Raw genomic sequence first — 57,671 nt, 5'->3', positions numbered from 1 at the left:
ATTAAAAGGTGGAGAAGTGACTGAAGCTTTCCCAGCTAGCAGATTATTAAATCATTCAAATGTAACGATTATTTACGGCGGTACAAAATAAAAGAAACAAGCGTAGACTCCTTTTTTGAAGTCTACGCTTATTTTATTTTTTACTTGATAATAGGACACCTGCAACGACGGCAAGACCGCCGATAATTTGAAAAATATGTAGTTGCTCATCTAAAAAAAGCACGGCAAAAATAGAGGCAAAGACCGGAATAAAGTTTAAATAAATACCTGCTTTATTCGCGCCAAGTTGTACGACCCCATGATTCCAGCATAGAAATGCTACAATAGAAGCAAAAATACCTACATATAGAATAGCGGCAATCGTTGACCAGTGCCAGTGTATAGCGTTGGGCATTGTTGTGATTTCGTATAGGTAAAATGGCAAGAGCATGACAGCACCAATAAAGATTGTGACAAGAAATGTTGACTGTCCTGGTAAACGACCCGCGTAATGTTTTACAAGAAGGGAATAAATACTCCAACAGAAAACGGCGACGACAACAATTAAGTCCCCTTTATTGAACGTAAAATCGACTAAGCTTGCAAACGAACCCCCTGAAATAATAAAAAGGACACCACTCAGTGATAGTGCAGTTCCAAGAATTTGGAATGACGAGAGTTTTTCCTTCAAAAAAATAAAGGATAGTATGTAAATCATGATGGGTGTCGAAGAATTCATCAACGATGCATTGATCGAAGTTGTATAGTGGAGAGCAATATAGACGAGCGTATTAAAAGCTGCCACACCAGTAAAGGCTAGTATAAGGACAATTTTCCAATGTTCTTTAAGCATGTGCCACTCTCGTTTTACGCTACGATATGCAATCGGTAAAAATACGATAAAGGCGACACACCAACGAAGAAAAGCCAATGTAAGGGGTGGGATATTGCCACTCACGGCTCGGCCAATGACAAAATTACCACCCCATAGAACGGTAGCAAGTAATAATAACGCATATGGTGGGATTTTCATGAAGCGATAACTCCTTTTAATTTAAAATACTAATGTCAATTATAGGCATTAAGGGAGTGAATAATCAATGCTACATGTACCCATATGCTAGAATGAGAGAAAGAATAGGAGGAAGTAAAGTGATAAGTACAGTAGCACATTTAAAAAAAGGGGATACAGTTGGCATTGTATGTTTGTCCAGTCTAGTTGAGCCAGAGAAATTAGGAAATGCTTTAGCCTTTTTAGATGAGCTGGGTCTCCGCTATAAAATAGGGGATACGATAACGGCAAAACATGATTATTTAGCAGGTAGTGATGACGTAAGACTTGCAGACTTTCATGCTATGGTTCAAGATCCTGACGTAAAGGCCATCTTTTGCGTAAAGGGTGGCTATGGCTCTGCTCGTATTGCTGGAAAGATTGATTATGAGTTGCTAGCGGAAAATCCAAAAATTTTCTGGGGCTTTTCTGATCTTACCTATTTGCATTGTGCTATTAATGAGTATGCAAATATCGTGACGTTTCATGGACCGATGCTAATGGCTGCCAATAACATGGATGAGTTATCGAAAAAAATGTTTTTACAGCTGTTTTCTCCGATTGAAATACAGTATACAGAGGCTATTTCTCCATTAACTGTAGTTGCCCCTGGTTTTGCACGTGGACCAATTATTGGTGGTAATTTACGCCGTATAGTTAGCACTTTAGGCACAAAATTTGAGGTTCGGACTGAAGGCAGAATATTATTAATAGAAGATATTGCAGAGACAATTCCACGTATTGATTCGATGTTGCAACAGTTAAAACAAGCTAGAAAGCTGGAACAATTAGCGGGGGTAGTAATTGGTTCCTTTACAGAAACAGGAGCAAGTGATGAGGCTCTTCTAATGTTAATGCAAGAATATTTTGGTGATTTAGAAATACCTGTTGTAGCTGGTTTTAAAATAGGGCATGAAACGAAGAATATTGCCATCCCATTAGGGGTCGATGCCATTTTAGATGCACAAGAAAAAGTGCTTCGAATTTTACCAGGCGTTCATTAAATGTTTGAATTGATAGAATTGTGTGGGTGACTGGCACTCGAGCAATATGAAAGCCGCAACTCTCGCTACACGCGATTTGTTGTGGCTAATGTTTTGTGCGTAAAATTGTGTGGGTGACTGGCACTTCTTAGTAAGGTTCGGCATCGTGGCCTTTATCGACTGCGTCTTTTGGTGCATTATCACCGTTAATGTTACCAAGAGGCTTTGCAGACGAAGCGTTTTGCTGCGCCTTTTGTAAACCTTCTTTTAGTAAGCGTCCATATTCCTCATCTGCTTCAGCAGCCAATGCAATCATCGCCTCTTGGATAGCTGTATTACATGCGGATAAATCCCGAATTAAATTTGCTAGTAATTCGTCACGTTCCCATTGTTCAAAATTACGATAAGTTTCACCAGCTTGCTTCGTATTACTTTGGCGATCAATGGATTCGCGCACTAAATTACCTTCAATATATGGTGTGTATTCTTTCGCCGTTTGGGTAGCTTCTTTTAAACCATTTAACATTGATGGCTCATAATTAATATGTGGATTTTGTCCTGGTGCTAAATCTCGTTTATACATCATTTGCCCACCGTTTTGGTTGGTCGCCACTCGTTTTTTCGGCGCATTGATTGGTAATTGTAAATAGTTGGCGCCCACTCGATGACGTTGCGTATCAGAATAAGAGAAAGTACGCCCTTGGAGCATTTTATCGTCTGAGAAATCCAATCCATCAACCAGGACACCTGTGCCGAAAGTTGCTTGTTCTACCTCGGCAAAATAGTCTTCAGGGTTTTTATTTAACACCATTTTTCCGACTGGATACCAAGGAAACTTGTCATTCGGCCATAGCTTCGTATCATCCAGTGGGTCAAAATCAAGCTCAGGATGAGGGCCATCCTCCATTATTTGTACATTTAACTCCCATTCAGGATAATCCCCACGTTTAATAGCATCATATAAGTCTTGTGTAGCATGGTTGAAATTCTTTTGTTGAATTTCTTCTGCTTCTTTTTGTGTTAAGTTTTTAATGCCTTGTAATGGCTCCCAATGGTACTTCACAAGGACTGCTTTGCCCTCACTATTTACCCATTTATACGTATTGACACCAGAACCTTGCATCATGCGATAGTTGGCAGGGATACCCCAAGGTGAATAAATAAAAGTGACCATATGGAAGGATTCTGGAGAACTTGCACAGAAATCAAAGAAGCGCTCGACGTCTTGAATATTTGTAATAGGATCTGGCTTAAAAGCATGAATCATATCTGGAAATTTCATGGCATCACGGATAAAGAAGATTTTTAGGTTATTTCCAACTAAATCCCAGTTTCCGTCTTCTGTATAAAACTTGACAGCAAAGCCGCGTGGATCACGTAATGTTTCCGGTGAATGTCCACCATGAATAACCGTAGAGAAGCGGACGAAAACAGGTGTTTGTTTGCCTTTATCCTGAAATACTTTTGCTCTTGTATAGTTAGAAATAGGCTCATCTCCAACAACTCCATATGTTTCGAAGTAGCCATGTGCTCCAGCCCCACGAGCATGTACAACACGTTCAGGAACTCTTTCTCGGTCAAAGTGGCTTATTTTTTCAAGGAAATCATAATTTTCAAGAGTTGCTGGCCCTCGATTACCGACTGTTCGTAAATTTTGATTGTTGGTAACCGGATGACCTTGGCGATTGGTTAATGTATCATCTTTTTCATGAGAATGGTTCATTACTATTGCTCCTTCCAATTGTACTAAACAAAGTTTGTCCAATTGATTAGCAAAATAGACATAAAAAAACTCTCTTACACACAAGGTGTAAGAGAGTTTCGGATGGCGTTTTCCAATTCATCTGATTGAGTTTTTTCATGCCATTGCCAATAGTTGGTGATAGGTCATCGGTCATAAAGTAACTGGTCACATGTCATTGGTTGATCTAAGTTGTAAGTCTACATTAAAGTAGTTTTGAAAACAGCACATCCGACTCGGTTTGGAGTCTCACCGCCCCGAGTTTAGAAATAGCGAGAATCGTCAAATTGTATTTCAACGCTATAGTTTTTGGCATTAATCAAATTAGAGAGCTTATGTGCATCCTTTTCTAGTTGAAGTGAACGTTCACGGTATGCATCTGGCTCGAACATAGCAATTTCATATAACATTGTACCTTCACCATAGCCCATACGTACAGTTTCTTTTTCATGTGTGCCCAAGTGTTTACAAAGTTCAGCTTCAGCGCGAAGTTGTGAAGCCAGTTCAATTGCCTCTACAAGTGCAAGTTGCTCACCTTTAAAGTCTACTTTGTTCTGAATATTCGCCTCATAGACAAGTCGATCTAATGTGCGTATATCAAGGCGTACTTGTGCTAGCTCACTTTCAATAACAGCCATTGCACGATTACTCGTTTTAGGAGCTTGTCCTTTTTCAACAGTGACAAAAGAACTGCGATGTAATTCATTAATAAGTTCTTGAACCTTCTTTGCTAAAATGCTTTTTAGTTTAACTGCTTCTGCAAGATTAATCATGAAAACACTTCCTTTTATAGTGTAGTAGATGGTGTTGCATTCGTTAAAAGAGCAATTTGATAGTCTCCACCATGAATTTGGTTGAACATTTTTCCCGCAGAGGCAAGAAGCTTTTGCGCATCCTCAGTGGCAAGGGAAGGGCGAAGGTAGAAAATATGGAGCGCTTCAGTTGTTCCCTCAGAGACAGCTGTACGTTGTGAATCAACGAATGGTGAACCAAAAGGCCCTTCCTCGTCTCGACTAAAGAGAATATGATTGAGCGTATTGAAGCGCCCATTTAACCCTTCGTAGCCCGTTTCTTCATTGCCAAGTGCAATTTCTATGTTTCCTTTAAGGTGTGCTATATCATAAATGCCAACTGGAATTTCGTATTGTAGGGAGAAAAAATTATTTAAATCGACACCAGAATGCAACGGTGTTAAATAGTTTTGCTTACTTACTCGACGCATTAAGCTTTCAGCCGAGTGACGATAACGGTTCGGATCAGCGCCAAGTTGTTTCCAAAGTTGTCGCCATTCTGCAATACCTTCACGTTCAGTTACAGGTTGATCTTGCATTTCTAAATAGAGGTTTTCCTGATATAATTGCAGGCGACCTTTAATCATTTGGGGCGATTCTGCTACGACAATTTTGGTATAATGAATAATGCCGATTTTCAGCTCTGGAAGTTGCGTTAACAACGATGGATTAAGTGAGACTTCCATAAAAAATCACCTACTTTATTTGTTTCTATTATTATATCATGTAAGGAGTTGGAAATAAAATGAACATACATGACCTACAACGAGAATTTGTGGCGTATGCAATGTCCATTGGCGTTGATAAGATTGGCTTCACAACGGCAGCTCCCTTTACAGAATTAAAAAATAGACTGCGTCGCCAGCAGGAGCTTGGTTTCCAATCAGGTTTTGAAGAGAGCGATATTGAAAAACGTACGGAGCCACTTCAATTATTAGAAGGTGCAGAAAGTATTGTTGCTATAGCTGTCGCATACCCTTCGAAGATGAAGGACGCACCTACTGGTAAAAAGGGGGCTCGACGTGGGATATTTTGCAGAGCTTCTTGGGGCGTCGATTACCATACAGCATTACGACAGCGTTTAGCATTATTAAAAGCTTGGCTGGAAGAGCGAGTGAGCAATGTCCGTATTGAATCAATGGTTGATACAGGTGCGCTTGTAGATAGGGCGGTGGCGGAGCGTGCAGGTATTGGCTGGAGCGGGAAAAACTGCTCGATTATAACACCAGAGTTTGGTTCATATGTTTATTTGGGCGAGTTAGTGACAAATATTCCATTTGCACCGGACAAGCCAATGGAGGACGAGTGTGGCGAGTGCCGTTTATGTTTGGATGTTTGTCCAACAGGTGCGTTAATCGAAGGGGGACAACTCAATTCACAGCGTTGCATTGCCTTTTTAACGCAAACGAAAGGTTACCTCCCAGATGAATTTCGCTCACATATAGGAAACCGGCTATATGGCTGTGATACTTGTCAAACAGTCTGTCCAAAAAATAAAGGCAAAATCAATTGGATACATGAGGAATTTAAACCCGATCCAGAGCTTGCAAAACCCTTATTAACACCACTTTTAACGATTTCTAATCGGGAATTTAAAACAAAGTTTGGTCATGTTTCAGGCTCATGGCGTGGGAAAAAGCCCATTCAACGCAATGCTATATTGGCGCTAGCGCATTTTAAAGAGGAAGCGGCAGTACCTGATTTAATCGAGCTTCTCGAAAAAGATGAGCGACCCGTTATTCGAGGGACAGCAGCGTGGGCATTGGGGAAGATTGGTGGAGAGCAGGCGGAAAACGCTTTACTCGCTGCGCAGGATCAAGAACAAGATGAGGAAGTCCTCGTGGAAATAAACAAAGGTTTACAATTTTTTAGCTAAGGAAGTGTTTCGTTATGCCATTGCATATCGTCTTATATCAACCAGAAATACCAGCAAATACAGGCAATATTGCACGTACTTGTGCTGGTACGAATACCTCACTCCATTTAATACGGCCGCTTGGCTTTTCAACCGACGATAAAATGCTAAAACGTGCTGGCTTAGATTATTGGCATAGTGTCAACGTGGTGTACCACGATTCCCTTGAGGATTTTTTAGAAGCATCAAAAAATGGGGATGTCTATTTAATTGAAACGTATAGTGAAGAACCGTTTACTACGCATGATTTTAGTGACAAAGATCGGGATATTTACTTTATGTTTGGAAAAGAAACGACAGGCTTGCCAAAGGATTTTGCCTATGAGCGCAAAGAAATGTGTTTACGTATTCCTCAAAGTGAGCATGTGCGTTCACTAAATTTATCGAATACAGCCGCAATCGTTATATACGAGGCTCTACGACAACAGGGCTATCCAGGTTTACACTAATAACAAGCGAAGGACAAAAAAGCGTTCGATTCATTCGAACGCTTTTTGTTATGCCGTTGATGCCCCGTTTTGCATGGAAATTGTGTTAGTGCCTGGCACCACTTTTACTCTTTGAGTGCTTTATTGACTGCTGGCATAATATGAGTGCCAAGTAGCTCAATAGATTTCGCTACCTGCTTGAATGGTACTGCGCCAATATCAAGCTGTGCCATAAAACGTGAATGACCGAATATTTCATGCTGCATTAATATTTTTTCAATAATTTCATTTGGACTACCAACAAATAGCGCGTTCTGACCAGCTGTCATATTGTCAAAGCCTTCTTTAGATAAATAATAGCGCATACCACGTTGTGCATTAACATAGTGCCAATAATTTGAGTAATGTGGATAAAATTCATCCTTAGCCTGCGCTAAATTTTCAGCAAAGTATGCGTGCCCTGAAACAGTGATTTTTGCTTTCTTCGCATCGTGTCCTGCTGTGAGCAATGCTTCGCGGTAAACATCAACTAAATGTTTGAATCGTCTTGGATCCCCGCCTAAAATGGCTAAGTTTAGGCCTACGCCATAACGACCCGCACGACTAGCACTTTCAGGCGTTCCACCCACACCGATATGAATGGGGATTTCACGACTAGCACGTGGTGCAATGTCAGCATGTTGAAGCGGTTTGCGATGGCTGCCACTCCACGTTACACGCTCTTCACGGTTTAACTTTAACAGTAAAGCTAAATGTTCCTCAAATAGTGCATCATAATCATCTACATCATAACCAAACAACGGGAACGATTCGATAAATGCACCGCGTCCAGCAACAATTTCTGCACGACCATTTGACAGTAAATCTAGTGTTGCAAAATCTTCGTATAGTCGCACTGGATCGACCGTACTAAGTACAGTCGTCGTACTTATTAATTGAATGTTTTTTGTCCGCTGAGAAAGTGCAGATAATACGACTGGTACGGCTGAAACAGCATAATCTAAACGATGATGTTCTCCCACACCAAATACGTGAAGACCGGCTTCATCTGCAAGCTGTCCGTATTGCATTACTTCATCGAGGCGTTCTTTAGCAGTTGGCATATAGCCATTCACCGGATTTTGACCGATATCTGCCAATGTGTAAATACCAAATTCCATGAGAAAGCCTCCTTAAAATTTCAGTAAAATAACATTACCAGCAGGATCTTCTGTTTGGAAACCACCATCAATAGCAGTAACAGGCGCTCCTAATTGTTGCAAGTTTGCTTTTAATGTATTTGCCTGCTCTTCATTATCTAGACGCAGTGTAAAAGATTTTAGACCAATTTGATTTTCTCCAAGCTTTGGTGCCCCTTCAGAATACCAAGTATTTAAACCGATATGATGGTGGTAACGACCAGTAGAAATAAATAATGCTTGCTCACCATAACGAGTGACAATGTCAAAGCCCAAGCCCTTTGTATAGAACGTTTCGGCTGCAACTAAGCTTGAAACCGATAAATGAATATGTCCCATAACCGTATTAGCAGGTAAACCATGCCATTGTCCATCAGCTTCTGCCAATATAGAAGGAATATTAAGCGGCTCAGTTACCATATGCACTTGGTCTGAGCGCCAAGTCCAGTCACTTTCAGGACGATCTACATAAATTTCAATACCATTTTCATCTGGATCACGTAAATAAAGTGCTTCACTTACATCATGATCAGAGGCACCAAAGTAAACACCTGATTGACGGAAATGCGTAATGATATTAGCTAAATCACGGCGTGTAGGTAATAGTAGCGCAAAGTGATAAAGACCGCTTGTTGAGCTCGTTTTTTGTTCAATTGTTGCCAGTTGAACAATTGTAAGCAGTGCTGTTTTACCGTCAGCGGTTAAGGTAGCTCGATTCGCTTCTTGCTGTAAAACTTTAAAGCCAATAATGTCTTGATAGTATGTTAATGATCGTTGTAAATCACTTACTTTAACTTCAACATTTGTGACATATGTGTTCGGTTTTTCATGAAAATGCATGGTAGTATTCCTCCAATATTTTAGTTATGATTGATTATCAAGTTACTTATTGTAAGTAAGTATATTTTATAAAGTGGAGGAAGTCAAGTAGTTAAATTGGTCGAAAAAAAGAAGTAACCGCAATGGCTACTTCTTTAAAATAAGAAAATCACTAAGTATTAAAATATACTTAGTGATTTTCTTGGAGTATTATTTGTCCGCTTTGTAGTCGCCTTCGTACCCAGCAGTGAAAATAGCAGCTAGGAAAGCAACAGTTACACCAATAATTAATAATAACTTCATGGAAGAACCCTCCTCATGTTTATAAGCAATCTCTTTTTAGTATAGCCTATCTATTATAAAAATGAAACGACCTTGCTGAATAAAATATGTCAGAAATGGTTCAGACTTTAATATTTCGGGAAAACTATAATAGAGGTGATAAAAATGGAAAAGAAGGTTCCCAATATAGAAAATGGGACAATGGCTAGAAATTTTAAAGAGTTGCAAGATCTCGGTAAACAAATGGAGCATTTACGAGACGGTCTTGAACTTGCAGAAGATGAACGCATTGCAGATCCAATTCAAGTAGATGATGAACCCGAAGACAAACAATAGGTGTAATATGGAATTTGATGTCTGCTTGAGTAAACGGGTGAGGTGAGTTACCCGCGAAAAAGAGGTAAATACCCGCGGAATGAGAGGGAATATCCGCGAAGCAGAGGTAAATACCCGCGAAGTAGAGGTAAATATCCGCGGAATGGGAGAGAATACCCGCGAAGCAGAGGTAAATCCCGCGATTGAAGTGAGTCCCCACGATAGAGGTGAGTTACCCGCGAAAAAGAGGTAAATACCCGCGAAGTAGAGGTAAATATCCGCGGAATGGGAGAGAATACCCGCGAAGCAGGAGTAAATCCCTCGGAATGAGAACAATCCTTGCGCACAGCAGAAAGAATTCGATAACAGAAACGAATGGTATTATTTTTAATCCAATTTTTTGTATAATGAAACTAGGAAAAGAAAGGGGCTGATGTTTTTGAATATACAATCAACAAAAACGTTAACAAATGGTATTGAAATGCCTCGCTTTGGTCTAGGCGTATACAAAATGACTGAACGTGATGAAACATTACAGGCGATTGATAAGGCATTAAAAGTGGGTTATCGTGCAATTGATACTGCTTCGTTATATGGTAATGAGGTGGAAGTGGGTGAGGCGATTCGTTATTCAGGCATTAAGCGCGAGGATATTTTTGTCACAACAAAGGTTTGGAATACGGACCAAGGTTATGATGCAACGCTACGTGCCTTTGAAGTGTCACTAAAAAATTTAAATATGGATTATTTAGATCTATATTTAACGCATTGGGCAGTGCCTGAAACATTTGAAGAAACATACAGAGCTATTGAGCGTTTGTATGACGAGAAGTTAATACGAGCAACAGGTGTGTCGAATCACCATGAACATCATTTACAAAAACTATTATCAAAAGCCAATATCGCGCCAATGGTCAATCAGGTTGAATTACACCCATACTTACAACAAGAGGCATTAAAGGCATTTTGTGCAGAGCATGGAATTGCAGTCACAGCATGGTCACCACTAGGGCGTGGGGGTGTGCTTGATAATCCTACTATTCTTGAAATCGCTCAAGAATTAGGGAAGTCAGCTGCACAAGTCGTGCTTCGTTGGCATTTACAAAAGGACACGTTAATTATTCCAAAATCCGTGACACCAAGTCGTATTGAGGAAAATGCACAAATATACGATTTTGAATTAACGCAGGATCAGATGGATCAAATGACAACATTAAATCGCAATCATCGTTTTGGCCAAGATCCAGATAATTTCAAATTTAATTTTTAACTATAGAAAATCCCGCTATCAAACTAGTTGAAGCGGGATTTTATTGATGTTATTTCGATTCTTTTACATAAGGAATGTAGTTTGATAGTATTTTTGCCATATGTGCACGTGTCGCGTTGTTACTTGGCATGAATTTGCCATTTGAACCGCTAGCAATCTTTAAATCTTGCATAAGCGCGATAGCATTTTGTGTTTCTTCATTATATTTAGAAATATCGTTGAAATCAGCCGTTAAACCAGTTTTTGCATCATGTTGTAAGTTATAGGCACGTGCAAACATTAATGCAAGTTGAGAGCGTGTTACTTTTGCAGTAGGGTTGAACTTGCCATTTTGACCTTGTACAATGCCAGCTTCTGCAAGTGCTGTAATCTCTTTTTGAGTCGCTGCTTCTAAACTAGTAATATCAGAGAATGTTGTTGCACCTTTTGCTTCTAGCTTTAAGACACGCGCAATAAATGATGCAGCTTGTGCACGAGTTAAGTTTGCATTCGGCGAATATGTTGTTGCCGATGTACCTTGTGTTAAATCACGATAGTAAAGATCACGCACGTAACCTTCTGTTTCAGAACCTTTAGCAATATCCGTAAATGGAATTGTCGCGATAATGCGTCCTTCCACTTTAGCGTCTACTGTTTTAAGTGAATTTAAGTGATCGATGAACATTTCAAAGTCTACTGTACCAGGTTCACTTACACGGCCGTCTGCATAAGCTTTTGCAAGTGTTTCGTAGCCATCGCCACCTTTAGCAGTGAACGTATTTGTAGCACCTTTATAGTAAGCTGCTTTATCAAGTTCTTTACCGTTTAGTTTAATGGATTGAACACGTTTGCCAGCAGGTGCTTTTCCATCAAATTCTACTTCTAGACCAGAGAAGTGTAGGAAGCCACCTGATTCTTTCGGGAACTCTTTTACGCTATGTTCAGCAATTTCATAGAGTTCAGCACCTGTTAATTTTACGATACCAAGTGCATTACCGAAAGGCATTACCGTCATTACTTCACCAACAGTGATATCTCCTGCATCAATGCTCGCACGGATACCGCCACCATTTTGGAATGCGAATTGTACTTCTGGATCAATTTTTTTAGCGCCAGCTAGCATACCATCCGCAATAACGTTGCCTAGATTTGTTTCACCAGCACGAACGCCCCAAAGTCCACGTTTGCCATCAAGTACTGAAACAGCTGTATTGCCTGTTGATTGTTGCTTAACTGCTGCAATTTTTTCAGTATAAGGCGCTAATAGTTTTGTTGCATCAGCATCTGCCGCTACAGGATTTTCTTTATTATTTAAAGCATGTAATTGGCCGAAGTATTCAACAACAGCACCGTTATCGTCAAACGTTAAATCTAGCTCACCTAAGTTTTCACTATATTGTCCTGTTTGAACAATAATTGTCGGATTTTTAAATGAAGTATCTGCTTTCACAGCTTTATCTAATTTTGTATGTGTATGTCCACCTACAATGACATCGATACCTTCTACTGCTGATGCTAGTAGTTTATCATTATCCCAATCAGCAGAATCGTCATAGCCTATATGAGTAAGCGCAACAATTTTATTGACGCCTTGTTTTTCAAATTCAGCTACTGCTTTTTTTGCAGAGTCGATATAGTTTGCAAATTGTACGTTTGCTACGCTTGAAATAGATGGCGTTTCCTCTGTCGTTAAACCGAAAATACCAACTTTTTCACCGTCAATATCTTTAATTATGCCGTTATAGATTTTACCGTTTTGGAAGTCTTTTGTTACTGTTTGGAATTGTAAGCCATCAAATAATGGGTCTTTTGAGAAGTCGAGGTTGCCTCCAAGTAATGGGAATTCAGCACCTTTAACAAATTTTGCAAGAGCAGCATGACCTTCTGGGCTTGACCCTAAATCGAACTCATGGTTACCAAATGTCATCGCATCGTAACCCATTAGGTTCATTAACTTCATTTCTACTTCTCCAGTAAATTCGTTGAAGTAAAGCGTACCAGTTAATGCGTCACCTGCATCTAATAGAAGTGAATTTGGATTTGCTGCACGTAACTCTTTAATTTTTGTTGTACGTTGCGGAGCATATTCAGCGTGCGAATGTGTATCATTGGAATGTAAAATTGTTAAATTAAAGCCTTCCTTTGTAGCAGCTGGTGCTGTTTCTGCTGCATGTGCCGCAAAGCCTGGTGAAGCTAGTAAACTGGCAGCTAGAGTTGTTGCTGCAATACTTTTAACCCATTTCATATAATGAATTCCTCCCTCATGTATATGTCAGATGACTGACAATTTACTCTATTCTAACATGAAAGAAATCCATCGTCATTACCAATATTGGAAAAATCAATATTAAAATTATTGTAAAAAATAGGTGAAGTAATTATTAATTCATAAATTCATATTCTAATTTGAAATAAATATTAAAAATGGATATTTTTATTTATGGAACTTTTCCATAAAAAATAGCACAAACCTTGAGCAGGTTTGTACTACGATGAGGTTGCTATGATTCGTCTTTCACTAAAATGAGCTTATTTAAAAATGGGTGTTCAAATTCTAATTGGATAGCATGTAGTTCATAGTCACCACTTGCCGTTTCACGTGCACCGTACATTGTATCGCCAATAATAGGATGACCGATATGCGCCAAATGTACACGAATTTGATGTGTACGACCTGTTTCTAGTACAAGGTGGACAACACAAGAATGTTTATAGCGTGCTACAACTTCATAGTGTGTGACGGCATGTTGACCTGTCATTGAAACGACGCGTCGTGTTGGGTGATGACGATCTTTCCCAATAGATTCAGCAATCGTACCAGATGTGGAGCGAAGATTGCCTTGTACCTCGGCAGCATACGTACGAATAATCGTCTTTTCTTCAATCATCCGATCAAAAATGGATTTGGCTAAAGGATGTTTTGCAACTAATAACAAACCTTCAGTGCCCTTATCTAGACGATGTACATGCTCTGCATAGTGAAGGCCTTGCTCTTTCATATGAGCCATTACATGGTTCATACAAGTATGTGTATCGTAGTCATCATTTGGATGGGTGGACATACCCTTTGGTTTAGAGACAATTAAACAGTGATCATCTTCATAAACAACGTCAATTGCACAAACAGGTGTTGGTTTATAGTTAGAAGCTGGGATTGGGAATGTAAATTTTAACATGGTTCCTGCTGGAAGTGGCTCCTTCCAAAGTAAGGGCTCGCCATCTATTGTTGTGACAGCCTTTGCCATACGTAATTCATGTACTAGCTTTTTTCCCAGTCGCCAATGATTTCGCAAAAGCTCCTCAACTGTGATATTACTGTCTTTTATTTCATATTGAAACATCGATTTTCCTCCGTGGAATAGGGTCTATTTAGATACCCTTGTTTTTGATACAAAAAAATCCGCTCCATTTCCGCAGGTGATTCACACGAAACAAATGTTAAAGCCGCTAGATAATCTAGCTTGAATCGCAGTCCCGCAGGCATAGCGCGAATTTTCTTATGTTGTTCTGTCTTTTAAACAATATACTTACATGAAAGAGAGCTTTACTTTGCTTTAGAAGCCTTTAGTAAATAGAAGCTAGCTCCTGCAATTAAAATAAATGCAGTTAGGGCCAGAAACGGGATTGTAATGAACCCAAGCCAGTTTATGTATTGACCTGTACAAGATACGGCACCACAAGATGGGGCAGATGCAGCTAAAAAGCTTAGTTTCTGAATACCATAATGATAAAGTGATACTGTACCCCCCATTATAGCAAAGACGGCTGTTGTTACCGCAATACGTGTATTTTTTTGAATAAGGGCTATAGTAGTCATGATTACAATTGGATACATAAATATACGTTGAATCCAACACATTTTACAAGGCTCGTAATGACGAATTTCAGAAAAATATAAAGAACCGAGTGTTGCAACGACGGACACTATCCAAATAAATAATAAACTATTTTCCTCTTTTTTAGACATATCAAAACTCCCTTTATTATAACGCTGTACTTGTTAAGATTATATGTGTTTTGAATTTAGAAGTAAAATGTTTCAATTATAACCAGCCAATACGCTCATAGCATTCCAAAATCTGTTGGAAATTCAGTCTAAAGTATGAATGGCTCAGGCAGACACCTGCGACTTGGAAATGTTATCATTACTAGTAGTAATGCCAATAAAAAGAGGTGTTTTTGTGAGAGAGAACGAGCACTCCAATATTAGTATTTTAAAGGAAATTGCTGAGTTATTGAACGAAGAAACAGAAATCGTCACAACATTAAAAGGCGCACTAGTAAAGTTTTTAAATGGCACAAATTTTGAAACAGGCTGGATATTCTTTATTGACGAAAAGGGACGATCAGAGCTCGTTGTCCATGAAAATTTACCAGAGGCACTTGAATATAAAAATTGTCACTATTTAAAAAAGGGAGGTTGTTGGTGTGTCTCCCGCTATCGCAATGAGGAGTTAAAAAAGGCTTCGAACATTATTGAATGTCAACGTATCGAAAGTGCAATTGCTGCGAATGTTGGCGATCACGATGGCATCACACATCATGCAACAGTACCTCTTCAATCGGGGCAGGAACGTTTTGGTGTCTTGAATGTAGCGTCCAAAAATACAGTGCGTTTTTCAGAGGAGGAACTTGCTTTACTTGAATCAGTTGCCTTTCAAATGGGCTCGGCCATTAAACGGATATTATTGACAAAGCAAGAGCAGGAAATGGCACTTGTGAAAGAACGTAACCGATTAGCACGTGACTTACATGATTCTGTCAACCAGCTATTATTTTCCGTGACATTAACGGCGAGGGCTGGCATTGAAATGAGTAACGATAGTGAAGTAAAGGAAACGTTTAAGGAAATTCAACATTTAACACAAGATGCTTTAACTGAAATGCGTGCACTAATATGGCAGCTACGACCAAAAGGCTTGGAAAATGGGTTATTAGAAGCGATAAAAGTGTATGCAGAAATGCTTGGCTTAAAGCTTCATGTTACCGTATCGGGCGTACTACAATTTCCATCTCGTATTGAAGAAACATTATTTCGTGTGGCACAAGAGGCACTTAATAATGTTCGTCGCCACGCTGGAGTACTTGAGGCGGCACTTTATATTACTGTCACAGCTACGGATATATTATTAGTTATTCGTGATGAGGGACGAGGCTTTGTGATTGATCATGATACTAAGCTTCTATCTATGGGCTTACAATCGATAAAGGATCGGGCTAAATCGGTAGGAGGTACTGCTGACTGGGTAAGCGAAATTGGCAAGGGAACTGAACTGCTAATTCGTTTACCGTATTGAGGGGGGAACGACAATGATTCGTGTACTAATTGCAGATGACCATCATGTAGTCCGACGAGGATTATTATTTTTTTTAAAGACACAGAAAGATATTGAAGTGGTAGGGGAAGCGAAAAATGGTGTGGAAGCGGTCGCACTTGCTGAAAGTATACAGCCGGATATTATATTAATGGATTTAGTAATGCCAGAAATGGATGGTATTCAAGCAACAAAACGTATAAAAGCTAAGTTTCCACAAATTGAAATTTTAATGTTGACGAGTTTTTCTGACCGAGATCATGTTGTACCAGCTATGGAAGCTGGAGCGGCAGGATATCAGCTAAAGGACATTGAACCCGATGAATTAGTATTATCAATTCGTCGCATTATGCAAGGGGAACATACTTTGCACCCAGAAGCAACATCGACGCTTGAAATGGATCGACAACAATCAGAAAATGCACTACATGTGTTAAATCCACTAACCCCGCGTGAGCAAGATGTACTTGCTGAACTTACGAAGGGAAAAAGCAATCGAGAAATTGCATCATCTTTATTCGTTACGGAAAAAACAGTGAAAACACATATTTCAAATATTTTTACGAAACTACAAGTACAAGATCGGACGCAGGCTGCGCTATATGCAGTAAAGCATGGATTGACAGAGGGCAGTGGTCAGTAGAATAACCCGAAATGGGACAAAAGCGAAAAAGTGTTAGATTGATTAAAGGCAATCTAACACTTTTTGTTATGTGCATTTTGCAAAGATTCACCATGTCGTTCATATAAGTTTATTGATTATGACTAAATAATTTGTTCGACATTTCTTGCAATGTAGTACTCGGCGTAAGGGCCAAGTCTTCATTTAATTTTTGTTCGTAGGTTAAAAAAACAGAGTGAGCCTGTTTTTGCATTCCTGCATCAATCAACAGTTTTAAGTATTGTTCGATTTTATAATCATTATAAGGGTCGAACTCTAATAAGCGATTCAGATAATCTATGGCCACTTCTGTTTCATTCATTATGCTAATTTGAAAGCCTTTTTCCAATAACTCTATGTAGGATTTAGTTAGCTTATCTCTGTCTGCAGTAGCCCATTCATAATCATCAAAAATGAGTAGCCCATCTTTATAAATGGCAAGGCATTGATTGATTAATGACAGAGGGGGGCAATCTAACTTCTTGAAATCACTAAAATAATCTTGGAAGTCATATAAATCACACATGATATTCGGTTTTTCAAAAACATAATACTTATTTGAAAATATAATACAATTGGAATATCCCATATTATTTAACGTTTTCCTTAAATAGGATAAGGCTGTATGCAAATTCGATTTTGCGCGAACATAATCTAAATTTGGCCAAAGAATTTCAATGAGAACATCCCGATGAATGGGCATGTTTGGATGTAATATGAAATAAGCAAATAATTCCTTTGTTTTTTCTGTTTTGAAGGAAACGAGACTATTGTTGCTATAGGTAGCGAATTGATTAAAGCATTGGACGTTTAACGTAGTATTAGAAGTTTGATGTACCAACTGTTGCATAGAAAATTCATGTTCAATACGTGATACGGTTTTTTCTAATCGTGCTAGGCTAATCGGTTTAAGTAAATAATCAAGTCCTCCAATTTCATATGCTTGTATGGCAAAATCTGAATACGAAGTAATAAAGATAACAATTACATGTGGTCGATTGCTTTTGATAATATCAGCAACTTCAAGCCCATTCAGTTCATCAAGCTTTATTTCTAAAAATATGACTTCAAAGTCCAGTGATGGAAGGCTATTTAAAAATAGCTTTACACTAGTGAAGGTTTTAGTAACCTCTATTTGTTGAAAGTTTTGTAGCTTATTTTGAAAATAGTGTAAAGCTAGAGGTTCTTTGTCTATTAAAACGGCTCGAATCACATCAAAATCTCCTTTATACAATTAAATTGAAAACCATTAAACTCTAGTTCATTGTTTTTGAAAAGGTCTCCCCCTTATTAGAGGATAGAAGTTTTTTATGTACTGTTAAGAGAATTGAAATAATTGTATAAGCGTTTATAATTAAACTATTTTGAAAAAATAAAAATATAATAGTTAAACTAGAAATTTGATTGAAGGGTTAAAGTTTGTTTTTTTTCTTATTTTATAAAACCTTTTTAATGCTTGTATTATGTAATAGCCGTTATTATAGTACATTTGACTTAAAGAAAACTCAAAAGGTACTTAAAAAATACTTAAAAATAATAGGATATAAGTAATTGAAAATTACTTTGTTGTGGAAAAGTAGTGTGTGATTTAAAAAAATGTACAAAGTTGAGGGATTGAAGAAATGAAAGTAGATCGTTTACTCACGATGACAATGATTTTAATTAATCGTAAAAAAGTAAAAGCACAGGAATTAGCCGAGTTATTTGACGTATCTGTTCGAACCATTTATCGGGATGTCGAAACCCTGAGCTGTGCGGGGGTTCCAATCTTAAGCCAACAAGGGGTTAATGGCGGAATAAGTTTAATGGAAGGCTATCGAATGGATAAACAAGTATTAACAAAAGAAGAGCTAACCTCTCTTTCAATTGCTCTTAAAAGTGCTTTAACCTCCTATGAGGATGCCCATGCTAAAGCTGTTTTAGAAAAGTTAACAGGCGTAGCAGATGAGCAAGTAAAACAATCAATTGATCATTTTTTTATTGACCTTAGTCCATGGGGACAAAATATACTATTAAAAGAACAAATCACATTATTGAAAAATGCAATCGAGAGCGAGCGTTGTGTAAGCTTCTTGTATTCGACTACGTATGGTACGATGACCAATCGAATAATAGAGCCGCACACTTTAGTCCAAAAAGGAAAGATGTGGTATATTTACGGCTATTGCACATTAAGAAACGGTTTTCGTCTATTCAAAATATCAAGAATGAAACAAATGAAAGAGGAGCATCGCAGCTTTGAACGAAAGGAAGTACATTTATCTGACCTTCCGTGGGATAAAGCATGGCAACAACCAGAAAATTTAGTAGAACTCACACTGTCATTTGATGCACAGATTTTAACATTGATTGAAGAAACATTTGGGGTGGAACAGATAGATTATGAAAGGTCCATCGTGCATGTTGCATTGCCGGAAGATGAATGGCTCTATGGCTTTTTGCTGAGCTTTGGTAATCGAATAAAGCTTCTTGACCCACCTTATTTAGTTGATATCGTGCAAAAACGGGCACAAGAAATAGTCGAAATATATACAGCAAACAATAGGTAAAATCATTTTTGTCCATTCAATAGATGACATACAGATGTCAAGTTTGCTTTGTTATAGTAATAACAAATTAAACGAAGGGTGGACGTAAACTATGCAAAGTTATTGCCAAAGCTGTGGGATGCCATTAGTGCATGAAAAATTATTTGGAACAGAAAAAGAGGGGCAAGTTTGTCGGGACTATTGCACATATTGTTACGAATTAGGAGCGTTTAAACAGCCGAATGTAACGATCCATGAAATGATTGACATATGTGTACCTCATTTAAAGGAAGAAGGGATGGCAGAAGAAGAAGCACGACAAATGTTAGCTTCCTTTTTACCACGTTTAAAAAGATGGAGAACAGATACTGGAAAACAACCTGTGATGAAAGAAAAACAAAGCTTTCATATCGCTGGGATTTCAGCAAAAACGAATAATGCGAACGAAATCACAGCACAAGCGAAAATACCACAATTATGGACCACTTATTACCAGCAAGATATTGCAGGTCAACTACCAAGTCCACAAAACAATGCCGGCATGTATGGGTTGTATTCAGATTACGAAACAGATGTGAACGGAGAATATACACTTACGCTTGGAGTGGAGGTATCGGCTGACGTTGAAGTTCCAACAGGTATGGTCATAAAAACAATTCCCGCATCCAAATATTTAGTGTTCACTTCAGAAAAAGGGCTAATGCCTGATATTGTAATACAGGCTTGGCAAGATATTTGGGCTTGGTTTGCCAATACTACGGAAGTAGAACGAACGTATAGTGGAGACTTTGAATTGTATGATGAACGATGTGCCCAGCCCCATGAGGCACAGGTGGATATTTATATTGCAATTAAGTAAATACAATACTGCTAGTTAAAACGCGAGTGACATAATACAACAAAGCCAGTACCTACCATCAAATGGTAGGTGACTGGCTTTTGCTTGTTGGAGGTAGTTCTTCGATATGTGGTTCAATATGCACAAGCACCTGACAAAAGCGGTTTTCGCGCATAATGGTATGTTCAATTTCCTCTGTAATACGATGACTTTCAAAGACGTTTAAATAAGGATCGACAGTCACTGTTACATCGATAAAGTACATATTCCCATGCGCACGCCCTTTGAAATCTAAAAGCTCAATAACGCCACTAACATTGCGAATTAATACCGATAATGTCTCGACTTCATCAATATCAAAGGCATCAGTAAGACTTTGAACCGCTTCCCAAAATATTTCTACAGCAGTTTTAATTATTAGAAAAGCTACAACAAGGGCTGTTAATGTATCAATAATCGGAAAGCCAAAAATTGCTCCGAATATCCCGATGGCTGTGCCGATACTGACCAGCGCATCCGAGCGATTATCATAGGCAGCAGCTTTTACAGCCGCACTTCGTATTTTTTTTGCCAGTGCTAAATTATAACGATAGACAACATACATGACGGCTGCACTTCCGATTGCCACAAATGCTGTTAACAAAGATGGTGTTGTGCCAGATGGCTCCCATAGTCCTTGTAAAGAAGCAATTAAAACTTGTAAGCCGACGATTAGCATAATAAATGAGGCAACGAGTGACGCAACAGTTTCAGCTCGTAAATGACCATATTGGTGATTTGAATCTGGTGGTCTTTGAGCAATGCGTAAGCCGATTAAAACGGCAATGGATGCGATGATATCCGTTGTATTGTTTAATCCATCTGCTTTTAAAGCTTCTGATGTTCCGATATAGCCAATTGTGAGTTTTACTGAGCTCAGTATTAAGTAAGTGGCAATTGATAGCCAAGCTCCTTTTTCCCCTTGACGTAAATTTGTATAGAGCTCCATTTTGTTTCCTCCTCGCAAAACTTTCGGGCATTATAAAACGACCCCCTTATATGAAAGGGAGTCGTTTTGCATTTTTATTTATCGTCTTTCGATTCTTCGATTTCATTTGTTAAATCAAGTTCAGGTAATTTCAGAACTTCTAAGTATAATATGTGGTGACCATCTAATTCTTTTGCTGTAAATTCATAACCTTGCTCTTCAATGCTATCACCTTCGATTGCATCAAAACGCTTTGTCATGAACCAACCACCAATCGTATCGATATCATCATCTTCTATGTCAGTACCTAGCATATCATTGACATTTTCTAGTAGCATTTTTGCATCTAAAATAAAATGATTTTCTGCAATTTCCTGTACTTCTGGAATTTCATCTTCATCAAACTCATCTTGAATATCCCCGACAATTTCCTCGATAATATCTTCAATGGTTACAAGACCTGATGTACCACCATACTCATCCATTAAAATAGCCATATGAATACGTTCACGTTGAATCTTGAGTAACAATCCGTTAATTTGCGTAGTTTCCATCACGCGAATAATCGGTTGCATATAGTCAATTACTAGTTTATCGCCATTTGCAGGATCTTTAATATAAGCAGTTAATAAGTGCTTCATATTCACTAATCCAATAATATGGTCTTTATCCCCGTCGATAATTGGATAACGAGTATATTGCTCCACACCCATTAAATCAAATACTTCTTTAATCGTAAGTTCTTTCTCAATTCCGACGATTTCAGTACGTGGCACCATGATTTCTTTTGCAAGACGATCTGAGAACTCGAAGATACTGTTAACATATTCATATTCTGCGTTATTAATTTCTCCACCTTTTAAACTATCTGACAAAATCATGCGCAATTCTTCTTCAGTATGTGCAACTTCTGATTCTGACATCATTTTAAGACCGAATAGACCTGTTAAACCACGTGCAGAGCCATTCAATAATTTAATGATTGGATAAGTAATGTTGTGGAATAAAATTAATGCACCAGAAAAGTGTAATGTTACAAATTCTGCTTTTTGGATGGCTAAAGTTTTTGGCGCCAATTCCCCAATAACTACATGCATAAACGTTACGATTGAGAATGCAAGTATAAATGAAAGGATAGATGTTATGCTACCGCTCAGATTTAGAAACTCGAACACTGGATGTAAAATGATTTCAAATGTAGGCTCACCTAGCCAACCCAGTCCAAGTGCTGTAATGGTAATACCTAATTGACATGCAGATAAGTATTCGTCTAAATCCGATACAACACGTTTTGCATTTTTCGCTTTTTTATGTCCTTCTGCGAGTAATTGATCGATGCGGGTAGTTCTCACTTTTACGATTGCAAATTCAGTTGCAACGAAAAATCCTGTCATTATAATTAGTAGGGCGAATGCCGCCAACCTAATGGTTATTTCCAATATGTCTCCGTCCAAATAATTCCTTTGTCCCCGCCCAAATGAGGGAAGTAAACAAAGTGTACACCTCCTATGATTTAAAAAATTGTTGGATGTTTTAATCATAAGTTATTTGTAACTAAAACACAAATATTGACAACGACTTTTTTATACTATTTTAAGATGGATTTGCTTATAAAGAAAACGGATACTTTCAGATGACAAATGATTGAAAATCAATAGGCATTATGCTAACTTTAAATGGAGCAAGGATAGTTTGTTTAGAGAAAGAAGCATTTGCATCTCATATAAAACGACACGTCAAAAATCTCAAGAGAGCTTTACTTGCGGATTTTTTTAAATGAATTATTTTAATATGCAACAAAAAAAGGTTGTCTCATATGAGGCAACCTTTTTTGCGCGAACGAGAAGCACATAAATGGACACTTTTGTAATATGTATTTCTAAATAGGGCAATCATTTTTTACTGTTGGAAGCGCAACTTTAGACAAGCCTTTTCCACATCATGAACAGATTCTTTTAAAGGGATCGCGTCTAAGTATGTGGAGATGGTGATAGGAGCCTTTTCGGTTAGTCCTTGTTGTGTTAGGACATAATGTTTCCCATTGTAAGATAAGTATAGATGTTTAATGGAACGTTTTCCTAGTGCACTAGGAGATTCGAAAATAGCTTTTAGCTGGCTACAATACTCACTGTAAAAATTACTACTATATCCAGATAGTGCTTCGAATTTTTTACTATCGATTGAACTGGACTCATCGACTAACTCGAAAATTTTTGCGGAAAATTCCGAAAAAAGTTCCTTTACTTTAGCACGAATTAACGCTTTTGAATTATAGTTATTTAAGTCATCAGAAAGTGCGACTTTACTCATTGAAATAGCCTCCTGCATATAAAACATTTAGAATTAAATTCATTTATTAAATGTATAAGAAAAATACAGGAATATCAATATAAACAGACACTTTTCGTATAATAGCAGTGGTTTTAATAGTAAAAATTAGGCGTTTTTAATTATGCAAAGGCAAAAAAATATTGGTTTTTTTAGTCATAAATATGGAAGAGCATTAACTCATGAATCATTTTTTTAACATCTTCTTCATGTGGAGGAATAGGACCAATCCATTGGATGACGCCATCCTTTAAATATTCTGCCGCGTAACGTTCACGTTGATAGAAAAAGGAAATGGCCCATCCAGGAAGCTGTGTATTTTCAAATAAAGGTTTAAAGCTAAAATGCTGAATCATATACAAACCCCATTTCTAATGATATGTATTTAATATTATTCAAGGATAGTGGTAATATTGCAACTAAACAATATCGGATGATGTTTTGATAGGAACAATTATGCTTTGTCGTAATAAAATGGAGGGTATTTCTTTCGTTGGATTTCATTGCTCTGCTATAATGAGTGCAATAGGCGACAAATTACGCCAAATGTGAATACGATTGAAATGAGAGGATGCTAATGGACAATTTTTTAGTGACATTATTATTTATGGCAATTATCGGCGCCGCAATCGGTGGTATAACAAATCATCTAGCGATTAAAATGCTTTTTCGACCGCACGAAGCAATTTATATTAAAAATTGGCGCGTACCATTTACACCGGGTCTTATTCCAAAAAGACGTGATGAACTAGCGAAACAATTAGGTCTTACAGTTGTAAATTATTTATTAACACCTGAGACGTTTAGAAAGAAATTTTTCTCTAAAGATATTCAAGATAAAGTTGAACAATTTGCACAAGTAAAAGTTGAAGAGACATTTTTCACGAACGATAAAACCATTCAGGACTGGCTAGATTTAGCTGGCTTCTCTGATATGCCTGCCACTATTGAACAAAAAGTTGAACGAATTGTAGCGGGACAATTTGAATCAGTAAAGAATACATTATCCACGAGATCAATTCGTACACTGTTATCGGAGGACATCCAAAATACAATTGATGCTAAAATTCCATTAGCAGTGGGACATATTTTAGAGAAGGGTGAGGAGTATTTTTTATCACCCGCAGGCGAGATGACGATAAAAGCAATGATTGATGACTTTTTATCGTCAAAAGGGTCATTTGGCGGTATGATTAATATGTTTTTAGGGGATTCCTCCTCACTTGTCGGCAAAGTACAACGCGAGCTTGTAAAGTTTTTACAAGCCCCAGGGACAACATCGCTGCTGACAAACATTTTTACACAAGAATGGGAAAAGTTAAAAGACCGACCGGCTATGGATTATTTAGGGGATATTGACTTTGAACCGATATTGGCAAATTTACAAAGCTATGTAAAAGATCAATTAGCAGTAGCAGAACGCTTACAGCATCCTATTTCTTATTATTGGCCAACAGGTAGTTCTTGGATGAGGGAAACGGTAATACCTCAAGTAATTGATAAAGCATTTGTTAGAGCGGAAGAGAAATTAGAAGATGTACTAAAACGTTTAAATTTACAAGAAGTAGTTCGTGAACAAGTGGATTCGTTCCCAGTATCGAAACTAGAAGAGCTTGTACTTGGTATTTCCAAGCGTGAATTTAAAATGATTACAGTGCTAGGTGCAGTTCTTGGTGGTTTAATTGGTGTTGTGCAAGGTTTAATTGTTTACTTGATTTAGAAAGGGGAAATAAGAATGGTTAATATTTATAATGAAATTAATGCTTTGGAGGCTACTTTCCGTAAAACAGAGGAATTTAAAGCATTGGAAGCAGCGGTCGCTGTAGTGAAGGCAGATGAAGATGCGATAAAGTTATTCCAAAACTTCCGTAAAATTCAGGTGGATTTACAGAAAAAACAAATGGCTGGTGAGGATTTACAAGAAGATGAACTGATTTATGCACAAAAAACTGCTCAGCTTGCGCAACAAAATGAGAAAATTGTAGCGATGCTTGAGGCAGAGATGAAGCTAAGTGGTGTAATCGAAGAAGTAAATCGCATTTTAGTAAAACCGATACAGTCGTTGTATGAAGGTATGTAAGTAAGTCAAAAACTATAGTAGCTGAAAATAGTTGTCGATAGACTGTTACATGTTGCGACGAATAAATAAACGGTTATTTGCACATATAACAAAGTAAGTAGGAAAACGTGTCTCGGCTATTCGAGACACGTTTTCACTTTAGTTAACCGTAGCTTATATTTTGGAGGGATTGTCATGCATGTTTTAATTGAATGGGCTTATAAAACACCAAAGGGTGCGGGAACAGTATTAAGGTCAGAGGAAATGCCAGCAGCACAAGCTTTATTGTTGGCAGAAGATATGGAACGGACTGGACGTGTCAAATCACTACAATTTATTGACCGACAGAATACGAACTGGTCTATCAAGGAGCTCAAGGCTTATTTAAAAGAAGTTGAAACAGAACCTCATAACATTACTGTTTATTTTGATGGAGGCTTTGACCGTGCAACGAGACAATCTGGTCTTGGTTGTGCCATTTATTATGAGCAAAATGGTAAGCCATATAGGTTAAGAAAAAATGCATTTTCTGCTGAACTGAAATCAAATAATGAGGCAGAATATGCCGCGCTATATTTAGGTTTAGTAGAGCTTGAATTATTAAATGCTCATCATCTACCGATACAGATTGTAGGTGATTCGCAAGTAGTTATTAATCAGCTAACTGGCGAGTGGCCAGCTTTGGAAAAGGATTTGTCAGATTGGGCGGATAAGATCGATGCAAAACTAAGCGAGCTTGGCCTACAAGCAAACTATCAACTAATTTCCAGAAAAGAAAATACTGAAGCGGACAGATTGGCTACACAAGCATTAAACGGTATTGATATTACAGGGTTGAGTGAAATGATAAAGGAATAATACACGAACGTGAGGTGTCAAACTAATGATAGCTCCTAAGACTGAAGATAAGGTCAAAGAAATTTGAAATTGTCTTCAGTCTTTTTATTGACCATACATATTAGATTTCGTGATGTTTTGCGGTAGGAGTCTTTGTGCTTACTTGTCCTATACGAGCTGTTTATTTGTTATATACTTCGGATACTTTTTGGCGAATTGCTGTAAAGTTTGCTTGAAAGGAAATGTATGCATAAAGTTATGAGCTAAACGTAATTCATCACAATAGAGAAGGGTATGGCGAAAATGTTGTTGAATAAAGTTTCGGGCGTGTTTATAATGCTCGTTGATAGAGATAGCCCCGTACATTTCTTGTTGATTGATAAGATAAATCAAATCACAAAGAACTTTTTGCCCACGATATTTCAGTAATATGGTTACATACAAAGTCTTTTCATCACAGCGTTGTAAATCAAAATGATGGAAAGCTACTTCTAATTGCTCAATGAAGTTAGAAACAGGAGAATACTTGCCTTTAACTAAAACCACTATCAACACCACCTTTTTTAAATTATAAGTAATATTATTTTATATGTCTATAATTAGACGGAATATTCTGTCATTATGGTAGTTTTGCTTATCATGAATAAAATTTGTTAAACTATTGAGGCAATCCATTTATTGAACAGAGTACACTGGAATATTGAAAGAAGAGAGCGAAAACGATGAAAATTATTCAAATAGATCAAAAGTATCCTGAAGATTGGATTCGCGTTTTAAATCATATTGCGAATTTATTTTTTGAGGATTCGAAGTTGAGTACAAATGCACAAGAAGCGGAGATGTCAGTTGCATTCAGTTACCGCGTTGATGCTAATTTTACTGTCTATACAAGCGCGGTATTAGAGGTTGATGATAAACGCTATACAAATGATTACCATATTGAATATGCGACAGAAGCTGTTGGACGTGAGCAAAATATTCGTATGAAACGTGCATTATCGCATGTATTTTTAGATGTGCTTGAGCAACATACGGGGATGCATCAACAATGGGGTATTTTAACAGGTGTCCGTCCTACAAAGCTCTATCACAAATTCCGTAAAGCTGGTATGGATGACGCAGCGATTGCAGAAGTGTTAATTCGTGATTTTCGATTGTCAGAGGAAAAGGTAGCATTGTTGAAAAACATTGTTGAACGACAGTTAGTTACAATTCCTGACTTAGACCATATCGGAAAAGAGATTAGCGTTTATATTGGCATTCCGTTCTGCCCAACCAAATGCGCTTATTGTACCTTCCCGGCCTATGCAATTGGTAGTAACCGTAAGCAAGGGCGCGTGACCACGTTTTTAGATGGACTACACATCGAATTACGTGAAATGGGTAAATGGCTGACAGAAAATAACATGAAAATAACTTCTATTTATTGGGGCGGGGGTACACCAACTTCAATCGAAGCACATGAAATGGATGCATTATATCAAACGATGTATGACTCTTTCCCACATCCTGAAACGATTCGTGAGGTAACAGTTGAAGCCGGTCGTCCGGATACGATTACACCAGAAAAATTAGCTGTTTTAAAAAAATGGGGCATTGATCGAATTAGTGTTAATCCGCAGTCTTATACAGATGAAACACTAAAGGCAATTGGACGTCATCATACGGTACAAGAAACGGTTGATAAGTTTTGGTTAGCACGTGAATCCGGTATGAATAATATTAATATGGATTTAATTATTGGCTTGCCGAATGAAGGGACAGAGGAGTTCCGACATTCTTTAGAGGAATCAGCAAAAATGCAACCAGAGTCGTTAACTGTCCACACGCTATCCTTTAAACGTGCTTCAGAAATGACGCGTAATAAAGATAAATATAAAGTAGCTGATCGCGATACGGTAGCAAAAATGATGCAGATGGCACAAGTGTGGACGAAGGAAAATGATTATGTTCCCTATTATCTATACCGTCAAAAAAATATTTTAGGTAATTTAGAAAATGTAGGCTATAGTAAAGCAGGCGAAGAAAGCATTTATAATATTGTCATTATGGAGGAAGTGCAGACGATTTTAGGGATTGGCTGTGGGGCATCTTCTAAATTTGTTCACCCTGAGACAGGGAAGATTACACAGTTCCATAATCCAAAAGATCCGGCGGCTTATATTATGACGTTTGAAGAAGCCATAGGTAAAAAAATCGAGCTATTAAATGATTTATATCATGCATAAAGAGCAAAGTGTTAGATTGATCGTGAGAATCTAACACTTTTGCTGTTTTAATGTCTACGAATCGCCATAAAGGCAGGACAAATCGCCACAAAACCTTCCTCTAGCTTTTGAATTTATTGTCATTATACTGATTTGTAAGCGCTTAACATTTGGTATTCTATAGGATTATCTGACTGCTAAGAACGAGGTAAATATGAACAGAGTGGGGGGATAAGATGAAAGTCATTATTTGTCCAGATTCTTATAAAGGTACTTTATCTGCATTTGAGGTTGCAAAGGCAATGCAGGCAGGGGTCTTGGATGTAAATCAAGCAATTGAGACAGTTATTTTACCAGTAGCGGATGGAGGAGAGGGTACATTAGAATCACTTATTGCTTCAACGGGCGGGAGATATATTTCAGCAAGTGTACTTGATCCGCTAGGCAGAATGATTAAAGCAAACTATGGAGTGCTTGGGGATGAAGAAACCTGTGTTATTGAGATGGCACAAGCTTCGGGTATTATGCTGTTGCAGGATAGCGAAAAAAATCCTGAGCTAGCATCAACGTATGGCACAGGGCAGTTAATTAAGGCTGCACTGGATAAAGGTTTTCGTCAGTTTATTATCGGTATTGGTGGCAGTGCAACAAACGATGCTGGTATCGGTCTATTACAGGCACTTGGGCTGCAATTTAGGAAAGGTGATGGTTCATCCATTGCTAATGGCGTGTCGGGATTACTAGATTTAGCATCCATTGATAGTAGTCAACTCGATGTACGATTGTCTGAGGCAACATTTACTATTGCCTGTGATGTGGATAATCCTTTGATTGGAGAGCGCGGAGCTACAGCAATTTTTGGCCCGCAAAAGGGTGTAAAAGAGCATGAAATTGCTTTATTCGATGAGTGTTTAAAACGATTTGCAGATATTGTGGAAAGACAATTTCACATTCGTTTACACGATTATAAAGGAGCTGGTGCCGCAGGAGGCGTTGGTGGTGCATTAATGGCCTTTTTAAATGGCACTTTCCAAGCAGGCATAGATATTGTGTTAGAGGCAGTACAGTTAAAAAGGCATTTGATAGGCGCTCAAATAGTTATTACTGGTGAGGGCAAATCGGATCGTCAAACATTACATGGAAAGGCGCCATTGGGGATAGCGCTAGCTGCAAAATCAACAAATGCTCATGTTGTGCTATTGTCTGGTGCTATTGATGAAAAGGATAAGCCTGCTTTGCTTGATTTTTTTACCGTTGTGGAATCACTAGTAGATGAATCCACTACTGTTGTGCAGGCAATGCAAGAACCATATCGTTTCATTCGCATGAAAACAAAACAACTAGTAGCGCATTACGTGAAAAATTGAGTGCCAGTCACGCAAACAATTATGATGTTTGTAGGAGCGAGAACTTGCTCAAAAAGCTATGCTAACTATTTTGAAAATATGCTAAAATAAGCGATATGAATGCTTTTTGTTCAAGTAGAAAAGAAGCTAGGAGCTGACACTATGTCAATTAATACAATTATTTTTGATTTGGATGATACTTTGTTATGGGACAAAAAATCTGTTAAAACAGCTTTTGAAAAAACATGTGAATATGCAGCGACAATACATAATGTGGATTCAGCAGCATTAGAGGAAGCCGTACGCAAAGAAGCACGTGCACTTTATGAAGGCTACGAAACATATGATTATACAGTATTAATCGGTATTAACCCTTTTGAAGGGCTTTGGGGAACATTTGATGACCCTACTGATTCTTTTCAAAAAATGAAAAAACTTGTGCCAGGTTATCGTACTGAAGCATGGACAAAGGGTTTAGCGGCACTTGGTATTGACGATGCAAAGTTAGGTGCTGAACTAGGAGAACGCTTTGTAGCCGAACGCAAAGTTTCACCTTTTTTATATGAAGATACTTTTACCGTTTTAGATGAGCTAAAAGGCAAATATCAACTGATATTACTAACGAACGGTGCACCAAGTTTACAAAATTTAAAACTTGAAATTACACCTGAAATCGCACCGTACTTCGACCATATCATTATTTCTGGTGATTTTGGTAAAGGAAAACCAGATGCCTCTATTTTTGAGCATGTGATGGAAACGGCGGGCATTACTGCTAGCGATGCTATTATGGTTGGCGATAACTTAAATACGGATATTTTAGGCTCTTCTCGCGTGGGTATGCGCAATGTCTGGATTAACCGTGAAAACAACAAACTAACTGGGAATGTAACACCAACTTTTGAGGTAGATTCGTTAACAGCCTTATTAAAGCTTGTACAAGAGCTTTAATATCTTTACTATTTTTTAAGTACTGATTCTTAAATGGTCAGTACTTTTTTTATGCAAACATATTGATGTCTAGTAATTTAAATTGTCTGAAAACTAAAAATATACTATGATTGTTAGTAAACTTAAACACTTTAAATCTTCGAATTATCGATCTGGCAACGCTTTTGTGCTCTTCTTTGTTTAATGTCAAGAAAACGCTTACTTATTCGTCTGGGAAATCGTAGTAGTAAGGGAAGATGTGTAGACAGTAAAAACATGATGGGAGAAAACAGCATGTTTATGGGGGTGCCTATTCATGAAAGCAAATCGTTTAGTGTTTGAAAATGCTATAGATATTAATCCACGCTCAGGCATTATAAAATTCAATGGGAATCGAATGATTTTAAAGTCAGCTGAAGCGCTTGGCTTTTTTAGACGTGATATTATTCAAACTTTGAATATGGAGCGTGCAAAAGGTTTTTTATTACGATATGGCTGGGCGTGTGGCTACAGTGCTGGTGGCTCTATCGAGAAAATGTACAACTGGAAAGAGTTAAAAGAGTTAATTAGGGCTGGTGCTGCCATTCATACATTAGAGGGCGTTGTCAGTGTACAAATTGATGTATTGGAAATAACTAATGATAAGTTCGAAATGGAAGGTAAATGGTTTCATTCTTACGAGGCAGAGGAACATGTCCGCCATTTTGGTTTTAGTGATGAAAGTGTTTGTTGGACATTAATCGGTTATGTAGCAGGCTTTTTAGCCAAAACGTATCCAAAAGAGATTGTCGTTTTTGAGGAAAAATGCCGGGGGAAATGTGATGATTATTGTAAATTTGTTGTACGGACAAAGGAGCACGCTACTGAAGAACAGTTGGAAATATTACGCTACTTTCAAGATACTTCGTTAGCGGATGAATTAGATAATACATTTAATGAGTTAAAAAGTCTCAATAATTCCATTGTGCATTCAGACACTATTCATAAACAAATGACACATGCAATGCTTGAAGGGTATACATTAAACCAGCTGTTATACCTGTTAAGTGATGCGTTACAATGCAGTGTAACTGTGGAACGAAGATACTTAATGAAACCAATTGGTTACTATTTTATGCATGAGGACGATGAACGTCTTTATATAGAAGCGAGTCGTAAGAAAAAAGAGTTTCGCCATGAATATGATATTATGACGATGAAAAAACAATTGGGTACATTGGTAATTTTAAGTCACAAAGCATTAACACGTGAACAGGAAATGATTATTGAACGCGCTGTAACGGTTTTTTCGATTTATTTATATACACAAATACAAATCGCACAATCGCAGTGGAAGAAAAAATCGGATTTTTTAGATGAAGTTATGAGTCAACAATCTCCCTCTGAGGAGCTTATTAAAAAAGCACGAAATATTTTTTATTTTGATCCGAGTAAAAATAATCGTGTTATCGTTATAACAATGGAACAGGAAGAACCCGAAATAGTGCATAGCTTTTTAGCTACTGAGTATTTAAATGTGGAGTGCTTTATTAAAAATCAGGAAGTACTGCTTATTCTTGAAGATTGCAAGAAAGATGTTCAATATATGTCGAACTTCCTTAGTAGTTTATCGAAAAGGGTAATGGAGCGCTTTAAGCAAGCAACTTTCCAAATTGGCGTAGGAAAAAATGCAGAGAAGTTAGAAGAAATCGGGAATAGCTATAACGATGCAAAATTAATATGCCAATTTTTACGTTACGCAGCCCCACAACAGACACAAGCGGCCATTTATGAAAACTTCCAGCATATTATGTTATTTTTAAAAACGACAAATCCAAGAGAGCTTTTACAGTTTTATAAAGAGGTACTTGGTCAGTTATTGGAATATGATGAGCAAAATCATGCAACACTTGTCCATACGTTAGAAGTCTTTTTAAACCATAGCGGTAACGTCAATCAAACTGCAAAAGCTTTGAATCTATCAATCCCTGGTTTTCGTTATCGTATGGAAAAAATTGAATCATTATTGCAGGAAGACATGCGTACAGGGGATGGTCGTTTTCGCTGTCATTTAGCGTTAAAAATTTATTATGCAATTAAAACTTTAGAAAATGAAAAATGAGAAAAGTCAGCGATTTTGCTGACTTTTTCTAGTTTATACGAAAATTTCTTTCAAATTTTAAAGAAAAAAAAGAGAAGACTATACTTTTTGTTAATTATCAAAAAATTCAAAAAGTATTAAATTGAAATAGACATGTCAAACAAGAAAAAAGATTTGTAGGAGGGAAGGGAATGGTTGTTCAACAAAGTACGAAGCCATTGACAGGGCAGGAATATTTAGAAAGTTTAAAGGATGGTCGGGAAATTTGGTTACATGGTGAACGTGTGAAGGATGTCACGACACATCCAGCTTTTCGAAATTCAGCACGATCGATTTCACGTTTATATGATGCCATGCATGACCCGCAATACAAAGATATTTTAACTTGTGAAACGGATACGGGGAGCGGGGGGTATACACATAAGTACTTCCGAGCAGCACGGAGCGCAGATGATTTAATTCAAGGGCGAGACGCAATTGTTGCTTGGGCAAAACTCACTTATGGACAAATGGGACGCACACCAGATTATAAAGCATCCTTCCTTGCAACGCTCGGAGGAAATCCCGAATACTATTCACCTTTTCAAGAAAATGCAAAGCGTTGGTATAAAGAGTCACAAGAGCGCAATTGGTTTTTCAATCATGCCATTGTCAATCCACCAGTGGATCGCCATAAAGACGTGCATGAAGTCGGCGATGTATTTATTCAAGTAGAGCGTGAAACGGATAAGGGCTTAATCGTTAGTGGTTCGAAAATGGTGGCTACTGGCTCTGCAATCACAAACTACAATTTCGTTGGTACGTATGGTTTACCTATCAAAGATAAAAAATTTGCGGTGGTTTTTATTGCACCTATGGATGCTCCAGGAGTGAAGCTTATAAGCCGTGCTTCATATGAAATGACGTCAGCGATTATGGGAAGTCCGTTCGATTACCCATTAAGTAGTCGCTTCGATGAAAATGACGCCGTACTTGTATTCGAACAAGCGCTTATTCCATGGGAAAATATTTTAATTTATGAAGATATGCAGAAGACGACTTCATTCTTTGTAGAAAGCGGTTTCATTAATCGTTTTACGTTCCAAGGTGTCACACGCTTAGCGGTGAAATTAGATTTTATTATTGGTGTCTTGCTAAAGGCATTAAAGACAGCAGGTACGGATCAATTCCGAGGTGTCCAAGTGCATATAGGCGAGATTATGGCGTGGCGTCATATGTTCTGGTCATTAAGTGATGCGATGGCGCTGAATCCAGAGAAAAAAGAGAATGGTATTGTCATTCCAAATTTAAATGGTGGATTAGCCTATCGTGTATTTTTGCAGGAAGGCTGGCCGAAGATTAAAGGCATTATACAGCAAATCGTAGCAGGAAATTTAATTGTACAGCCTTCCAGTGCAAGGGACTTTTTAAATGAGGAATTCCGTCCAACATTGGATAAGCTTTATCGTGGTTCAAATGGTATTGAGGCTCTTGAAAAAATTAAAACAATCAAGCTACTGTGGGATGCGATTGGTACAGAATTCGGTGGTCGAAGTGAGCTATATGAACGGAATTACGCTGGAAACCATGAAGACATAAGGTTACAAACGTTGTTTGGTGCACAGGGAAGCGGGAAAACAGACGAGTTTATCGCTTTTGCAGAGCAATGTATGGCTGATTATGATTTAACCGGTTGGACAGACCCAACTTGGGTAAATCCGGATGATGTGAATTACTTTACAAATAAATAAAAAATCAGGGGGAATGATGGATGACAAATTTTGATGTAGCACAATTAGCGCACGTGGAGCTTTTTACACCAAAACCAGAGGAATCTTTAAAATTTTTCACCGATTATATGGGGCTACAAATTACAGCGCGTGAAGGGCAATCGGTTTATTTACGAGGGTACGAGGATTTTTATCATCACACATTAAAGTTAACAGAAGGTAAAGAAGCTGGTCTTGGCCATTCGGCATGGCGTGCAAGTTCACCTGAAGCGTTAGAACGACGGGTTACATCGTTAGAGAAAAGCGGCTATGGAAAAGGTTGGATCGATGGCGATTTAGGGCATGGTCGTGCTTATCAATTTGTTACACCTGATGGTCATAAACAAGAAATTTTGTGGGAAGTAGATTATTTCCAGCCAGCGGAAGATCAAAAAACATTATTAAAAAGCCGTCCACAAAAAAGGCCATTAATGGGTGTCCCTGCCCGCCGTTTAGATCATATCAATTTAATGTGTAGAGATGTAGCAAAAAATCGTGAATTTATGTCTGAACATTTAGGCTTTAAGCTACGTGAACAAATTGTCTTAAATAATAACGAAGAAATTGGTGCGTGGATGAGTGTGAGCCCATTAGTACATGAAGTGGCATTAATGAACGATCAAACTGGTAATAGTGGTCGCTTCCATCATATTGCGTTTTGGTATGGCTATCCACAGCATTTAATGGATACAGCGGATATTTTCGTAGAAAACGGAATTCAAATAGAAGCGGGCCCTGGAAAACATGGTGTAAGCCAAGCGTATTTCATGTATGTAATGGAGCCTGGTGGAAACCGAGTAGAATTATTTGGTGACTCTGGTTATCTCATTTTTGACCCTGACTGGAAGCCAATCACTTGGCGCGAAAATGAGTTAGATGAGGCGATTATTTGGTATGGCTCACCTCTACCTAATGAGTATTTCTTATATGGCACACCTGATCGTGCAGTAAAAGTTCCAGTGAAATAAATAGGTGAGTAATAATGGTGATTAATAAATAGCGTGCCTAAATAGCTGTCTTAACTACTACTTTTTAGTATTTGAGACAGCACTAATTGATGAGGAGGTTATGTAATGGATGATCGTCTGTTTAGAAATGCAATGGGGAAATTTGCAACAGGTGTAACTGTCATTACAACAAATGTGAATGGCACTATTCATGGCATGACGGCAAATGCGTTCATGTCTGTTTCACTTAATCCAAAACTAGTAGTGATCTCGATCGGGGAGAAGGCTTCAATGCTTGAGCATATCAAGCAAAGTGGTACATTTACAGTCAATATTTTATCAGCACAACAGCGAGAATTGTCTATGTTATTTGCCGGCCAACTAAAAGAAAAGCGCGAGGTCCAATTCAGTGATTTACAAGGGGCTCCGACAATTGAGGGTGCGCTTGCACAAATAAGCTGTGAAGTAGCGAGCACATATGTTGAAGGCGACCATACTTTATTTATCGGCAGTGTAAAGGACATTCAGCTAGAAGAAGGGGAGCCCTTACTATTTTTCAATGGAAGATACGGCTCACTTGCAGTGGAAACAACAATGCAGGCTTAGGAGGTTGACAATGGATAGACAACTTTATGCAAAGAAGTTATTAGAAGCAGAAGAAGCAAAGCGACCTATTGCCCCATTAACGTCCACTGTACCAGATATTACTGTCGATGACGCTTATACAATTCAATTACTTCAAATTGCAGCAAAGCAACAAATGGGCAAACACATTATCGGTAAAAAAATAGGTTTAACAAGCAAGGCGATGCAACAACAATTTCAAGTAACAGAACCAGACTACGGTCATATTTTATCGGATATGGTTGAGGTGGACGGTGCAACCATTTCTCTTAATCATTTTATTCAGCCGAAGTTGGAATTTGAAATAGCATTTATCTTGAAGAAGGATTTATATGGGCCCTCTATTACGGAGATGGATGTTATCGAAGCGACAGATTATATTGTGCCAGCTTTAGAAATTATTGATAGTCGTATTACCGATTGGAAAATTAATTTTGAAGATACAGTAGCAGATAATGGTTCTTCCGCAATGGTCATTATTGGCGGCACACCAACAAAATTGACTGAGGTAGATTTACCGCATATTGGTATGAATGTTTATCGCAATGGCGAGCTTTTTGATAGTGCAGCAGCGGCTGCTGTAATGGGAAATCCACTACGGGCAGTAGCATGGCTTGCTAACAAGCTAAGTAAATACCATATTGGCTTGCAAGCAGGGGAAATAGTTTTAGCAGGCGCATTAACATCAGCCGTAACGATAGAAGATGGAGATAGTTTTACAGCGGAGTTTGCTCATCTTGGTGCTGTTTCCGCCACGTTTAAAAGAAAGGAGGAGAAATAAAAGTGGTCAAATTGAAAGTTGCCATTCTAGGCTCTGGAAATATTGGGACAGATTTAATGTACAAAATTGAGCGTAGTGAGGATTTAACGATGAGTGTAATGGTTGGAATAGACCCAACATCAGAGGGCATTCAGCGTGCGAAAGATCGTGGCTATCATACCATTACAAATGGCATTGCAGGCTTAGTTGCACGTCCAGAGCTCTTCGATATTGTGTTTGATGCAACAACTGCTAATGCCCATAGTGCGCACAGTGAACAAGTACTGGCACTTGGCAAAAAGATAGTCGATTTAACACCGGCGGCTATTGGTCCATTTGTTGTGCCGTGTGCAAACTTGGAAAAGTACGTGGCAGTTGACAATGTCAATATGGTGACTTGTGGGGGGCAAGCGACGATTCCCATTGTGTATGCCATTAATCAAGTGGTGGATGTTACGTATGCAGAAATTGTGGCAACAGTGGCGAGTAAAAGTGCAGGGCCTGGCACACGCGCTAACATTGATGAATTTACACGCACAACAGCTAAGGCGCTAGAGGAAGTAGGCGGTGCAAACAAAGGGAAAGCCATTATTATTTTAAATCCCGCAGAGCCGCCAATTATGATGCGTGACACCGTACATGTATTAGTGAATGAAGGTGGCAAGGAAGAAGAAATTACAAAGGCTATTGAAGAGATTGTGAGCGCTGTACAACAATATGTACCGGGTTATCGCATGACGAGTGCGCCTATTTTTGATGGTCAACAAATATCAGTTTTTCTGGAAGTTGAGGGGGCGGGAGACTTTTTCCCACCGTATTCAGGAAATCTCGATATTATGACGGCGGCAGCAGTGCAAGTCGGAAATCAAATGGCTAGGTTGCAACATGGAACAGTCAAGTCGAACTAATTGGAGGTGAGGATGATGACAAAACAACTAACCATTTTAGATGTGACATTGAGGGATGGTAGTCATTCAATGCGTCATGCATTTACGGAGCAGCAAGTGCGAGATGTTGCAAGAGGTTTAGGAGAAGCAAAAGTGAAATACTTTGAGGTTTCCCATGGGGATGGATTAGGTGGTTCCTCTTTGCAATACGGTTTTTCGAAAGTGGATGAACTGAAGTTAATAGCTGCGGCAAAAGAAGAATGTGGTGATGCTTCGATTTCAGTTTTAATATTACCTGGAATTGGTCTAAAGGAAGATTTGAAAAATGCTGTGAAGGCGGGCGCTACTATGGCGCGAGTTGCAACGCATGTTACCGAGGCCAATGTTGCTAGTCAACATATTTATTTAAGTCGAGAATTAGGATTGAAAACAGTCGGCTTTTTAATGATGGCACATATGGCTCCGACGTCAGTAATAGTGGAGCAGGCGAAATTATTTGAAAGTTATGGAGCTGAAATTATCTATGTGACAGATTCAGCAGGTGCCATGCTTCCTCATGAGGTGAAAGAGCGGGTAGCTGCGCTAAAATCGCATGTTTCTTGCGAAATTGGCTTCCATGCCCATAATAATTTATCACTCGCTATGGCAAATACGATGGCTGCAGTCGAAGCAGGTGCTACGTATGTGGATGGTAGTTTACGCTGTTTAGGTGCCGGTAGTGGAAATGCTCAAACAGAAGTGATGGTAGCGGTTTTCAATCGTTTAGGCTATGAAACAGGCATTGATTTATATCGAACAATCGACGTTGCCAATGAAGTAGTAGTACCATTTATGCCACGATCACAGGAAATAACAGGGTCTAGCTTAATGATGGGCTATGCAGGCGTTTACTCAAGCTTTTTACTCTTCACTCAAGAAGCAGCGAAAAAATATAACGTAGATGAACGCGAAATTTTAGTAGAACTTGGCAAAATGAAAGCAGTAGGTGGTCAGGAAGATTTAATAGCAGAGATTGCACGTAACTTAGCAGTTGTTAAGCAGTCAGTATAAAGGGAATGGAGGAACGAGCGATGATGAAAACCGATACGCTAGATCAAATTGCATATGCGTTGTATTTAGCAGAGCGGGATGTGTATGAGGTTACGAAGTTTGCCGAGCGCTATCCAGAATTAACCGTTGAAACAGCTTATGATATTCAAGACAAACTTATTGAACTAAAGTGCAAACATGAGCAAACATCCATCTCGGGACTTAAGCTCGGTTTAACAAGCAAAGCTAAACAGCAAATGATGGGAGTGCATGAGCCTACTTATGGCGTGTTATTAGCGAATATGGCGGTCAATGCCCAACATCCAATATCATTAAAATCACTTATTCACCCGAAAATTGAGCCAGAGATTGCCTTTGTGTTTAAGCAAGATTTAGTCGGCCCAGTAGTGACTGTCGCGCACGTACTGACAGCAACTGCGTATGTTGCACCTGCCATGGAAATAATTGATAGTCGCTATTTAAACTTCCATTTTACATTACCGGATGTAATCGCTGATAATTCCTCTTCCTCTCGCTACATAGTGGGTTCTCAAAAATATGCAGTGAATGAAGTGGATCTGGTTAATATGGGCTGTATTTTTACACAAAATGATGAAATGATTGCGACGAGTACAGCAGGTTCCGTTATGGGGCATCCAGCAAGAGCCATTGCATGGATGGCGAATAAATTAATTGCCCGTGGTCAGCATATTCGAGCAGGGGATATTGTACTTAGTGGCGCACTAACTGGTTCTGCTACAATGCATGCAGGAGATAGCTTTACTGTCAGTTTTGATGGAATGGAATCATTATCTGTTCAAGTGGAGCGATAGATAAGGAGGAGTCGAGATGCCATTTATTCAAGTAACGTTTATTGAGGGGCGAACGAAAGAACAGAAGGAACTATTAATAGAAGAACTAAGTAAAACCGTTTCTTCGGTACTCGAGGCACCACTGGAAACGGTTCGTGTATGTTTAAATGAAATCCCAAGTTCTCATTGGGGGATTGCAGGAAAGTCCATCCAACGTCGACAAAATGAAGAGTAAGGAGTGGTCTATCATGGCAAATACACAAACGAAATTGAAGGAAGTTAAACTATTCATAAATGGAGAATATGTAGAATCTTCTTCTCAAACATTGTTCGAGGTGAAAAATCCAGCGACTCAGGAAATTATTGCAAAAGTTCACGAAGCTAGTTTTGAAGATGTGGATCGTGCTTGTGAAGCTGCACGTCAAGCTTTTGAAGAAGGTCCTTGGCGAACGATGCCACTATCGGAACGTTGTGCAAAAATTCGACGGATGGCAGAAATCATCATCGAACGCAAAGAAGAGTTAGCACGCTTAGAAGCATTAGACGTAGGGAAGCCTTACCAAGTAGCGTTAGAGCGTGAAATCCCACGGGCAGCAGAAAATTTAAAGTTTTTTGCGGATTTTATGGAACAGCAAGGTGGTGAGGTATATCCAATGGATGATGCGTATTTAAATTATACGCGTTATGAGCCAGTTGGAGTGGCTGCATTAATTACACCATGGAATTTACCATTTATGCTGACAACATGGAAGCTTGGGCCATGTTTAGCTTCAGGGAATACGGCAGTTATTAAACCAGCAGAAATTACTCCACTAACCGTATCGTTACTTGGGGAGATAGCACAACAGGCTGGCATTCCAGATGGGGTCGTTAATGTCGTGCATGGTTTTGGTGTTCAGTCGGCAGGAGAATTTATGACGACACATCCTGAAGTTGATTTAATTTCTTTTACGGGGGAAACAACAACAGGGAAAGCTATAATGAAAAATGGTGCAGATTCATTAAAAAAGGTATCGTTTGAATTAGGTGGAAAGGCAGCTAATATTATTTTTGAAGATGCCAATTTAGATAAGGCCATTCCTGTCTCCATTCAGGCAGCATTTATGAATTCGGGTCAAGTATGCTTAGCAGGATCACGTATTTTAGTGCAGCGTACTATTTTAGATGAATTCCTCTCACGCTTTAAAGAAGCGGCTGCAGCATTAGTTGTTGGCGATCCGCAAGATGCTAAAACAAATATGGGACCAGTCGTAAGTCAAGCCCATTACAACAAAGTAACTAGCTATTTAAGCATCGCTGAATATGAAAACTCTACGCTTATTTATGGTGGCAAACGTCCTGAATTACCAGCACATTTAAGTACTGGATATTACCTACAACCGACTATATATTTGCAGGAAAATGCTCAAGCACGTATTTGCCAAGAGGAAATTTTCGGGCCAATCGTGACGATTATTCCATTTGACACAGAAGCGGAAGCATTAGCGATTGCAAATGGCACAGAATATGGATTGAATGCAGTGGTCTGGACGGAAAATTTACAGCGTGCACATCGTATTTCACATGATGTGCGGGCGGGAACAATTTGGGTCAATTGCTGGTTTGTACGCGACTTACGTGCCCCGTTTGGCGGCTTTAAAAAGAGCGGCGTAGGGCGTGAAGGTGGTCACCATAGTCTAGAATTTTTCACCGAAGCAAAAAATATTTGTATTGCGTTAAAATAACACCCAAACAAAAAGTAAGGCAGACAACAACGGCATAGCCAAAAGTGTTAGATTATCTAACACTTTTTCTTTTTGTCCCAGCTTGTTAAAATAAACTCCGTTTTTCATGAATAAGAAAAAGCAGAGAGTAATTACTCTCTGCTTGCGTATGTTAATGATTAAAGGTCAATTGCTTTTACTTCGTCGATGTTTTCAAGTTGTGCAACGAATTTTAAATCTTCTTCTGTCACTACATTATCGATCGTTAGCATCATAACAGCTGTTCCGCCAACTTCAGCGCGTCCCACTTGCATCGTAGCGATGTTGATGTCTTTTTCAGCTAATTTGGTTGCCACACGTCCAATTGCACCTGGTTTATCTGTGTTTTTAATGTAAAGAAGGTGTCCTTCTGGTACAACGTCTACTACATAGTTTTCTACTTTTACAATACGTGCGCCAAGGCCATTTAGTAATGTACCAGCTACTGTATGTGTTTCATTTGCTGTTTTTACTTCAATCGTAATTAAGCTTGTGAAGCCTTTAGCAGTAGTTGTTTTATGCTCGTTAATTTTCATGCCGATACGTTCAGATAAGTAGCGAGCATTAACGTCATTGACATGGTTGCCGTGGTTTTTAGCTAGTAATCCTTTTAATGCATTAGAAGTTAAAGGACGTACGTCGTAATTTGCTACTTCACCAGCATAAGATAAGTTAATCTCTTTTACAGGCTCTACTGTAACTTGTGATAAGAATGAACCAAGTTTTTCAGCTAATTCAAAGAAAGGTTCTACTTGTGCAAGAAGTTCTTTTGGAATTGAAGGCATATTAACTGGGTTTGTTACTGTACCTGTTTTGTAGAATTTAATAATGTCATTAGAAACGTCAACGGCTACAGATTCTTGCGCCTCAATTGTAGATGCACCTAAGTGAGGTGTTGCAATCACTTGTGGTAAAGTTAGTAATTTATGATCAGTCGCTGGTTCAGAAACGAATACGTCTAGTGCTGCACCTGCTACTTTGCCTTCTACAATCGCATCATATAAATCGTCTTCATTGATGATACCACCACGTGCACAGTTAATGATACGTACGCCATCTTTCATCATAGCGAATTTTTCTTTGTTAATAAGGTTACGTGTTTCAGGAAGTAATGGTGTGTGTACTGTAATGAAATCAGCAGCAGCACAAATTTCTTCTACAGTAGATTTTGTTACACCTAATTCATTTGCACGTTCATCAGTTAAGAATGGATCATACGCCATAATATTCATACGTTGCCCTTTTGCACGGTAAGCTACTTCTACACCGATACGACCGAAGCCAACAACACCTAATGTTTTATTTTTAAGCTCAACCCCAACATATGATTTACGGTCCCATTTACCGTTTTTCAGTGTGTTGAAAGCTTGTGGAATGTGACGAGCAAGAGAAGTCATCATGGCGATTGTATGTTCAGCTGCAGAGTTTGTGTTACCATCTGGAGCATTGACTACGATAATACCATGCTCTGTTGCAGCAGCTAGGTCAATGTTGTCAACACCTACACCAGCACGTCCAATTAATTTTAAATTTTTTGCAGCTTCGATTACTTCACGTGTCACAGTAGTTTGAGAACGCACAAGTAATACGTCAATATCAGCGATTTTTGCAATTAACTCCTCTGGTGCTAGCCCAGTATCAATAATAACGTTTAAGTTTAAATCTTTTTCTTGGCGTAGTGGGAAAATACCATCTTCACTTAGTGGGTCAGCGATAAATACGTTAATAGTTTTTGTTGCAGTTGTCATTTGTAATTAGCTCCTTTTAAATAAAATTATTAGTGGTGTCTCTATGTGACAGTCCGGATTTTGTAATATTGCGGCATCTTACAGCATGCAAACAATCTCCTTTCTTTATTCGAAACAATATAAAAGCCCTCCACGCCTTACAAACACAGGTATTGTGTCGTAAGGGGCGAAAGGCTGAATAAATATAGGTTCGCGGTACCACCCTTAATCACTGAACGAAAGGATTTCGTTGCAGTCTTAGCTATATGCGTAACGTGCATGTGACGGATAGGCTTACTTTGACAGTTTCGGCTTATCTATTCGGGAGTGGAACTATATCGTAGAAATCACTGATTTACACCAACCATCAGCTCTCTTTGGATTTTCTTTCGACTAGCGTGTCTCCGTCGTTATATTTTTGTGTGATTAAATTTGATAACATCATAATCCTTATTGTTCACCTTTGTCAACAATAAATCGAAAAAAGATTAAAATTCCTCACTTCAAAAGTCTGAAAAATACCTAAAAACGAACTATATTAACTTTTTAATTTAATAATGTTCGTCTTTTTGTAGAGGACAATGTAAGCGCTAACGAATCTGTCAAGACAGGTGACATGGGGATTTCTAGAGAATGAAATGATAAAAAAACAATAAATAATTATTGGAATATAATAGATTATTTCCAATAAACTTTCTTTATTTTGATGCGGAAGGCGAACAATTTTGTGCTGAAACATTTTTTGCAAAGTAATAATAAGTTAGAAGGTAAAGCAACAACAAGAGAAGAATGTATGTAAAGAAAGCTGGATTTAGATTTTAGGGGGTGTGGGTATGAAATACGATGTAGCGATTGTTGGTGCTGGACTGGCTGGACTTGTTGCCGCCTGTGAATTAATAGATGCGAAGAAGCGTGTACTGTTAGTGGATCAGGAGCCTGAAAATTCGATGGGGGGACAGGCATTTTGGTCTTTTGGTGGCATCTTTTTAGTAAATTCACCAGAGCAAAAGAGGCTTGGCATTAAGGATAGTAAAGAGCTTGCATGGCAGGATTGGCTAGGGACTGCTGGTTTTGACCGATTGCAAGATGAGGATGCATGGGCTTACAAATGGGCACGAGCGTATGTAGATTTTGCTGCCGGAGAAAAATACGCTTGGCTTAAATCGTTCGGAATAAAGTTTTTCCCTGTTGTTGGTTGGGCTGAACGTGGGGGCTCATTAGCAGGTGGTCACGGTAATTCAGTTCCGCGTTTTCATATTGTCTGGGGAACAGGCCCAGGGATTGTAAAGCCATTTGCCGATAAAGTGAAAAAAGCGATTAAGGAAGGCTTGGTAGATTTTAAGCCGAGGCACCGTGTCGATGAATTTATACAAAAAGACGACAAAATTGCAGGAATAAGTGGCACAATTTTAGCAGAAAGCTTTGCCCAACGTGGAGAGCAAAGCTCGCGTCTTGGCATTGGTGCATTTTCCTATGAAGCAGATGCGGTTATTGTTGCAAGTGGTGGTATTGGTGCCAATATTGACTTAGTGCGCAAAAATTGGCCATCTCGACTTGGGGCACCACCAAAAAATATGGTATGTGGTGTACCAGCGTATGTAGACGGCCGAATGCTAGAAATTACTGAACATGTAGGTGGCCGTATCGTTAATCGTGATCGTATGTGGCATTATACAGAGGGATTGAAAAATTGGGATCCAATTTGGCCCAATCACGGTATTCGTATTTTACCAGGCCCTTCCTCCTTGTGGTTTGATGCCGAGGGAAATCGCTTTGGGACACCCAACTTTCCAGGGTTTGATACATTAAGTACATTAGAGGCTATTCAAAAAACAGGTTATGATTATTCATGGTTTATTTTAACGGAGAAAATTATTGAAAAGGAGTTTGCTTTATCGGGTTCAGAGCAAAATCCAGATTTAACAAATAGAAGCATCCCGCAGTTGCTGAAACGTATATTGCCTGGTCCACCTGCGCCGATTCAAGCATTCAAAAATCATGGTGAGGATTTTGTTATAGCGAACGATTTAAAGCAACTCGTCGATGGTATGAATAAGCTTGCAGGTAATGACTTGCTTGATTTTATGAAAATTAAGGAACAAATTCTAGCACGAGATCGCGAAATGGATAATAAATTTACGAAGGATGTCCAAGTGAATGCCATTTACGGAGCGAGAAATTATATTGGTGATAAGGTCGTGCGCGTTGCAAAGCCTCATAAAATGTTGGATACAAAAAATTGGCCATTAATTGCGGTGCGCTTAAATATTTTAACCCGTAAAACATTAGGGGGGTTACAAACCAATTTAGATGGGGCTGTAATTGGTATGGATGGTCAGCCAGTGCCAGGGTTATTTGCAGCTGGAGAAGTGAGTGGTTTCGGTGGCGGTGGGGTACACGGATACCGCGCGTTGGAAGGCACATTTGTTGGCGGATGTTTATTCACTGGACGGCAAGTAGGACGATATTTAGCCCGTGCCAGTCACTCACACAATTAGGGTATCTGCGGGAAGCACGAAATGTAAGCCGCTTGCGGCTTACAACGTGCCCGCAGTGCCAGTCACTCAAACAATTTAACGTTGAACTTGTGCAATTTTTGCGATTTGTTCTTCCACTTGCTCTTTTGTCCAGCCATTTTCTTCAACAAAGAAATTACGTTTTGCGCGTCGGCAATCATCTGAACAGCTGCGCATATAAAATGCCTCATGCTTTTCCTCGCATAGCATTAATTTATGACATTCCGGATTCGCGCAATTTGTATAACGCTCTGTTGGCTCTCCGGTAAAATAGTCTTTGCCAACAATCACATGCTCTACCTGATTAATCGGCACACTGCGACGGCGGTCAAAAACAAACATCTGTCCATCCCATAATTGTCCCTGAACTTCAGGGTCTTTAGCATACGTGGCAATGCCGCCATGTAATTGACCGACACTTTCACCATAGCCCTCACGCTTTAACCAACCAGAGAACTTTTCACAGCGAATGCCGCCTGTGCAATAAGTTAAAATATCTTTACCAGCAAAATCCTCTTTATGTTCCTCCATCCAAGCAGGAAGATCACGGAAGTTTTCAATATCTGGACGCACAGCATGACGGAAATGTCCTAAATCATATTCATAATCATTTCGGGCATCGATAATAACGGTATTATCTGCCTGCATACGCGTCATAAATTCCTTAGGTGTTAAATAATCGCCCGTTATTTCTAATGGGTTAATATCCTGTTCTAGCCCTAGGTGGACAATCTCTTTACGAGGACGTACATGCATTTTTTTAAAGGTATGTCCTTCTGCTTCATCGATTTTCCACATAATATCTTTAAAACGAGGATCTGCCTTCATATGATTCATATAGCGTTCAGTTTGCTCAACCGTACCAGATACTGTCCCGTTAATGCCCTCTAATCCTACTAAAATACGACCGAGTAAACCAAGTTCTTTACAGAATGCTAAATGCTCTGCTGCAAATGCTACAGGATCCTCGATAGCAACATATTTATAATAAAGTAATACACGAAAGTCCTTTTGTGTCACAAAAATACCCACCTTTAATTTCATTATTCGACATTAAATATAGCATAACAACAGCTATTTTGCGTAGAACAGAAGGAGTTTTCCAAAAAAAGACGAATAGTACATAGTGAATGACTATTCATATTTGGGGGTGTGGGACATGGAATTTTCAACAATTACATTAGAAAAATTAGAGCGTCGTGCAACATTAACACTCAATCGACCACAAGCTATGAATGCAATGGATGATGTGATGATGCGTGAATTAGCGGAGTGCTTTGAAGCATTACAGCAAGAACAGGAAATACAGGTATTAGTTATTCGCGGGGAAGGTAAAGTTTTTTCTGCGGGTGGGGATATTAAAGCAATGCTTGATCCTAATAAGCCGTTAAATATTGATGAGGCAATGGGCTATTTAACTCGTATTGTTAAGGCCTATTACCAACTACCAATGATTGTAATAGCAGCAGTTCATGGTGCTTCAGCGGGGTTAGGATTTAGTTTAACACTTGGTGCAGATATTATCGTTGCTTGTGAAAATAGCAAGCTGGCAATGAACTTTATCGGGATTGGCTTAATACCAGATGGTGGGGGTCATTTCTTTATGAAGGAAAGAATTGGTACCGTAAAGGCAAAACAAATGATTTGGGAAGGAAAAGTGCTAACAGCCGAGGAAGCACATAGCGTAGGCTTAATTGATTATGTTGCACCTGAAGGGTCGGTTTTTGCAGTGGCTGATCAGTTAGTAGGAAAGATGCTTGCTTCACCAATTGCGTCAATGATTATGACAAAAAGAATTTTGCATAGTCAGAATATGCCTCAATTAGAGAGCATTTTAGCGATGGAAGCTCAAGGGCAATCAGCTATGCGAAAAACGGCAGATCATTTAGAAGGCATTCATGCATTTGTTGAAAAAAGAACACCTGTCTTTGTAGGACAATAAGGCATTCCTGGAATTGAGGTATAGGTCACAGCTTAGCAAAGAACAGGCTGGATGGATAAAAGTACGATTGATGTTTTGATAACAATAGACTATACAACGTAAGCCCCGCCACGAACATTTCTGTAGCGAGACAACGAGATTCCGTTGCATGCATGATGCAAAAGAGAATGCTCGATGCTCGACCACAAAAAGCGAAGTGGCGGGGCTTACCTATTTTCAAAGATATAGCTAATTACAATGTGACATGCGTCATCAATTAAACATGGAATAATATTAATTTTCCAGAAGAGTTAACAAGGCGATGTGTTTTTTCCGCAACTCCCTTTTCTTCGATTTGCTGTTGACCGTTTACTTTTGCAGCTTCATCGTTTTCAAATGTCCAAGTTTCATCATACAAAGTTTCACCAGTTTTCTCAAAAGCTGTAAAACGATAATTATTCATACACAAACCCCACCCTTTACTAAATTATATCTCTATTATACATAGAAGAAATATAAACTTCACGGTATATCTAGCGAATATTTCGATAATTTACGAAAATTGTGGAAAATTTAGTACAACCTTAAGAAGAGCTGTAACATGAATTCGTTTCTCATATTGTAGGAAGTATGATAAAATAGAACAAATATTCGCTTTTGATTCATCCTTTCTGTAGATAGGCACAAATCTACAAAAAAATTAAAATCTAGACTTAATGATGAGATTCAATTTATTTATAGAGGTGATTAGATGTCCGCAATTCGTTTTTTCCATATGGCAGATTTACATTTAGATAGTCCTTTTAAAGGCTTATTTGGATTACCTGACAATAATCTTAAGAAAATTAGAGCAAGTACCTTTGAAGCATTTGATAAAATTATTCATAGGGCAATCGAAGAAAGACCAGATTTCTTGCTGATTGTTGGGGATATTTATGATGGAGAAAATCGTAGCTTACAGGCACAAAGACGTTTTCAAACAGCAATGGAAACACTTTTTGAGCATAACATCCCCGTTATTGTCAGCTATGGCAATCACGATCATTTACATGGTTCTTGGACACGCTTTGCCTTGCCAAGCAATGTCTACGAGTTACCAGCAGATACGAGTGTTGTGCAATTAAAAATTCGTGGTCAGCAGGTCAATATTTATGGCTTCAGCTATGGTCAGCGTCATGTAAAAGAAGCGATGATCCATCATTATCCAGTGGCGCAGGATCAGCATGCAATCCATATAGGTATGTTGCATGGCAGTGAAGCCAGTGATTCAACGCACGCGGTTTATGCACCATTTAAAAAAGAACAACTTCTTGCAAAAGGATATCATTATTGGGCGCTTGGCCATATTCATAAACGACAGTTATTACACAAAGAACCACCTATTGTTTATCCAGGCAATATTCAAAGCCGCCATCGTAATGAACAAGGTGTAAAAGGATTTTACGATGTAACCTTGTCACAAACCACAGCTAATTTAACATTTGTACCAACTTCTGCTGTTGTTTATAACGTCGTGGAAGTGGATTGTACAAATGTAATGCATGCTAACGAGTTACTGCAAAAATGCGAGGAGGCTATCGCCAACAATCGCATGGAATATGGTGCATCAGTTATTGACTTGCACTTACACCATATAGATGATGAAGCTGAAACATTATTTGAACATGCCACGATAGATGAATGGCTAGAAACTATTCGGGAAGCAGAGGATGGCATTGAACCGATGGGGTGGGTGCAAAAACTATTTATCCACAAAAGTATAGCTTCTTCTGAATCGACAGCTATAACAGAATCGGTCATAAGCGTTATGGATCAATGGGACATTACGGAGTGGAAGGATATTTTAAAGGATTTGTACCAACATGCGAGTGGTGCGAGATTTGTTGAACCTTTAACGGAACGAGAAATTGAGCATTTGAAGCTTGAGGCGCAGGCGTTATTAGCGGATGAAATTCAAAGGGTGTGAGAACTTTGTTGACGATACAGAAAATCCACATTTACGGCTTTGGTAAACATGAAAATATCACCATTTCCCTCCAAGATGGTGTGACCATTTTTTACGGTATGAATGAAGCTGGGAAAACGACAATCCAACAATTTATATTGCAGATGCTTTTTGGTTTTCCAACAAAGCAGCAAAGCCAGAGGAAATATGAGCCGAAGACATCACCGAAATTTGGCGGTCAGTTGACCATTCAACACCCAATATATGGTCAGTGTACAATTGAACGTGTAAAAGGAAAGGCAACGGGCGATGTCACAGTTTATACAGAAGATGGTACAAAGGGGCATGAGGAACTGTTAGCGAAGCTTTTGTATGGCTATTCACGCGCATCATTCGAAGCTATTTTTTCATTTTCCATTCATGAACTACAAGGCATCGAAAAAATGTCGGAGGATGAACTGACGCATTTATTGCTCGCATCGGGAACGACCGGTATTCACCAACTATCTGCACTTGAAAAGAAATTAGACAAAGATGCTGGCGAACTTTTTAAAAAATCTGGGAAGCTACCACTTATTAATCAAAAGATTGAACATTTAAAGCAGCTTGAAAAGACGATTAAAAAAGAACAGGCGACCATTCAGACCTTTGAAGCTAAGTCGCTCAAATTACAGCATCTCGAACACCAGTTAAAGGAATTATACAACCAGCAAAAAACATTGCAACATGAATGGCAACAACTTACTATCATGAAACAAGCGCTGCCACTTATTGAACAGCAAGATAAGCTACAGCAGTCACTGAATAGCAATGCACCTGTTCAATTCCCTCCAGAAGGGATTAGACGCTATGAACAGTTAAAAGATCGATTAACGCATGAAACGTTGCAACTGACGCAACTAGAGGACCAATATCAAGTTCTACAAAGTAAGCTACAATTGACTGCGGATGAACAGACCATTGAAGAAATGACAAGGCTGATGCATAAAGAAGCAACGTGGAATCAGCTTGTTGTTAAAGAACAGAACTTAAAGGACGAGCTATTTGTCTTACAGCAAGACATCGAAGCCCAGTTTCGTTTATTAGGTGTGCAAGAAAATGAAGCGCAAGCAATACTTCTTGAGGGAACTGTATCTTTACAACAAGAGGAACAATTTCAACGACACTTGACCGTATTAAGTACAACAGAAGAAGAGTTAAAGTTTTATTTAAAATCATTGGAGCAAATACATGAGGAATTAGATAGCATTACTAGACAGAAAAAGCAGCTTCAACAGGAGGCATTAACTGCTGAGGAAGAACATATTTTAGCACAGTGGCCCCAGAAAAAAAGGCGCTTGGAACAATTACGACATGTTCCGTTACAACGCTCGAAACCGAAGCAACCGATACTTTTTATCTATCTCGTGTTAGCTTTAAGTATTGTGGCAGTTGTTTATGGTGTTGTTGAAAAGAATTGGGCGGTCATTGTGATTGGAGCCATCTTAGGGTTATTATTCTTATTGTTTTTAAAACATGTTAAACAAGTGGAAGAAGAGCCGCTGGAGCGTAATAGCCACTTATTAAAAGAACTAGAGCAAGAAGAACACTTAGTTCAACAGTTGCTTGCGAAAAAACAGCGTCTTGAAGATCGGTGGATAGTAGCTAATGAACAACAGCGCGACAAAGAACGCCAATATGCACAGCTCGAACATAAAATTCAACAAGCTGAACAAACAAGCGCTGAAGCAAATCAAATGCTGGAAAACTTTTTGCGGCGTTTTCGTTTAGAAGGAAATGTGCCAAGGACTTTATTGCCGGAGTTGTTTATGCGCATTCGCACTGTACAGGAAATGGACGTAAAGCAAAGGAGCACATTCAAGCTTTTGCATGCGATACAAAATGAAAAAAACGAGCTTTATGAAGCGGTACAGCAAGTTTTAAAAAATGAATATAGTGAGCAGGAAATTTTTATGCATCTGCGTGCAAGCTATTTAGCGATTCAGCAGGCACAACAACAAATGTTGCAAACAACAGAACAAGTTGCCCAGCTACTATCAAAAAAGCAAGAGGTACAATCACTTTTGCAAAACTATGAATCACAAATCGCACAGTTATTTACTAGCGCAAACGTCAATTCAGAACACGCTTTTTATGAGATGTTTGAGCACTTTCAGCAGCAACAAAAACTACAGGCACAATTACAAACAATTCAAAATCAGTTGGCTTCTTTAGAAATACAGCAGCAAGAGCGTTTGCTAAATGGGGCACAACTTTACGAAAAAATACACGCATTAGAGGAAGAGCGTAATGCCCTTCAAGTAACAATTGATCAATGTCTAGAAGAACGAGCTACATTGCAGATTGAAAAAGAACAATTGCTCAATGATGAAAAATATGGACTATTGCTGCAACAATTTGAGCAAGAAAAAGCACTATTGCAACAACTGATAGAACAATGGGCTAGTAAAAAAATGTTGGCAACCGCAATTCATGAAACATTATTCCGCCTACGTGAGGAGAAATTGCCACATGTCCTTACGCAAGTAAATGCTATTTTCCACTCCTTAACAGCTGGTCGTTACGATAAGCTCTTTATTCATGAAGAAGGCTATTTCGAAGCACAAGCTGTTTCTGGATTACGCTATCATGTGGCAGAATTATCACAAGCCACAAAGGAGCAAGCTTATATTTCTCTGCGAATGGCACTTGCGAAAACCCTTGCAACTTCAGCACCATTCCCGTTTATTATGGATGATCCTTTTGTCCATTTTGATCGAAACCGTACAAACAAAATGGTACAATTAATGAAAGAAGTAGGATATGAACGTCAAATTTTATATTTTACTTGCCATGAAGGGATGCTCGAACTTTGGCAAAAAGAACAAATTGTCGATCTAGGAGCACTAGCAAATGAAAGGGGAGTGACGTCCACATGAAAGGTATTACGACGCTCCAAGTAGGAGAATCAGTTGATCAATTTTTATTAATTAAACAGTCGACAAAAGGGGTTACCACTGTAGGTAAGCCATTTATGTCACTATTACTACAAGATAAAAGTGGAGATATTGAGGCGAAACTATGGGACACAAACGAAGAGCATGAAAAAATGTATCATGCAGAGGCGATTGTCCATGTAGGTGGAGAAATTCACGACTATCGCGGGAAAAATCAATTACGTATTAAAACGATTCGTGTGGCAAAACCAGAGGAGGGAATTGCAGTAAATGATTTAGTTCCTTCTGCAGCTACTCCAAAAGAACAGCTTTACGAAGAATTAACGCAATTTTTCTTCGATATTAAAAATCCGAATATTTCTCGTATTACACGTGCAGCTATTAAAAAGCACCAGGATGCTATTTTAGTATATCCAGCAGCAACAAAAAACCATCATGATTATGCTTCTGGCTTGCTGGATCATATGGTATCGATGCTGAGACTAGGAAGAGCAATTGCTGATTTGTATCCAACGTTAAATCGTGATTTGTTATACGCGGGCATTATTTTACACGATATAGGTAAAGTTGTTGAATTATCTGGACCTGTGGCAACAATGTACACAGTGGAAGGGAATTTACTTGGTCATATTACCATTATGGTCAATGAAATAGCTAAAATCGCAAGTGAGCTTGAAATCGAAGGCGAAGAAGTGATGCTTTTACAACATTTAGTACTTTCACATCACGGGAAAGAAGAATGGGGCAGTCCGAAAAAACCGATGATTCAAGAAGCGGAAATCTTACATTATATTGATAATATTGATGCAAAAATGAATATGCTTACGCGAGCATTGGGTAAAACGGCTCCTGGAGAATTTACAGAGCGACTATTCCCACTCGATAATCGTTCGTTTTACAAGCCAAGTATTCAGTAAACAAAAAGGAAATAAAAAGGGTTACGCTTTATCAGCGTAACCCTTTTTTCTATCGACAAGCCACGATTATTTAGATTCTTTATCTGTAGATTCGTCTTTGCTTTTTTCTTCAGCTTTTTTAGCTGCTTCTTCAGCCGCTTTTGCTTGTTCTTCAGATGTTGTTGTAAATGATTGTAATGCATCTTTTAATTCTTTATCAGAAGTTTTAAAGTCTGCATCTTTTGCCATTTTTGCAACAATGTCTTTTAGCAATGTTTGAGCTTCACCAGATTGTGTTAATTTGTTAATCATTGTTGTACGAATTTTATCTTCTTCGTCTTTAAATGAGCCAACACCTTTTACATCGCGCTTTTCCGTAATTTCAATTACGTGATAGCCGTAGCTTGATTTAACTGGTTCACTTAATGTATTTAATGGAAGTGCATAAGCAGCGTCGTTGAACTCATCTACCATAGAGCCAACAGTAAACCAACCTAGCTCGCCGCCTTTTGCTGCAGAACCAGTATCAGTTGAGTATTCTTTTGCAACATCAGCAAAAGATGCCCCACCTTTAATTTTCTCAATAGCTTCTTTCGCAGTTTTTTCATCTGCTACAAGAATATGACGACCATTTAATTCTGTTTTCATTTGTTCATAATATTTTTTTACGTCTTCTTCTTTAATTGCTTTGTCTTTTAAAGCTTTTTCTTGAAGCAGTTGTACACGTAAAGAATCTTTAAAGCCTTGTTCCGTTAAGCCGTTCTCAGCAAGCGCTTGTGCAAAGCTATCACCAAATTGTGATTTCGTTGCGTCGTATTGTTCTTTAATTTCTTTATCAGTCACTTCATATTTGTCGGCTAATACTTTTTCTGTCACCATCTGTTGTAATACATAAGAGCCTGTTAAAGTCTTTGCTTTGTCGTTAAAATCAGATACTGAAATATCGCCTACTTTAGATGTAACTAACGCTTTATCAGCTCCACTACAAGCACCAAGAGCTAAAATTGAGGCTGCTAATGTTAAAGATAATACAGTCTTTTTCATATGGATATTCTCTCCTTACTTTCGTTTCGTCCATTTTTTACTATAACATAAACGTTTTAAAAACAAAATGGTTCCCCCTTGAGTATAGCCTAAATTTCAAATTTCAAAGCGCATAGGATATAGAAAAGAAAGGGGGTGAAGTTATGAGCAACGGAGGATACGGTGGTGGCGGTGGCTACGGCTCAGGCTTTGCTTTATTAGTTGTGTTATTTATTTTATTAATTATTGTTGGTGCAGCGTTCCTATACTAATTAATAAAAAGCCGAAAAGCTAAGGATATGTTTTTCCTTAGCTTTTCTTAGCAATATCTAGGCATTCGCACCGCACGCTTGGGTCGAGGCCAAAAGAATTTTGGCGTCACTTAAAGCCAATAGCTGTTTCAATGTTTTAAAAATAAAGACCCGCGTGCGGACGGGCGCGGATGCGGCTTCATTAGACTGCAAATAAAATTTCAACATAAAATGATACAAGTAAAATTGTAATAAGTATATTGATAGTTCGGAATATCTTTGGTTGGTTTTCTTCGGGAATTTCACGTCGCATGCACAATGCGTATGTCATGCGGTTAATTTGAAATAAATAGAATACCGAGAATAGAACTACAATCATTAATAGCAAGTCTATTCCTCCCCTCTTTCAGTATTATTAGCATATCAAAAAACTTCAATAAAACACAAGTACAAGCAAATCAATGAATCGTAGGTGGTACTAAAATTTCATAGCCCTTCGGTGTTTCTTCGATTTGGGCATCTTTAGGTGAATTTAATAAATATTTCACGTAAAGAATATCAATTAAACATAAACTGCAATGATACGCTAAAAGTAATGTTCCGTAATGTGTATAGGCAGGTAATAGCCATGTACCGATAACGATACTTGTATTTAACACAATAAAGGGTGCAAGCAATGCAAAAATATATCTAGTTTTTGATAAGGGCTCTCGAATACGCATGTGTAGTACAGGAATAACATAAAATTGGGTACGGATCCGTAATTTGAGATGCTGGCGTAAGTCAAATAATGCGAGAAAGTGAATATATTTATGGATAGGGTAAAGAGCAAGTACAGCAACCACGAATAGCCAGAATAAATGGTCAGTATAGTACTCATCATTGAATAAATTAAATGTCACATAGGACACTGAAAAGACAGATAGAAAGACGATTACAGCCATCATGATGATACGTGTGGTGCCATAATGATGTTCGAGGTTTAAAATTTTCCAGCAATGCATGTTTAATATCAACTCCATAATAGGGAAGGGTCCTATTTAATGTAAATTGATTTCTAACAGAATGCAAGAGAAAGGAGGTATTTCAGAAATGTTTCTGAAACGCCTCCTTTTTAACATACATTTATCCTTTTACAGTTGAACGTTCTTCTAACGTGTCAAAGGAATCACGGAAGTGTTGAAATGAGCGTTCAAAAATATCGATAAAGTCTTCACCATAAATATTACGAATAACAGCCATCACATCTAAAAATTCCGGGAAGCGACCATATAAGTCTTTTAACGCTAACGAGCCCTCAAGTACAGAATGATATGTGTTATGATAATTGCTATTCATTTCAATAATAAGGTCTGTCCCTGTTTCAGTGAGCTCTACATAAGTATTACGTTTGTCATCATCACGTTTCGAAAACTTTAGTAATCCACGTTCTTCTAGTTTTTTAGAGAAGTTAAAAGCGGTTGAAACGTGCATTACGCCAAATTTTGCTACATCTGAAATGGAAGCCCCTTTTAAATGATAGGAAATCCACAGTATATGGTACTCGTTAATGTTTAGATCATAAGGTTTAATCCACTGTTGCCAATCTTTTTCAACTGCTTTCCATAAGGCCTTTGATAACTGTGCAATTCTTTGACTGTAAAGCATCGCTTCTTTTTGCGTGTATAATTCCTCTGACAAAGCCATCACCTGCTGCTTTCTTTAACGTTTTAAAATTATTATAGCAATAAAGAAAAAAAGTTTAAAGTTAGAAAAATTAAAAAATTGAAAAGTGGTTAAAAAATAATATTTTGATGATTATTTTTGGTAAAAAAACGTGATTTTATTTCGGTTTATGAAACTTTATGCCTGTACTTTTTCTTGTGGTTTTTTCTTTTTGTCAGTAAATTGTGCAATGTTTTTCTCGATTTCGTTAATTGAATTCTGTAATGCTTCTATTTCTTGTTGTAAATTATTCTTTGTCGGTTCGATTTCTTGTGAGAAAGTAGTAATCGACTGTTTTAGATCATTTATTATTTGTGGTATATTATTTTTCGCTTCATTTGTTAATGTGCTAACGGATTGTTTCACGTTGTTAACTTGATATTTTACATCTTGAAGCTTTTCTTTTGCACTATCTGTGTTGGACAATAAAGTAGTGCGTAATTGTTGGCCTGATTGAGGTGTTGAAAAAAGGACCGCAATTGCCCCACCAATAATGCCTGTTGTTAATCCAAGTAAAAATGGTCTTGCTTTCATAATTAAGTACCCTCATTTCTATATTTGTTATCTTTCCCTCTATTAAACCATGAAATCTATAGAATCAAAAAGAAAAAAGAAGCTAAACGAGTGATTTTGCTTCACAGTTTAGCTTCTTCCCTTATATTTAGCCTTAAAACGTCTTACGTTCGGACCTGTCTTCATTGTTCGTTTAAAAAGTGTAGCAACAAGAACTATCTGCTGCTGTTATAGAGCTTGTGAAATTGCCGTGTTGAATTTAGAGCGTTTCACTAATTTTGCAACGATTGGATAGATAATCACAAAGGCTACAACGTTAAATGCAACAGCTGGTATGACAACACCAACAAATAACATTGTGAATGTTGCGCCAACGTTTGCGTTAAACACAAAGAGGGCAACGGATAAAAAGACTGTACCTGATAAAATGGTACCTAACCCAACTAAAATAGCTGATACAGCAAAATGACTCACGACTTTTTTCAGCACGACCAGTATTGCTAAAAACGCAAATCCAGTAACTGCTTTATCAATAATATTTGGGATAAAGCCTGCTGGGAAAGTTGTAAACAAACCGGATAGTACCCCTGTTGACAAGGAAAGTAAAAACGTTTCTTTTATTGTAGGGAACAATAAAATACCGATAAACATCATTGTTAACATGAAGTCAGGTTTCATGCCATTAACCATACCTGGTGTGACCACATAAAGGGCAGCACCGACACCAACTAAGAGTGCCATTAACACTAAATTTTTTGTATTCATTTCTAATCTCTCCTCAACTATGCTAATCTAGTTGTTTCCTAACGTGTCCTCTTGACCGTTAGCGAAACTTATTAGTGATTGTACGCTAAAATTGTTCG

56 protein-coding genes (1 of these 56 running past the window's edge) are annotated in these 57,671 nt (G+C 38.4%); 32 read left to right on the top strand and 24 right to left on the bottom strand.

All coding sequences use genetic code 11. The features are described from left to right. Positions 1-91, top strand: the 3' end of a protein-coding gene (gene nagB / locus I5435_RS19205; protein ID WP_337983880.1) for a glucosamine-6-phosphate deaminase. Its footprint begins 623 nt before the window's first position; only the last 91 of its 714 coding nucleotides appear in the window; its start codon lies off the left edge, out of view; it ends in the stop codon at positions 89-91. Positions 92-133: 42 nt separating this feature from the next. Here the strand turns inward: nagB and I5435_RS19200 are convergent, their stop codons facing one another. After that, the gene (locus tag I5435_RS19200) at positions 134-1,012 is read right to left on the bottom strand and encodes a DMT family transporter (protein WP_337982790.1); all 879 of its coding nucleotides are present in this window, start codon (positions 1,010-1,012) and stop codon (positions 134-136) included. Positions 1,013-1,131: 119 nt separating this feature from the next. On the opposite strand from I5435_RS19200, the gene I5435_RS19195 reads away from it, so the two are divergent. Continuing rightward, the gene (locus I5435_RS19195) at positions 1,132-2,034 is read left to right on the top strand and encodes a S66 peptidase family protein (RefSeq protein ID WP_337982789.1); all 903 of its coding nucleotides are present in this window, start codon (positions 1,132-1,134) and stop codon (positions 2,032-2,034) included. A 127-nt stretch (positions 2,035-2,161) separates the two neighbouring features. Here the strand turns inward: I5435_RS19195 and I5435_RS19190 are convergent, their stop codons facing one another. The 3 genes from I5435_RS19190 to I5435_RS19180 form a co-directional block, all read right to left on the bottom strand. After that, a complete protein-coding gene (locus tag I5435_RS19190) occupies positions 2,162-3,736 on the bottom strand; it encodes a catalase (RefSeq protein ID WP_024362340.1) in 1,575 nt (524 codons plus the stop codon). Positions 3,737-4,017: 281 nt separating this feature from the next. Next, entirely contained in the window at positions 4,018-4,527 is a 510-nt protein-coding gene (locus tag I5435_RS19185) for a hypothetical protein (RefSeq protein ID WP_024362339.1), read from the bottom strand. Between the two features lie 14 nt (positions 4,528-4,541). Then, positions 4,542-5,231 carry a B3/B4 domain-containing protein gene (locus I5435_RS19180; protein ID WP_024362338.1) on the bottom strand — a complete coding sequence of 230 codons (690 nt, stop codon included), beginning with the start codon at positions 5,229-5,231 and terminating at the stop codon, positions 4,542-4,544. Between the two features lie 59 nt (positions 5,232-5,290). Between I5435_RS19180 and queG the strand changes: the two genes are divergently transcribed. Beyond that, a complete protein-coding gene (gene queG, locus I5435_RS19175) occupies positions 5,291-6,421 on the top strand; it encodes a tRNA epoxyqueuosine(34) reductase QueG (protein WP_024362337.1) in 1,131 nt (376 codons plus the stop codon). Between the two features lie 14 nt (positions 6,422-6,435). Next, entirely contained in the window at positions 6,436-6,909 is a 474-nt protein-coding gene (gene trmL, locus I5435_RS19170; protein ID WP_025220535.1) for a tRNA (uridine(34)/cytosine(34)/5-carboxymethylaminomethyluridine(34)-2'-O)-methyltransferase TrmL, read from the top strand. A 104-nt stretch (positions 6,910-7,013) separates the two neighbouring features. Here trmL and I5435_RS19165 read toward each other — a convergent pair whose 3' ends face one another. Then, positions 7,014-8,048 (bottom strand): LLM class flavin-dependent oxidoreductase, encoded by a 1,035-nt coding sequence (locus I5435_RS19165; protein WP_337982788.1) that lies wholly within the window; start codon positions 8,046-8,048, stop codon positions 7,014-7,016. A 12-nt stretch (positions 8,049-8,060) separates the two neighbouring features. Beyond that, positions 8,061-8,906 carry a VOC family protein gene (locus tag I5435_RS19160; RefSeq protein WP_024362334.1) on the bottom strand — a complete coding sequence of 282 codons (846 nt, stop codon included), beginning with the start codon at positions 8,904-8,906 and terminating at the stop codon, positions 8,061-8,063. A gap of 426 nt (positions 8,907-9,332) precedes the next feature. Between I5435_RS19160 and I5435_RS19155 the strand changes: the two genes are divergently transcribed. Together I5435_RS19155 and I5435_RS19150 are read left to right on the top strand one after the other, a co-directional pair. Continuing rightward, on the top strand, positions 9,333-9,503 hold the full coding sequence (locus I5435_RS19155) for a hypothetical protein (RefSeq protein WP_162832714.1): 171 nt from the start codon (positions 9,333-9,335) through the stop codon (positions 9,501-9,503). 418 nt (positions 9,504-9,921) lie between these two features. Continuing rightward, positions 9,922-10,752 carry an aldo/keto reductase gene (locus tag I5435_RS19150; protein WP_305068871.1) on the top strand — a complete coding sequence of 277 codons (831 nt, stop codon included), beginning with the start codon at positions 9,922-9,924 and terminating at the stop codon, positions 10,750-10,752. Between the two features lie 49 nt (positions 10,753-10,801). On the opposite strand, the gene I5435_RS19145 is transcribed toward I5435_RS19150, so the two are convergent. From I5435_RS19145 to I5435_RS19135, 3 genes are all read right to left on the bottom strand, one after another. Continuing rightward, a complete protein-coding gene (locus I5435_RS19145; protein WP_337982787.1) occupies positions 10,802-12,976 on the bottom strand; it encodes a 5'-nucleotidase C-terminal domain-containing protein in 2,175 nt (724 codons plus the stop codon). 256 nt (positions 12,977-13,232) lie between these two features. Then, positions 13,233-14,072, bottom strand: a complete 840-nt coding sequence (locus tag I5435_RS19140) for an RluA family pseudouridine synthase (protein ID WP_229387706.1) — start codon at positions 14,070-14,072, stop codon at positions 13,233-13,235. 203 nt (positions 14,073-14,275) lie between these two features. Next, the gene (locus I5435_RS19135; protein WP_025220530.1) at positions 14,276-14,698 is read right to left on the bottom strand and encodes a disulfide oxidoreductase; all 423 of its coding nucleotides are present in this window, start codon (positions 14,696-14,698) and stop codon (positions 14,276-14,278) included. Positions 14,699-14,912: 214 nt separating this feature from the next. Between I5435_RS19135 and I5435_RS19130 the strand changes: the two genes are divergently transcribed. Further along, a complete protein-coding gene (locus tag I5435_RS19130; RefSeq protein ID WP_024362329.1) occupies positions 14,913-16,028 on the top strand; it encodes a GAF domain-containing sensor histidine kinase in 1,116 nt (371 codons plus the stop codon). 13 nt (positions 16,029-16,041) lie between these two features. After that, on the top strand, positions 16,042-16,689 hold the full coding sequence (locus tag I5435_RS19125; protein WP_024362328.1) for a response regulator: 648 nt from the start codon (positions 16,042-16,044) through the stop codon (positions 16,687-16,689). Positions 16,690-16,798: 109 nt separating this feature from the next. Here I5435_RS19125 and I5435_RS19120 read toward each other — a convergent pair whose 3' ends face one another. Beyond that, entirely contained in the window at positions 16,799-17,920 is a 1,122-nt protein-coding gene (locus tag I5435_RS19120; protein ID WP_024362327.1) for a response regulator, read from the bottom strand. 409 nt (positions 17,921-18,329) lie between these two features. On the opposite strand from I5435_RS19120, the gene I5435_RS19115 reads away from it, so the two are divergent. Together I5435_RS19115 and I5435_RS19110 are read left to right on the top strand one after the other, a co-directional pair. Next, positions 18,330-19,256, top strand: coding sequence for a helix-turn-helix transcriptional regulator (locus I5435_RS19115; RefSeq protein ID WP_337982786.1), 927 nt, complete (start codon positions 18,330-18,332; stop codon positions 19,254-19,256). A gap of 91 nt (positions 19,257-19,347) precedes the next feature. Then, positions 19,348-20,094: an effector binding domain-containing protein gene (locus I5435_RS19110; protein ID WP_024362325.1), complete on the top strand. Its 747-nt coding sequence runs from the start codon at positions 19,348-19,350 to the stop codon at positions 20,092-20,094. A 58-nt stretch (positions 20,095-20,152) separates the two neighbouring features. Here I5435_RS19110 and I5435_RS19105 read toward each other — a convergent pair whose 3' ends face one another. The 4 genes from I5435_RS19105 to I5435_RS19090 all read right to left on the bottom strand — a co-directional run bounded on the left by I5435_RS19105 (position 20,153) and on the right by I5435_RS19090 (position 23,724). After that, complete coding sequence (locus I5435_RS19105; RefSeq protein ID WP_024362324.1) at positions 20,153-21,061, bottom strand: cation diffusion facilitator family transporter; 909 nt, start codon at positions 21,059-21,061, stop codon at positions 20,153-20,155. 74 nt (positions 21,062-21,135) lie between these two features. Then, entirely contained in the window at positions 21,136-22,479 is a 1,344-nt protein-coding gene (locus tag I5435_RS19100) for a hemolysin family protein (RefSeq protein ID WP_255313809.1), read from the bottom strand. 460 nt (positions 22,480-22,939) lie between these two features. After that, complete coding sequence (locus I5435_RS19095) at positions 22,940-23,350, bottom strand: hypothetical protein (protein WP_024362322.1); 411 nt, start codon at positions 23,348-23,350, stop codon at positions 22,940-22,942. 170 nt (positions 23,351-23,520) lie between these two features. Beyond that, on the bottom strand, positions 23,521-23,724 hold the full coding sequence (locus I5435_RS19090; protein WP_024362321.1) for a YheE family protein: 204 nt from the start codon (positions 23,722-23,724) through the stop codon (positions 23,521-23,523). Positions 23,725-23,945: 221 nt separating this feature from the next. On the opposite strand from I5435_RS19090, the gene I5435_RS19085 reads away from it, so the two are divergent. The 3 genes from I5435_RS19085 to I5435_RS19075 all read left to right on the top strand — a co-directional run bounded on the left by I5435_RS19085 (position 23,946) and on the right by I5435_RS19075 (position 26,285). Beyond that, positions 23,946-25,088 (top strand): DUF445 domain-containing protein, encoded by a 1,143-nt coding sequence (locus I5435_RS19085; RefSeq protein WP_337982785.1) that lies wholly within the window; start codon positions 23,946-23,948, stop codon positions 25,086-25,088. A 15-nt stretch (positions 25,089-25,103) separates the two neighbouring features. After that, a complete protein-coding gene (locus I5435_RS19080; protein WP_024362319.1) occupies positions 25,104-25,448 on the top strand; it encodes a YlbF family regulator in 345 nt (114 codons plus the stop codon). 174 nt (positions 25,449-25,622) lie between these two features. Continuing rightward, a complete protein-coding gene (locus I5435_RS19075) occupies positions 25,623-26,285 on the top strand; it encodes a ribonuclease H family protein (RefSeq protein ID WP_258843130.1) in 663 nt (220 codons plus the stop codon). A 147-nt stretch (positions 26,286-26,432) separates the two neighbouring features. Here the strand turns inward: I5435_RS19075 and I5435_RS19070 are convergent, their stop codons facing one another. Then, the gene (locus tag I5435_RS19070) at positions 26,433-26,810 is read right to left on the bottom strand and encodes a hypothetical protein (protein ID WP_337982784.1); all 378 of its coding nucleotides are present in this window, start codon (positions 26,808-26,810) and stop codon (positions 26,433-26,435) included. A 176-nt stretch (positions 26,811-26,986) separates the two neighbouring features. Here I5435_RS19070 and I5435_RS19065 point away from each other — a divergent pair, with 176 nt between their 5' ends. From I5435_RS19065 to I5435_RS19005, 13 genes are all read left to right on the top strand, one after another. Beyond that, positions 26,987-28,492 (top strand): coproporphyrinogen III oxidase, encoded by a 1,506-nt coding sequence (locus tag I5435_RS19065; RefSeq protein ID WP_337982783.1) that lies wholly within the window; start codon positions 26,987-26,989, stop codon positions 28,490-28,492. 215 nt (positions 28,493-28,707) lie between these two features. After that, on the top strand, positions 28,708-29,838 hold the full coding sequence (locus I5435_RS19060; RefSeq protein ID WP_337982782.1) for a glycerate kinase: 1,131 nt from the start codon (positions 28,708-28,710) through the stop codon (positions 29,836-29,838). A 141-nt stretch (positions 29,839-29,979) separates the two neighbouring features. Further along, positions 29,980-30,768: an HAD family hydrolase gene (locus I5435_RS19055; RefSeq protein WP_231785072.1), complete on the top strand. Its 789-nt coding sequence runs from the start codon at positions 29,980-29,982 to the stop codon at positions 30,766-30,768. Between the two features lie 295 nt (positions 30,769-31,063). Next, positions 31,064-32,848 (top strand): XylR N-terminal domain-containing protein, encoded by a 1,785-nt coding sequence (locus tag I5435_RS19050; RefSeq protein ID WP_025220523.1) that lies wholly within the window; start codon positions 31,064-31,066, stop codon positions 32,846-32,848. A gap of 170 nt (positions 32,849-33,018) precedes the next feature. Further along, positions 33,019-34,557: a 4-hydroxyphenylacetate 3-hydroxylase N-terminal domain-containing protein gene (locus I5435_RS19045; protein ID WP_024362312.1), complete on the top strand. Its 1,539-nt coding sequence runs from the start codon at positions 33,019-33,021 to the stop codon at positions 34,555-34,557. A gap of 20 nt (positions 34,558-34,577) precedes the next feature. Continuing rightward, positions 34,578-35,543, top strand: coding sequence for a catechol 2,3-dioxygenase (locus I5435_RS19040; RefSeq protein ID WP_337982781.1), 966 nt, complete (start codon positions 34,578-34,580; stop codon positions 35,541-35,543). A 105-nt stretch (positions 35,544-35,648) separates the two neighbouring features. Then, entirely contained in the window at positions 35,649-36,128 is a 480-nt protein-coding gene (locus I5435_RS19035; RefSeq protein WP_337982780.1) for a flavin reductase family protein, read from the top strand. Between the two features lie 10 nt (positions 36,129-36,138). Further along, the gene (locus I5435_RS19030; protein ID WP_025220521.1) at positions 36,139-36,927 is read left to right on the top strand and encodes a 2-keto-4-pentenoate hydratase; all 789 of its coding nucleotides are present in this window, start codon (positions 36,139-36,141) and stop codon (positions 36,925-36,927) included. Positions 36,928-36,929: 2 nt separating this feature from the next. Beyond that, complete coding sequence (locus tag I5435_RS19025) at positions 36,930-37,814, top strand: acetaldehyde dehydrogenase (acetylating) (RefSeq protein ID WP_258843125.1); 885 nt, start codon at positions 36,930-36,932, stop codon at positions 37,812-37,814. A gap of 15 nt (positions 37,815-37,829) precedes the next feature. Beyond that, positions 37,830-38,843 carry a 4-hydroxy-2-oxovalerate aldolase gene (gene dmpG / locus I5435_RS19020; protein ID WP_105928884.1) on the top strand — a complete coding sequence of 338 codons (1,014 nt, stop codon included), beginning with the start codon at positions 37,830-37,832 and terminating at the stop codon, positions 38,841-38,843. Positions 38,844-38,863: 20 nt separating this feature from the next. After that, the gene (locus I5435_RS19015) at positions 38,864-39,655 is read left to right on the top strand and encodes a 2-keto-4-pentenoate hydratase (protein ID WP_025220518.1); all 792 of its coding nucleotides are present in this window, start codon (positions 38,864-38,866) and stop codon (positions 39,653-39,655) included. Between the two features lie 16 nt (positions 39,656-39,671). Further along, on the top strand, positions 39,672-39,869 hold the full coding sequence (locus tag I5435_RS19010; RefSeq protein ID WP_024362305.1) for a 2-hydroxymuconate tautomerase family protein: 198 nt from the start codon (positions 39,672-39,674) through the stop codon (positions 39,867-39,869). 13 nt (positions 39,870-39,882) lie between these two features. Continuing rightward, positions 39,883-41,358, top strand: coding sequence for an aldehyde dehydrogenase (locus tag I5435_RS19005; RefSeq protein ID WP_337982779.1), 1,476 nt, complete (start codon positions 39,883-39,885; stop codon positions 41,356-41,358). A 158-nt stretch (positions 41,359-41,516) separates the two neighbouring features. Here the strand turns inward: I5435_RS19005 and serA are convergent, their stop codons facing one another. Further along, on the bottom strand, positions 41,517-43,124 hold the full coding sequence (gene serA / locus I5435_RS19000) for a phosphoglycerate dehydrogenase (RefSeq protein WP_024362303.1): 1,608 nt from the start codon (positions 43,122-43,124) through the stop codon (positions 41,517-41,519). An 812-nt stretch (positions 43,125-43,936) separates the two neighbouring features. On the opposite strand from serA, the gene I5435_RS18995 reads away from it, so the two are divergent. After that, positions 43,937-45,601 (top strand): FAD-binding dehydrogenase, encoded by a 1,665-nt coding sequence (locus tag I5435_RS18995; protein ID WP_337982778.1) that lies wholly within the window; start codon positions 43,937-43,939, stop codon positions 45,599-45,601. A 75-nt stretch (positions 45,602-45,676) separates the two neighbouring features. Here I5435_RS18995 and trhO read toward each other — a convergent pair whose 3' ends face one another. After that, positions 45,677-46,639: an oxygen-dependent tRNA uridine(34) hydroxylase TrhO gene (gene trhO / locus I5435_RS18990; protein WP_231785065.1), complete on the bottom strand. Its 963-nt coding sequence runs from the start codon at positions 46,637-46,639 to the stop codon at positions 45,677-45,679. A 139-nt stretch (positions 46,640-46,778) separates the two neighbouring features. On the opposite strand from trhO, the gene I5435_RS18985 reads away from it, so the two are divergent. After that, positions 46,779-47,561 carry an enoyl-CoA hydratase gene (locus tag I5435_RS18985; RefSeq protein WP_024362300.1) on the top strand — a complete coding sequence of 261 codons (783 nt, stop codon included), beginning with the start codon at positions 46,779-46,781 and terminating at the stop codon, positions 47,559-47,561. Positions 47,562-47,817: 256 nt separating this feature from the next. On the opposite strand, the gene I5435_RS18980 is transcribed toward I5435_RS18985, so the two are convergent. Then, positions 47,818-48,003 (bottom strand): YhzD family protein, encoded by a 186-nt coding sequence (locus tag I5435_RS18980; protein WP_024362299.1) that lies wholly within the window; start codon positions 48,001-48,003, stop codon positions 47,818-47,820. A gap of 288 nt (positions 48,004-48,291) precedes the next feature. On the opposite strand from I5435_RS18980, the gene I5435_RS18975 reads away from it, so the two are divergent. From I5435_RS18975 to yhaM, 3 genes are read left to right on the top strand one after another with little or no spacing between them, the layout of a single operon-like run. After that, on the top strand, positions 48,292-49,506 hold the full coding sequence (locus I5435_RS18975; protein ID WP_258843121.1) for a metallophosphoesterase family protein: 1,215 nt from the start codon (positions 48,292-48,294) through the stop codon (positions 49,504-49,506). 8 nt (positions 49,507-49,514) lie between these two features. Next, positions 49,515-52,403 (top strand): ATP-binding protein, encoded by a 2,889-nt coding sequence (locus tag I5435_RS18970; protein ID WP_337982777.1) that lies wholly within the window; start codon positions 49,515-49,517, stop codon positions 52,401-52,403. Continuing rightward, positions 52,400-53,338 carry a 3'-5' exoribonuclease YhaM gene (yhaM, locus tag I5435_RS18965; RefSeq protein WP_024362296.1) on the top strand — a complete coding sequence of 313 codons (939 nt, stop codon included), beginning with the start codon at positions 52,400-52,402 and terminating at the stop codon, positions 53,336-53,338. The genes I5435_RS18970 and yhaM overlap by 4 nt, the downstream gene beginning before the upstream one ends. Before the next feature lie 66 nt (positions 53,339-53,404). Here the strand turns inward: yhaM and I5435_RS18960 are convergent, their stop codons facing one another. Beyond that, positions 53,405-54,361, bottom strand: a complete 957-nt coding sequence (locus I5435_RS18960) for a peptidylprolyl isomerase (protein WP_025220512.1) — start codon at positions 54,359-54,361, stop codon at positions 53,405-53,407. 143 nt (positions 54,362-54,504) lie between these two features. Between I5435_RS18960 and I5435_RS18955 the strand changes: the two genes are divergently transcribed. Beyond that, positions 54,505-54,612 carry a YjcZ family sporulation protein gene (locus I5435_RS18955; RefSeq protein ID WP_080647610.1) on the top strand — a complete coding sequence of 36 codons (108 nt, stop codon included), beginning with the start codon at positions 54,505-54,507 and terminating at the stop codon, positions 54,610-54,612. 181 nt (positions 54,613-54,793) lie between these two features. Here I5435_RS18955 and I5435_RS18950 read toward each other — a convergent pair whose 3' ends face one another. From I5435_RS18950 to I5435_RS18930, 5 genes are all read right to left on the bottom strand, one after another. Continuing rightward, entirely contained in the window at positions 54,794-54,979 is a 186-nt protein-coding gene (locus tag I5435_RS18950) for a hypothetical protein (RefSeq protein WP_010857338.1), read from the bottom strand. Between the two features lie 70 nt (positions 54,980-55,049). Further along, positions 55,050-55,595: a DUF3267 domain-containing protein gene (locus tag I5435_RS18945; protein ID WP_024362294.1), complete on the bottom strand. Its 546-nt coding sequence runs from the start codon at positions 55,593-55,595 to the stop codon at positions 55,050-55,052. Between the two features lie 121 nt (positions 55,596-55,716). Next, the gene (locus tag I5435_RS18940; RefSeq protein WP_337982776.1) at positions 55,717-56,277 is read right to left on the bottom strand and encodes an HTH-type transcriptional regulator Hpr; all 561 of its coding nucleotides are present in this window, start codon (positions 56,275-56,277) and stop codon (positions 55,717-55,719) included. A gap of 156 nt (positions 56,278-56,433) precedes the next feature. Further along, entirely contained in the window at positions 56,434-56,829 is a 396-nt protein-coding gene (locus I5435_RS18935) for a YtxH domain-containing protein (RefSeq protein WP_024362292.1), read from the bottom strand. Between the two features lie 207 nt (positions 56,830-57,036). Then, a complete protein-coding gene (locus I5435_RS18930; protein WP_024362291.1) occupies positions 57,037-57,573 on the bottom strand; it encodes a tryptophan transporter in 537 nt (178 codons plus the stop codon). Between the last annotated feature and the right edge of the window lie 98 nt (positions 57,574-57,671).

The sequence above is a fragment of the Lysinibacillus sp. C5.1 genome (assembly GCF_016350185.1).
Lineage (GTDB): Bacteria > Bacillota > Bacilli > Bacillales_A > Planococcaceae > Lysinibacillus > Lysinibacillus sphaericus.
The sequence above is the reverse complement of the archived record's forward strand: the minus strand, read 5'-3'. Positions and strand labels throughout refer to the sequence as shown.

Excerpts from the sequence above, each read along its gene's own strand:
- I5435_RS19065 (WP_337982783.1), top strand. The coding sequence starts at position 26,987 with ATGAAAATTATTCAAATAGATCAAAAGTATCCTGAAGATTGGATTCGC.
- I5435_RS19075 (WP_258843130.1), top strand. The coding sequence starts at position 25,623 with ATGCATGTTTTAATTGAATGGGCTTATAAAACACCAAAGGGTGCGGGA.
- I5435_RS19140 (WP_229387706.1), bottom strand. The coding sequence starts at position 14,072 with ATGTTTCAATATGAAATAAAAGACAGTAATATCACAGTTGAGGAGCTT.
- I5435_RS19015 (WP_025220518.1), top strand. The coding sequence starts at position 38,864 with ATGATGAAAACCGATACGCTAGATCAAATTGCATATGCGTTGTATTTA.
- I5435_RS19095 (WP_024362322.1), bottom strand. The coding sequence starts at position 23,350 with ATGAGTAAAGTCGCACTTTCTGATGACTTAAATAACTATAATTCAAAA.
- I5435_RS18940 (WP_337982776.1), bottom strand. The coding sequence starts at position 56,277 with ATGGCTTTGTCAGAGGAATTATACACGCAAAAAGAAGCGATGCTTTAC.
- I5435_RS18935 (WP_024362292.1), bottom strand. The coding sequence starts at position 56,829 with ATGAAAGCAAGACCATTTTTACTTGGATTAACAACAGGCATTATTGGT.
- I5435_RS18980 (WP_024362299.1), bottom strand. The coding sequence starts at position 48,003 with ATGAATAATTATCGTTTTACAGCTTTTGAGAAAACTGGTGAAACTTTG.
- serA (WP_024362303.1), bottom strand. The coding sequence starts at position 43,124 with ATGACAACTGCAACAAAAACTATTAACGTATTTATCGCTGACCCACTA.
- I5435_RS19030 (WP_025220521.1), top strand. The coding sequence starts at position 36,139 with ATGGATAGACAACTTTATGCAAAGAAGTTATTAGAAGCAGAAGAAGCA.
- I5435_RS19105 (WP_024362324.1), bottom strand. The coding sequence starts at position 21,061 with ATGGAGCTCTATACAAATTTACGTCAAGGGGAAAAAGGAGCTTGGCTA.
- I5435_RS19045 (WP_024362312.1), top strand. The coding sequence starts at position 33,019 with ATGGTTGTTCAACAAAGTACGAAGCCATTGACAGGGCAGGAATATTTA.
- I5435_RS18975 (WP_258843121.1), top strand. The coding sequence starts at position 48,292 with ATGTCCGCAATTCGTTTTTTCCATATGGCAGATTTACATTTAGATAGT.
- I5435_RS19040 (WP_337982781.1), top strand. The coding sequence starts at position 34,578 with ATGACAAATTTTGATGTAGCACAATTAGCGCACGTGGAGCTTTTTACA.
- I5435_RS19035 (WP_337982780.1), top strand. The coding sequence starts at position 35,649 with ATGGATGATCGTCTGTTTAGAAATGCAATGGGGAAATTTGCAACAGGT.
- queG (WP_024362337.1), top strand. The coding sequence starts at position 5,291 with ATGAACATACATGACCTACAACGAGAATTTGTGGCGTATGCAATGTCC.
- I5435_RS18945 (WP_024362294.1), bottom strand. The coding sequence starts at position 55,595 with ATGCATTGCTGGAAAATTTTAAACCTCGAACATCATTATGGCACCACA.
- I5435_RS19080 (WP_024362319.1), top strand. The coding sequence starts at position 25,104 with ATGGTTAATATTTATAATGAAATTAATGCTTTGGAGGCTACTTTCCGT.
- dmpG (WP_105928884.1), top strand. The coding sequence starts at position 37,830 with ATGACAAAACAACTAACCATTTTAGATGTGACATTGAGGGATGGTAGT.
- I5435_RS19135 (WP_025220530.1), bottom strand. The coding sequence starts at position 14,698 with ATGTCTAAAAAAGAGGAAAATAGTTTATTATTTATTTGGATAGTGTCC.
- I5435_RS19055 (WP_231785072.1), top strand. The coding sequence starts at position 29,980 with ATGTCAATTAATACAATTATTTTTGATTTGGATGATACTTTGTTATGG.
- I5435_RS19050 (WP_025220523.1), top strand. The coding sequence starts at position 31,064 with ATGAAAGCAAATCGTTTAGTGTTTGAAAATGCTATAGATATTAATCCA.
- I5435_RS19200 (WP_337982790.1), bottom strand. The coding sequence starts at position 1,012 with ATGAAAATCCCACCATATGCGTTATTATTACTTGCTACCGTTCTATGG.
- I5435_RS19110 (WP_024362325.1), top strand. The coding sequence starts at position 19,348 with ATGCAAAGTTATTGCCAAAGCTGTGGGATGCCATTAGTGCATGAAAAA.
- I5435_RS19090 (WP_024362321.1), bottom strand. The coding sequence starts at position 23,724 with ATGATTCAGCATTTTAGCTTTAAACCTTTATTTGAAAATACACAGCTT.
- I5435_RS19165 (WP_337982788.1), bottom strand. The coding sequence starts at position 8,048 with ATGGAATTTGGTATTTACACATTGGCAGATATCGGTCAAAATCCGGTG.
- I5435_RS18995 (WP_337982778.1), top strand. The coding sequence starts at position 43,937 with ATGAAATACGATGTAGCGATTGTTGGTGCTGGACTGGCTGGACTTGTT.
- I5435_RS19145 (WP_337982787.1), bottom strand. The coding sequence starts at position 12,976 with ATGAAATGGGTTAAAAGTATTGCAGCAACAACTCTAGCTGCCAGTTTA.
- I5435_RS19060 (WP_337982782.1), top strand. The coding sequence starts at position 28,708 with ATGAAAGTCATTATTTGTCCAGATTCTTATAAAGGTACTTTATCTGCA.
- I5435_RS18955 (WP_080647610.1), top strand. The coding sequence starts at position 54,505 with ATGAGCAACGGAGGATACGGTGGTGGCGGTGGCTACGGCTCAGGCTTT.
- trmL (WP_025220535.1), top strand. The coding sequence starts at position 6,436 with ATGCCATTGCATATCGTCTTATATCAACCAGAAATACCAGCAAATACA.
- I5435_RS19115 (WP_337982786.1), top strand. The coding sequence starts at position 18,330 with ATGAAAGTAGATCGTTTACTCACGATGACAATGATTTTAATTAATCGT.
- I5435_RS18930 (WP_024362291.1), bottom strand. The coding sequence starts at position 57,573 with ATGAATACAAAAAATTTAGTGTTAATGGCACTCTTAGTTGGTGTCGGT.
- I5435_RS19005 (WP_337982779.1), top strand. The coding sequence starts at position 39,883 with ATGGCAAATACACAAACGAAATTGAAGGAAGTTAAACTATTCATAAAT.
- I5435_RS19085 (WP_337982785.1), top strand. The coding sequence starts at position 23,946 with ATGGACAATTTTTTAGTGACATTATTATTTATGGCAATTATCGGCGCC.
- I5435_RS19160 (WP_024362334.1), bottom strand. The coding sequence starts at position 8,906 with ATGCATTTTCATGAAAAACCGAACACATATGTCACAAATGTTGAAGTT.
- I5435_RS19155 (WP_162832714.1), top strand. The coding sequence starts at position 9,333 with ATGGAAAAGAAGGTTCCCAATATAGAAAATGGGACAATGGCTAGAAAT.
- I5435_RS19010 (WP_024362305.1), top strand. The coding sequence starts at position 39,672 with ATGCCATTTATTCAAGTAACGTTTATTGAGGGGCGAACGAAAGAACAG.
- I5435_RS19125 (WP_024362328.1), top strand. The coding sequence starts at position 16,042 with ATGATTCGTGTACTAATTGCAGATGACCATCATGTAGTCCGACGAGGA.
- I5435_RS18985 (WP_024362300.1), top strand. The coding sequence starts at position 46,779 with ATGGAATTTTCAACAATTACATTAGAAAAATTAGAGCGTCGTGCAACA.
- I5435_RS18960 (WP_025220512.1), bottom strand. The coding sequence starts at position 54,361 with ATGAAAAAGACTGTATTATCTTTAACATTAGCAGCCTCAATTTTAGCT.
- I5435_RS19180 (WP_024362338.1), bottom strand. The coding sequence starts at position 5,231 with ATGGAAGTCTCACTTAATCCATCGTTGTTAACGCAACTTCCAGAGCTG.
- I5435_RS19185 (WP_024362339.1), bottom strand. The coding sequence starts at position 4,527 with ATGATTAATCTTGCAGAAGCAGTTAAACTAAAAAGCATTTTAGCAAAG.
- I5435_RS19190 (WP_024362340.1), bottom strand. The coding sequence starts at position 3,736 with ATGAACCATTCTCATGAAAAAGATGATACATTAACCAATCGCCAAGGT.
- yhaM (WP_024362296.1), top strand. The coding sequence starts at position 52,400 with ATGAAAGGTATTACGACGCTCCAAGTAGGAGAATCAGTTGATCAATTT.